This window comes from Pseudomonas sp. GM25, from assembly GCF_000282255.1.
GTDB classification, from domain to species: domain Bacteria; phylum Pseudomonadota; class Gammaproteobacteria; order Pseudomonadales; family Pseudomonadaceae; genus Aquipseudomonas; species Aquipseudomonas aphyarum.
This window is the reverse complement of the sequence record NZ_AKJQ01000002.1, coordinates 1-47,520: the sequence shown is the minus strand read 5'-3', so window position 1 is coordinate 47,520 and position 47,520 is coordinate 1. Positions and strand designations below refer to the sequence as shown.

Genomic DNA, 47,520 nt, shown 5'->3' with positions numbered 1-47,520 from the left:
AGATGCGCCCGCTCATAGCGCAGCAACAAGGAACGTCCAGCACCGTTGTCGAGGCGCTGAATCCGGTCGGAAAGATCCCGATGCACCGTCAGACGATTGCCGTAGGCATCGCTAACAGCAGTCAGACGCCCAGCCCGAAAGTGATAAAACCGCGCCGCGTCCCCCGCCAGCGCAACAATCAACTCCTCCGGCTCATCTCCGAGAAAGATCGCCGCCCGCGACAGACTGTTGTGAATCGCCGGCCGCTCAACACTCGGCAACGGAAACCGCGTCCGCCGGTTCTCATGGTCAACCCAGACCACCGCAGCGCCATCAACTTCCAGCCGATGCGCCAGCGAATGGCTCCAGCCAAACCCCAGCCCGACATCAATCTCGGCGGCACTGGTGCGATACAACCGACTGAATTCGAACGGCAGCACTCCATCAAGCACACCGTCAGTCAGCGTCAACAATTCTTCGCCAGTGACCATCGACACTGGACACCCGTTGGTACAGGTCAGCGGTGCACAATCAGCACTGTCACCATAGGGGTTCTTCGCCTGATCCGGCGTGTCGTCGTGGTGTTCGTCTTTTTTCAGGGAGGCATTACGCCGGGCATCCCAGCGCAATTGCATGCGGCCCTTTTTCACCCCGGCGGCAATGCCACGTGCGGCGACGGATTTGTACTGGTTCACGTAGCCGATGAAGGTGCTGACGATGCCGAACATCGCCTTCACCAGGCGCGCCACCGCCGACAGCAACTGAGCGCCACGCTCCGCCAGACGCAAGGTCAGATACGCAATCCCCGCCCCGGCACCGACAAAGGTCAGCACAACGCCGATCAACACATCGATCAGCAGTTGAACCACCACCATCGAGACCGCCTCGGCGGTTTTCCCGGCAATCTCATTAGGAGGCAGCATTTCCAGCCAGAGGCTGGCGGTACGCAACAACAGGCACAGCGCCGCCTCGTCACTGACCAGTAACTGAAGCTTCTCCATCATTTCAGGCGCTGTTTCTGCCAACGCGATCAGCTGTGCGGCGCCACTGCCCAACCGCTCGGCAAACTTCCCGGGATCCTGGAGAATTTCCGACAGCAACCCGATGCTGTCCCACACTCCCTCGATCGCCGCCCAGCTCCCGGCCAGCATGCCGTTCCCGGCTGCTGTGGCCACCGACTGCGACCATTGCGGCTTGAATCCCTGCCACTCGCTGCGCAGCCAGCCATCCAGCTGCCGAGTCAGGTCATCGTAGGATTCGAAAAGCGCATCAACCTGCTGCTCGCTGGCCTCGCCGTGCACCACCACCCGGTAGAACTTGCCCGCCTCACCGGTGAACTCCCCTTTGCCCTGAGCATCGAGGGTGACCGACTTGACTGCACCGCCCTCCACCGCCACCACATCGACAACGATGTCGCCCAACGGAATGTCGTACACCGACTCGAACTTGCTCTCGATCTCCATCGGCCCGGATTTCGGGCATTGCACGATCGCAGAGGAGAAACGGTTGTCGTCAGTCGCAACCGCCGTGCTGTGCTCGCCGAAACGGATGATCCGCTCCATCCCCATCAGCGACGGCAGATCGGCCGCATGACTGACGCGGTCTGCCGAGCGACTGAGCCAGCGCTTGAGCTGTTCGCGATAGAGATCAAGGGTGCGGGGAAAGCTGTCGAGTTCTTGCTCGATGCGGACGACGGCATCCATCAGCGCATTCCCATGCGCATGGCGAAACGAAAAACCGGGTCAAACATGTGCGTTCCCTCGCGCAAAAATCAGGCGAGGGACTTTGCGGGGGATCAATCAGAAAAGAAGTCAGGCGAGTAGGCAGAGGATGTAGGAGAAGTCTGTAACTGATTTTTATCGAACTGCAGACGCAAAAACGGGGCGGGAGGTGTCCCTCACGCCCCGTTCACGGAACAGATGAATTGTTTATTGAGAAGCGTCTCGGCCGGCCAGCTCTTTCAACTTGAGCTCCGCCAACGGATGCCCGGCCTTCGCGGCCATGGTCCACCAGCGAGCGGCTTCCGAAGGATCTGGCGCTTTGCTCGGTGTACCTGCAAGACTGATGACACCGACTTGATACGCCGCTTTGCCATCCCCGGCCAGCGCCGCCAGTCGCAACAAGCGCACTCCTTCTTCTCGTGCGCCCAGGCCAACCCCGCGAAACGCCAGGATGTGCCCGTAAAAACTTTGCGCGCCGACATCGCCCAGATTGGCCATGCGCGCAAACTGTCCTTCGAGCCAGCGCCAGCCGCGGGGCTGACGGACAAACCACGACCAGTGAAACAGCCTACGGGCCAGCCAGTAACTTGCCCGCGCCTTGAGTCGTAAAAACACTCAGGCCTCCGCCGATTCCGGGTACTCGTACTCAAAGACCCGCACCACTTCCGAAGCATGCCAGGAGGCGGCGGCGACACCGTCGGACGGCCCGGAAAAACGCCCCAGACGCTCGACACATTCAAAGAAACCGGTGCGTGGCAGGCGGCTTGCACCCTGGCTGATCACCAGCGAGCTGCGCAACGGTTGTTCGGCTTTCGCGTCCAGTGCTGCGAGATGCTCCAGTGCAGCGGTCAATGTCTGCATGGCCGGCGTGGGCAGTTGCAGGCGTTCAAGCAAGGCTCGATAAGTCAAAAGATGGCGCTGCCTGCGCGCCTGATCCAGCTCCCCCAGCAATCCGTCCCAATGTTGACGACTGATGCGTACGCTCACGATTGTTCCCTCCACCCTGGCACCGTCAACTCCCAGGCCAGGCTGCGGCGAATCGCGGCGTCGGGCAGACGCTCGCCACTTTCAATCATGGCCAGGTAAGACGGGCTGATGCCTACCGTGCGGGCCAGCGCCTCGATGGCGATGCCCTTCCCTTCGCGCAAACTGCGTAACTGATCCAGACCTGGAAGAATCGGGTCCGGGGTGGCCGCAAGCGGCGCTGGAGCCGGTTGCGACGGTGCTTCGTTAATGCCTGCTGCTTTCAGTAGAGCCTGATACTGAGCCCATGGCAGAACCGCATATTCGGGTTCGCCATCGCGTGCAATTATCTGAATATCCATGACTACCCCGTAGGACAACAACACTTAGCGAGTCGGCACTTTTCCCTAGAAGTGTAATCCTAACAGCGGCCAAGGTCGTGGGGGGTATCTATCTGTGTACGAGGCTGTCGCGATTCAGGACTTTTTCGGCCCCTGAAGCTGAAGTTGCTCGGGCGTATCGGGCAGACGCTCGACCACTCTGAGCTTTTCCGGCGCCTGGCGCTGACGCCACAGGCGGAAGGCATTCAGTTCATCGTCGAGGGTTTTCATCAGCCAGGCGAGGACGGCGATATCATCGAGCATGCCGAACATGGGAATGAAATCGGGGATCGCATCCACCGGACTGAGGAAGTACATCAGACCGGCCACCACCGAAACGATCGCCTTGGCGCTGATCGCGCGGTACTCGCCGCGCCAGTACGCCAGACACAGTGCCTGCAACAGACGCAGATCGTCCTTCAGCTTGCCGAGACGATTGCCCTGGGCGGCGCCTTTGCTGGCCACGGCGAACAACAAGGTCGGCAAGCGGCCTCGAGCCAGCAAGCGTCCGGCCAAAGGCAGGAATCGGGCGAAATTCCACGGCGCTTTCATTTATTTCTCCCGTTGAAATGTTATCCACACAAATTGTGGATAACCTTGTGAACAGAGCTGCATTTCAGCGCTGAGAGCCCCGTTTCATAAGGGCTGCGCTCAGATCGGGCGTTTTTTACTCACATAAAAAAACCCAATATTTCATTGACTTGGCGGCTCCGGGCGTCTAGCGCGGGCAACCTTAAAGTCTAGGACTGCCATGACCGGCATCGGTTCGGTCTGTTTACGCCGACCATCGTCCAGATGCAACAACGCCCCGCATAAGCGAGGCGTTGTTGTTGAGACCGGCGCAGATTACTTGGCGGCGGCGTCTTCTTTGGCTGGATCCTTGATGGCCAGCAGTTCCAGGTCGAAAACCAGAACCGAGTTGGCCGGGATTGCCGGGCTTGGCGATTGTGCGCCGTAAGCCAGATCGCTAGGGATATACAGCTTGTACTTCTCCCCAACGTGCATCAGTTGCAGGCCTTCGACCCAACCCGGGATCACACCGCTGACCGGCAGATCGATCGGGCTGCCGCGCTCGACGGAGCTGTCGAAAACGGTGCCGTTGGTCAGCTTGCCGGTGTAGTGAACGGTCACGACGTCGGTAGGCTTAGGCTGTGGGCCGTCGGCTTTCTTGACCACTTCGTACTGCAGACCGGAAGCGGTGGTGGTCACGCCAGCCTTCTTGCCGTTTTCTTCGAGGAATTTCTTGCCGGCGGCTGCCGACTCTTCACTCATCTTGGCCATGCGCTCTTCGGCACGCTTTTGCAGCGCGGCGAAAGCTTCGACCAGTTCTTCATCTTTCAGCTTCTGTTCTTTCTTGCCGACGGCATCTTCGATGCCCTGGGCTACCGCTTTGGAGTCCAGATCATCCATGCCTTCCTGAGCAAGGCTCTTGCCCATGTTCAGGCCGATACCGTAGGAAGCTTTTTGCGCCGGCGTTTTCAGCTCTACGCTGGTCTGCGAGTCACAACCCGCGAGTACCAGGCTAACCAGGGCAACCGCCGCCGCCAACCGATGCTGTTTCATGCTATTTCCTTGTTCATGCGCCGAAAGGGCAATCGAGTAAAGCCGCGAGCTTATCAGGCCGCCACGACCAATGGCTACCGGCATGAGAGCAGGAATCTTCCGATAAGTTCAGGGATTAAAAAGCATTTGGCGAAAGGCACGATGAAGCTTCTGTCATCTTTCGCCGACAGCGATTGATGCCGCTTCCCACAACACTTGGCGTAATGGCCACTTGCCGCACATGGCTTTGCTCAGGCATAACAGCGCAACAACTCGACAAGGATGTTCATCTTGCGCCTCTTATACCGTGTGTTGACGCTGATCGTGGTGCTGCTGGGACTGGTTCTGGCGGTGGTTCTTTACTATGTCGCCAATCCGAGATTGCCCTTCCCCGCGCCCGCAAAACAGGTGCATTACCTGAACCAGTGGACTGAGCAAGAGCGCCAGATCTACTACTTCACTCCGCAGGGGACGCAGGTCAAAGGCCTTCGTTACGAATGGTTTCAGGCGCTGGAGCTGCCGTTCTCGCAACAACGCTTTGCCTCACCGGAATACCTCGCGCGCTTCGGCTTTCTGATCGATCCGCAGCAGAAAGCCACGCCGGACAACCCGGGGAATCTGCCGGTGGGTTTCGCCCGGCACCAGAATCCCGGCAGCGCCGAGCAATATCTCGACATCACGTGTGCGGCCTGCCACACCGGCGAACTGCATTTCAATGGCCAGGCAGTACGCATCGACGGTGGCTCGGCCCAGCATGTGTTGCCTTCCAGCGTTCCTACATTGCGCGGCGGAAGTTTCGGACAGGCATTGGTCGCCAGTCTCACCTCGACTTACTACAACCCGTGGAAATTCGAGCGCTTCGCTCGCCAAGTGCTGGGCAACGACTATGACGCCCACCACGAACAATTGCGCAAAGACTTCAAACGCTCACTGAACACCTTCATCAAAGTGGCCTGGAACGACACCCATCGTGGCCTCTACCCCACCGAAGAAGGCCCCGGCCGCACCGATGCGTTCGGGCGTATCGCCAACGCGACCTTCGGCGATGCGATCTCCCCGAGCAATTACCGCGTGGCCAACGCGCCGGTGGATTACCCGCAACTGTGGGACATGTGGACCTTCGACTGGGTGCAGTGGAACGGTTCGGCGCAACAACCGATGGCACGCAATATCGGCGAGGCGCTGGGTGTCGGCGCCACCCTGAATTTTTTCGACGCCAACGGCCAGCCGCTGCAGGGCGATGAGCGCTATGCCTCCAGCGTACGTGTGCGTGATCTGCACAAGATCGAAGAAACCCTGCAAAGACTGCGACCACCGGCCTGGCCTGAAGAGGTGCTCGGCGTCGTCGACAAACCCTTGGCAGCCAAGGGGCGAGCCCTGTTCGCCGAGAATTGCGCCGGATGCCACGTCCCGCGTCAGACCCAGGAAGGCGAGCGCTGGGTGCAACATCTGCACATGCTCCCGGTGGACGTCATCGGCACCGACCCGAACGCCGCCAACAACATTGCCAATCACCGCTTCGACCTGACCGCCCTGCAATGGAACCCGGCGGAACTCGAACAAATGGACGTGAAGTTGCACCCCAAACCCAAGGAGCCGCTGGATCTCAGCCAGCTGTCAGTGGCCAAGGGACTGGCTTACGTCACCGCCTTCGTGGAAAACCGTGCGTACCGTGAAGCGGGCGTCACCGCTGCCGAGACACCACAGCTCGACGGCTTCGGTCTGCCGATTGGCGTTCGCGAAAAAGTCGCCTACAAGGCGCGTCCACTTGCCGGCGTATGGGCCACGGCCCCGTTCCTGCACAACGGCTCGGTGCCGAGCCTTTATCAGTTGCTGTCGCCTCAGGACGAGCGCGCCACCACCTTCTATAAAGGCACCTTCGAATACGACCCGCGCCATCTGGGCTACCGCACCGAAGCCTTCACCAACGGTTTCCTGTTCGACACCCGCATTACCGGCAACCACAACAGCGGCCACGAATTCCGCGCCGGCGAACGCGGCAACGGCGTTATCGGCCGACTGCTTCAGCCAGAAGAACGCTGGGCACTGCTCGAATACCTGAAAGTGCTAGGCGGCCCGCTGGAGGCGCAACTGCCATGATCTTCAATTCCTTCAAAAGACCTTCGATGCTGGCGCGTTTCTGGCTCTGGCTGGGACGGTTACTGGGCAAAACCCTGCTGATCCTGCTGGTGATCGGTCTGATCGGCTGGGCCCTGACCACCGCGTGGTTCGCCTGGCACCACCGTGGCCCGGTGTCGGCGCTGGAGCAGATTCCGGACGGCGAAGCCGCCATGACCCAAGACGTGATCCAGACCGCCGTGCGCATCGTCGATCAGCACCGCGAAAGCACCCGCTACCTGCGCGATGCCCATGCCAAGGCCCATGGCTGTGTGAAGGCCGATGTGCAGGTGTTGCCGGATCTGGCTCAGGAGTTGCGCCAGGGCGTCTTCAGCGAACCGGGCAAGCTCTGGAAAGCGACGATGCGCCTGTCCAACGGCAACGCCTATCCGCAATTCGACAGCATCCGCGACGCCCGAGGCATGGCGCTCAAATTGCTCGATGTGCCGGGCAAGCAGTTGCTGGGTGATCGTCAGGGGCTGCACGAGCAGGATTTCGTGATGTTCAGTCACCCGAACTTCTTTGTCAGCGATGTCGCCGAGTATCGTCAAAATGTGGCGGCGCAGGCTGACGGCAAGAAGGTCATGGCGTTTTTTCCGGGGTGGGATCCGCGCAGCTGGCAGATCCGGCATCTGTTCATTGCACTGGCGACCCTATCGCCACCGCCAGAAAGCCCGACCCGCACGACATACTTCTCGGTATCGCCCTACAAGTTCGGCGAGGCCAATGCCAAGTTCCGGGTAATGCCGGATCCGGAGCACTGCCCCGCTTACACCTTGCCGAAACAGAACCAGGATCTGCCGAACTTCCTGCGCAGCGCGCTGAATCAACAGCTGTCGACCGATCGGATTCCGGCGTGTTTCGTGTTGCAAATCCAGCGACAGGACGCGAACAAGTACATGCCGATCGAAGACACCAGCATCGAATGGCGCGAACAGGACAGCCCCTTCCAGACAGTGGCGAGGATCACCCTGCCCCCGCAGGACTTCGACACCCCGGCGCTGAACCTGCAATGCGACAACCTTTCCTTCAATCCCTGGTTCGGCATCGATGCCCATCGCCCGATTGGCGGGATCAACCGCCTGCGCAAGGCGGTGTATGAAGCGGTCAGCGATTACCGCCACAGCCGCAACTCGGCGCAATAGCAGAGCCAAAAACGAAAAAAGCGACCGTTAAAGGTCGCTTTCTCATGTTCTGGCCCGGCAAAAGCCAATCGCCAGACAGCAAAAAGCCCGCACAAGGCGGGCTTTCTGTGGTGACCTGGCGTTCAGTGTTCCAGATTACCTAATATGGCGCAGCGGACGGGACTCGAACCCGCGACCCCCGGCGTGACAGGCCGGTATTCTAACCGACTGAACTACCGCTGCGCGAAACGCTTGAAACGAGTGGTGGGTGATGACGGGATCGAACCGCCGACATTCTGCTTGTAAGGCAGACGCTCTCCCAGCTGAGCTAATCACCCTTCGCTTCGTTACGGGGCGCATTATGCCACAGATTTTCGTAATGTGTTGATTTAATTGAAGTTTTTTTTCAAATAAATCCGAAAACCGGTGAAACGACACATCCCGCATGTACAACTCGAGGCAGAAAAAAACCCGCCTTGGCGGGTTCTTCCGTGGTGACCTGGCGTTCAGTGTTCCAGGTTACCGAATATGGCGCAGCGGACGGGACTCGAACCCGCGACCCCCGGCGTGACAGGCCGGTATTCTAACCGACTGAACTACCGCTGCGCTAAACACTTGAAACGAATGGTGGGTGATGACGGGATCGAACCGCCGACATTCTGCTTGTAAGGCAGACGCTCTCCCAGCTGAGCTAATCACCCTTCGCTTCGGTGTGGCGCGCATTCTACGGAGCGACCCAACCTCTGGCAAGCACTTTTTTAATTAATTTTCTTAGCCCTTCCAAAGGCTTAGAGAAGGGTTGGCCTATGACCCGGCGAAGACAATAATGCCCCCCTTTGTATAAAGGAGAGACTCACCCCATGTGGTTCAAAAACCTGCTTATCTATCGCCTGACCCAAGACCTGCCTGTCGATGCCGAGGCGCTGGAAACTGCACTGGCCACCAAACTGGCGCGTCCATGTGCAAGCCAGGAGTTGACCACCTACGGTTTCGTCGCGCCGTTCGGCAAAGGCGAAGATGCTCCACTGGTGCACGTCAGCGGTGACTTCCTGCTGATCTCCGCCCGTAAAGAAGAACGCATCCTGCCGGGCAGCGTCGTGCGCGATGCGGTCAAGGAAAAGGTCGAAGAGATCGAAGCCGAGCAGATGCGCAAGGTCTATAAGAAGGAGCGCGATCAGATCAAGGATGAAATCATCCAGGCCTTCCTGCCGCGTGCGTTTATTCGCCGCTCGTCGACCTTCGCCGCCATCGCGCCGAAACAGGGTCTGATCCTGGTCAACTCGGCCAGCCCGAAACGCGCCGAAGACCTGCTCTCCACCCTGCGTGAAGTGATCGGCACCCTGCCGGTTCGTCCGCTGACCGTGAAAACCGCGCCGACCGCCGTGATGACCGAGTGGGTCACCACCCAGCAAGCCGCCCCGGACTTCTTCGTCCTGGACGAGTGCGAACTGCGCGACACCCACGAAGACGGCGGCATCGTGCGTTGCAAGCGTCAGGACCTGACCAGCGAAGAAATCCAGCTGCACCTGAGCACCGGCAAGGTGGTGACTCAACTATCGCTGGCCTGGCAGGACAAACTGTCGTTCATGCTCGACGACAAGATGACCGTCAAGCGCCTGAAATTCGAAGATCTGCTGCAGGATCAGGCGGAACAGGACGGCGGCGACGAAGCCCTCGGCCAACTGGACGCCAGCTTCACCCTGATGATGCTGACGTTTGGCGACTTCCTGCCGGCGCTGGTTGAAGCACTGGGCGGCGAAGAGACTCCGCAGGGCATCTAAGCCTCTGCGCAGTCTTTGGGTTATCTTCAAACGCCACCGCTTCGGTGGCGTTTTCACATAATAAGGAACAGGCCATGCGCGCACTGGCTGCACTGAGTCGTTTTGTCGGCAACACCTTCGCTTACTGGGTTCTGATTTTCGCGGTGATCGCGTTCCTGCAACCGGCATGGTTTCTCGGCCTCAAAGGCGCGATCGTGCCACTGCTCGGGCTGGTGATGTTCGGCATGGGCCTGACCCTCAAACTCGATGACTTCGCCGCCGTTGCCCGCCATCCGTGGCGTGTGGCGCTGGGCGTGGTCGCACATTTCGTGATCATGCCGGGGATGGCATGGTTGCTGTGCCAGATCTTTCATCTGCCGCCGGAAATCGCCGTCGGCGTGATTCTGGTCGGTTGCTGCCCGAGCGGCACGTCATCGAACGTCATGACCTGGCTGGCCCGTGGCGACCTGGCGCTGTCGGTGGCCATCGCCGCCGTCACCACCCTCCTCGCCCCGCTGCTGACCCCCGCGCTGATCTGGCTGTTGGCTTCGGCGTGGTTGCCGGTTTCGTTCATGGAGTTGTTCTGGTCGATCCTGCAAGTGGTGCTGCTGCCAATCGTCCTCGGCGTGGTCGCGCAACGTGTGCTCGGTGACAAGGTCCGCCACGCGGTGGAAGTGTTGCCGCTAGTGTCAGTGGTCAGCATCGTGATCATCGTCGCTGCCGTGGTTGCCGCCAGCCAGGCGAAAATCGCCGAATCCGGCCTGCTGATCATGGCCGTGGTGATGTTGCACAACAGCTTCGGTTATCTGCTGGGCTATTTCACCGGGCGCCTGTTCGGCCTGCCGCTGCCTCAGCGCAAGTCCCTGGCACTGGAAGTCGGCATGCAGAACTCGGGGTTGGGGGCTGCGCTGGCCAGTGCACACTTCTCGCCGCTGGCGGCAGTGCCGAGCGCGTTGTTCAGTGTGTGGCACAACATTTCCGGGGCGCTGCTTTCGACGTACTTCCGGCGGATGAGCGAAAAAGAAGACCGTGAGACGTTGGCGCAACAGGCGGCCGACTGATCCCGGATCAAGGCGCGGCGCACAATTTTAGGTAGTATGTGCGCCACGCGGGGACGACCCTGCGGCTCAATCGAGTTTTCAATCTGGGGACGGCCCCGTCAATCGATGGAGGTCTTTCATGTCCTGGATCATTCTGTTTTTCGCCGGTCTGTTCGAAGTCGGCTGGGCCGTCGGCCTGAAATACACTGATGGTTTCACCCGTCCGTTTCCGACCGTTCTGACCGTTGCCGCCATGGCGGTCAGCTTGGGCTTGCTGGGTCTGGCGATGAAGGAATTGCCGCTGGGCACGGCCTATGCGATCTGGACTGGCGTCGGCGCCGTGGGCACGGTGATTGCCGGGATCATCCTGTTTGGCGAATCGATGGCGTTGATTCGCCTGGCCAGTGTGGCGTTGATCGTCACCGGATTGATCGGGCTCAAGGTCAGCGCCTGAGCCGTTGCCGCCATCCGTCAGGGATGGCGGCTTTCCAACCAACTACCTGACAGTCCCGCGCAACTCCCCCACCAACGCCTGCAACTGCGCTGGCTGCGCCGCTTCAACGGCAACCGGCGAACCCGCCACCAGCGTCACCCGCGACCACAACCGGTGAAAGAAACCTTTATCGGGATCGCGACTGAAGAAACTCCCCCACAACCCCTGCAACGCCAGCGGAATCACCGGTACTGGCGTCTCCTCGAGAATCCGCGTCAGCCCGCCCTTGAACTCGTTGATCTCACCGTCGGCAGTCAATTTGCCTTCCGGGAAGATGCACACCAGCTCACCGTCCTTCAGATACTGGGCAATCCGGGTGAAGGCCTTTTCGTAGATCTGAATGTCTTCCTGGCGTCCGGCGATAGGAATCGTCCCCGCCGTGCGGAAGATAAAGTTCAGCACCGGCAGGTTGTAGATCTTGTAGTACATGACAAAGCGAATCGGCCGACGCACCGCGCCGCCGATCAGCAAGGCATCGACGAACGACACGTGGTTGCACACCAGCAACGCCGCGCCCTCATCGGGAATCGCCTCAAGGTTGCGATGCTCGACGCGGTACATGGAATGGCTGAGCAGCCAGATCATGAAACGCATGCTGAACTCGGGGACGATCTTGAAGATGTAGGCGTTGACGCCGATGTTCAGCAGCGACACCACCAGGAACAGCTGTGGAATCGACAGCTTGACCACGCTCAGCAACACGATGGTGACAATCGCCGAAATCACCATGAACAGCGCGTTGAGAATGTTGTTGGCGGCAATCACCCGCGCCCGTTCGTTCTCGGCGGTGCGCGACTGGATCAATGCGTACAGCGGCACGATGTAGAAACCGCCGAAGACCCCGAGGCCCAGCACATCAAGCAACACCGCCCAGGCATGGCCAAAACCGAGCACTTCGGTCCAGCTGTGGCCGACGGCGCTTTCTGGAATTCCACCGGAATGCCACCACAGCAACAGCCCGAAAACGGTCAGGCCGAACGAGCCAAACGGCACCAGGCCGATCTCGACTTTGCGCCCGGAAAGTTTCTCGCACAGCATCGAACCCAGCGCGATACCGACCGAAAACACGGTAAGGATCAGGGTGACCACGGTTTCGTCGCCGTGCATCCACTCCTTGGCGTAGGCCGGGATCTGCGTCAGATAAATCGCCCCGACGAACCAGAACCACGAGTTGCCGACAATCGAGCGCGACACCGCAGGCGTCTGCCCCAGGCCGAGTTTCAAGGTCGCCCACGACTGACTGAAAATGTTCCAGTTCAGGCGCATTTCCGGGGTCGCCGCCGCGGCGCGGGGAATGCTACGACTGGCCAGATACCCCAGCACGGCGATGCCGACAATCGCGGCGGACACCACCGGCGCGTAATTGGCCGACGACATCATCACCCCGGCGCCGATGGTCCCGGCCAGGATCGCCAGGAACGTGCCCATTTCCACCAGCCCGTTACCGCCGACCAATTCGTCTTCCCGCAATGCCTGCGGCAGGATCGAATATTTCACCGGCCCGAACAGCGCCGAGTGCGTGCCCATGGCGAACAGCGCCACCAGCATCAGCGACAGGTGATCGAACAGGAAGCCGACGGATCCCACGGCCATGATGGCGATTTCTGCCAGCTTGATCAGACGGATCAACGCGTCCTTGGCGAATTTTTCCCCGAACTGTCCGGCCAATGCCGAAAACAGGAAGAACGGCAGAATAAACAGCAGCGCGCACAGGTTGACCCAGATCGAGCGGTCACCTTCGATGGTCAGCCGATAGAGAATGGCGAGGATCAGCGACTGCTTGAACACGTTGTCGTTGAACGCGCCCAGCGACTGGGTGATGAAAAACGGCAGGAAGCGCCGGGTGCGCAGCAGGTTGAACTGTGAGGGGTGACTCATCTTCCGTGTGACCCTGTTGTTTTTGGAAAGAGAAGGTAGCGAGTGGCCTGGCTACGCTTATAAGAATCTCGAACCGCGATCCAGGCCACACATTACCTAATCTTTGCAGGTTATTTCTTCAAACCTGCAATGCACGGTGAAACAAACAGCTCGCCGCGCCACGCACCTTGCAGCGTGCGTTTACCGACAATCAGCCACATCACCGCCAGCAACGTCACCAGTACACAACCGGCCACACTGAAGAACGTCAGGTGCAACGTGCTGCCCAGTTTCAGGGTTGCCAGCGAATACACGCCCAGCGGAAAGGTGAAGCCCCACCAGCCAAGGTTGAACGGAATGCCGTCACGCAGGTAACGCAAAGTGATCAGCAGCGCCATCAACATCCACCACAGACCGAAGCCCCACAGTGTGATCCCGGCTACCAGCCCCAGGCCCGAAGCCATTTCGCCGATGCCTGGCAGACCGTTGGCCGCGAAGATCGCCGGGGCATCGCCGCCCAGCAGCAACATGCCCAAGGCGCCGGTGCCGATCGGTCCCAGGGCCAGCCAGCTCGACGCCGCCATATTTTCATGGGGCAGTTTGTGCAAGGCCATGCGCAGCAAGAGGATGGTCAGAATGCTGAACGCCACCGGCAGAGAAAAGGCCCAGAGCACGTAACTGGTCACCAGCACCACCAGTTGCGAGTGGGTATCGGCCAGATGCGGCGCGAGAAGTCCGCCGCTGGCCGCGGCCACTTCTGCCGCCACCACGGGCAGCAGCCAGACGGCGGTCATTTGATCGATGCTGTGTTCCTGACGGGTAAACATCATGTAGGGAATCAGCACACCGCAGGCCAGCGACATCGCCACGTCCAGCCACCACAACACTTCGGCCAGTTGAATGACCCCGTCGCCCCAGCGCGGCAGACCGAACAGCAGAAAGCCGTTGATGATGGTCGCCAGGCCCATGGGAATGGTGCCGAAGAACATCGAAACCGTGGAATGCCCGAAGATCCGCCGAGCTTCGTCGAAGAACAGAATCCAGCGCGCGGCGTAGGCAGCGGTAAACAGCACGAACAACAGAATGTTGAACAGCCACAGCCCTTCGGCCACGGCGTGCAGGCCGGGAATGGACACCGGCAATTGCGCCAGGGCCAAGGCCAGCACACCGGTGCCCATAGTGGCGGCGAACCAGTTCGGGGTGAATTGGCGAATCACTTCACGCGGGTGCTGAAGCTGGCTGAATGGCTTGATGCCGGGTTTGGCGCTGTTGGGGCAAATCATCATGAACTCCTGTCCTCAGGTGAGGTTGAGTCCATGGTAGAACCGAATCGAATATCTATATAACGGGTAATATCTCTAACTGTTATCTGTTTTGCAGATATGAAGTCAAACACTGCCTTCGGTTTCGATCACCAGAATCCGCGCTGCGCCCTGAGGATGAGCGACGTGTTCGGTGCCAATGGAGGCGTAGAAGATGTCGCCAACATCAAGCAGGACCTGCTTCTCCTCACCTGCTTCGCGATAGTGCATGAGCACCTGACCGTCGAGCACCACAAACACTTCTTCCCCGTCATTGACGTGCCATTTGTAGGGCTTATCAGTCCAGTGCAGGCGCGTGGTGATGCCGTTCATGTTGGCGATGTCGAGCGCGCCCCAGGCGCGCTCGGCAGTGAAGGTCTTGCTGCGGATAATCTTCATGCGTCGATCCGTGAGAAGAAGGGGCTGGCCAAGGCTAACTGAATCCAGAGTTGTTATGGAGCGCTGCAGGTCTTCGCCGCTTGCGCCCGGAAACTCATCAGCAGCGCACCGACCGCCAGCACGATCAGCACCGCGCCATACACATCGGTGGTGACCAGCAGGCCCACGCTGTGGGTGAAGTGCCCGGCCAGCAACGCCGGCAGGCAGAACGCGAGGTAACTCAGCACATAAAACGCCGACATCAACCCGGCGCGCTCATGAGGCAATGCCAGCGGCACCAGGCTGCGCACTGCACCGAGAAAACCGGAGCCAAAGCCACAACCGGCCACCAGCGTGCCAAAGAAGAACAGCGACAGACTGGCACTGTGCACGCCCAACAGAATCAACACGATACCGGCCGGGAGCAGGCTCGCCCCAAGTTGCAGCGCCCGAGAAGCGGGACGATTGCGCAACGTGAAGATCATCAATGCACCGGTCACGGTCAACGCCGCCACGGTGGCGCCGCCGATCAGGTTGGAGGTGGAGCCGGTGGCCGTGCGCACCAGCGACGGTGCCAGCGAGGCATAAAAACCGCCGAGCGCCCAGGTTGAGGTATTCAGCGGCAACACTCGCCACAGCGTCGAACGCGCCTGAACCGGCACATGCAGGGTCGGCCGCAACGAGGCCCATGCCCCGGCCTGCGGCGAGACGCTTTCCGGCAGGCGCCAGACATAAATCCCCTGCAACACAAACAGCGCGAGCAGCAACCAATAGGTCAGTTGCAAAGGCGCCGGGGCGAACTCGGCCAGCAAGCCGCAGCCCATGCCGCCCAACGCCATGCCCAGCAAAGGAGCAACGCTGTTGATCAACGGCCCCTGCTGGCGATCAGTGTCCAGCAGCGTCGCGCTCAACACCGCGGTGGCCATGCCGGTGGCGAAGCCTTGCAGCACTCGCGCGCCGATCAGCCAGCCCACGCTGTCGGCGTAGATAAACAGCAGCATCGCCAGCGCATTGAGCGTCACGGCGGTGAAGATCACCGGTTTGCGTCCCAGATGATCCGACAGCGACCCGACCGTCAGCAACGCGGCCAGCAGACTAAGGGCGTAGACGCCGAAAATCAGGGTCAGTACCGCTGCCGAAAAATGCAGCTGATCCTGATACAGGTGATACAACGGCGTCGGCGCAGTGGAAGCGGCGAGAAAACTCAGTAAGGTAATCGCCAGAAACCACAGGCTGGAACGGTGGGAAGCAAGGCTGGTCATGGGCACACTCCGCAAAAGCTAATTTTTTGCTTTTGCGGAGTGTGCTCTCGGCTTGCGCTTAAAGCAAATTCTTTGTGTTAAGGTCTGCCGCATGGCTATTAAAGAAGGTTTACGCCCCGGCGGTCGCAGTGCCCGGGTGCAAGAGTCGATTCACTCGGCAGTCCGCGCGCTTCTGCAAGAACAGGAGCGCTCGACGGTGACCGTCCCGCAAATCGCGGCGCGCGCGGGCGTGACGCCGTCGACGATTTACCGGCGCTGGGGAGATCTGGCGGCCTTGCTCGCGGACGTCGCCCTCGCCCGCATGCGGCCCGACAGCGAGCCGGCTGAAACCGGCAGCCTGCGCAGCGATATCCGCGCGTGGGCGGAACAATATCTCGACGAAATGAGCTCGGAACCCGGTCGCAACATGATGCGCGACGTACAGGCGAGTGCGACGCCGGGCTATTGCGTGACGATCATCGGCGCGCAATTGCAGACCATCATCGAGCGCCACCCTGAGGAACCGGCGCCGACCGTGGATCGGCTGATCAATCTGGTGGTGTCCCCGGTGGTGTTCCGCATTCTGTTTTCGGCAGCACCGCTGGAAGTCGAAGAACTGCACCGCTTGATCGACATCGCGCTCAAACCGGACTGACCACAGAACTGCCCGGTTCTGTTCCTGCGACACCCCGCCGCGCCACGACCTTGGTCGACACTGACTAACCGCCGCGCCCGTGCGAGACTGTCTGACCGGGCGCGAGTCCGGTCGTTTTCTGTCGGGAGTGTTCCATGTCGTTGTCCACCGGGCTGATCGCCGCCGTCGCCCTGGCCTATATGGCCATCATGTTCGCCATCGCCTTCTACGGCGACCGTCGCAGCACACCGCTGCCGCCGCGGGTGCGCGCCTGGGTGTACAGCCTGTCGTTGGCGGTCTACTGCACCAGCTGGACGTTCTTTGGCGCGGTCGGCCAGGCCGCCGAACAACTGTGGTCGTTCCTGCCGATCTACCTGGGGCCGATCCTGTTGCTGCTCGGTGCGCCGTGGGTGCTGCAGAAAATGGTGATGATCAGCAAACAGGAGAACATCACCTCCATCGCCGACTTCATCGCCGCCCGTTATGGCAAATCCCAATCGCTGGCGGTGGTGGTTGCGTTGATCTGTCTGGTCGGCGTTCTCCCTTATATAGCCTTGCAACTCAAAGGCATTGTCCTCGGCGTAAACCTGCTGATCGGTGCCGGCGCCGACGCCATGGGCACCCGCGCCCAGGACACCGCGCTGATTGTGTCGCTGGTGCTGGCGCTGTTCACCATCGTTTTCGGTACGCGCAACCTCGATGCCACCGAACACCACCGGGGCATGGTGCTGGCGATTGCCTTTGAATCGCTGGTCAAACTGTTCGCCTTTCTCGCCGTCGGCGCCTTCGTCACCTACGGGCTGTATGACGGCTTCGACGACCTGTTCAATCAGGCGATGCTCGCCCCGCGCCTTGAGGAATACTGGAAAGAAACCATCAACTGGCCGTCAATGGTCGTGCAGACCGGCGTGGCGATGATGGCGATCATCTGCCTGCCCCGGCAGTTCCACGTAACGGTGGTCGAGAACATCGACCCGCAGGATCTGCGTCTGGCCAAATGGGTGTTCCCGGCCTACCTCGCACTGGCCGCGTTGTTTGTAGTTCCGATCGCCCTGGCCGGTCAGATGATGCTGCCCAGCTCGGTCATCCCCGACTCCTTTGTTATCAGCCTGCCATTGGCCCAGGCCCATCCGGCACTCGCGATGCTGGCGTTTATCGGCGGCGCCTCGGCGGCCACCGGCATGGTGATCGTGGCGAGTGTGGCGCTGTCGACCATGGTCTCCAACGACATGCTGTTGCCGTGGCTGCTGCGCCGCAACAACGCCGAGCGCCCGTTCGAAGTGTTCCGTCAGTGGATGCTCTCGGTGCGCCGGGTCAGCATCGTGGTGATTCTGTTGCTGGCTTACGTCAGCTACCGCTTGCTCGGCTCGACCGCGAGCCTGGCGACCATCGGCCAGATCGCTTTCGCGGCGGTCACTCAACTGGCCCCGGCGATGCTCGGCGCACTGTACTGGAAACAGGCCAACCGCCGCGGCGTGTTCGCCGGTCTCGCCGCCGGCACGTTCCTGTGGTTCTACACCCTGATCCTGCCGATCGCTGCGCGCAGCCTCGGCTGGTCGCTGGACAGTTTCCCCGGCCTCGCCTGGCTGCACAGCAATCCGCTGAACTTGCCGATCACCCCGCTGACACAAGGCGTAGTGCTGTCGCTGGCGGGCAACTTCACCCTGTTCGCCTGGGTCTCGGTGCTGTCGCGCACCCGGGTGTCGGAGCACTGGCAGGCCGGACGTTTTATCGGACAGGAAATCAGCGCACGGCCGAGCGCGCGCTCGATGCTGGCGGTGCAGATCGACGATTTGCTGCAACTGGCGGCACGCTTTGTCGGTGAAGAACGCGCGCGCCAGAGCTTCATCCGCTTCGCCTACCGCCAGGGCAAAGGCTTCAACCCGAACCAGAACGCTGACGGCGAATGGATCGCCCACACCGAGCGATTGCTGGCGGGTGTCCTTGGCGCCTCTTCGACGCGAGCTGTAGTAAAAGCAGCCATCGAAGGTCGGGAAATGCAGCTGGAGGACGTGGTCCGGATCGCCGACGAAGCCTCGGAAGTGCTGCAGTTCAACCGCGCGTTGCTGCAAGGCGCCATCGAAAACATTACCCAAGGCATCAGCGTGGTCGACCAGTCCTTGAAACTGGTGGCCTGGAACCGTCGCTATCTGGAGCTGTTCAACTATCCGGACGGCTTGATCAGCGTTGGCCGACCGATTGCCGACATCATTCGCCACAACGCCGAACGTGGTTTGTGCGGCCCCGGCGAAGCGGAAGTTCACGTCGCCCGGCGCCTGCACTGGATGCGTCAGGGGCGCGCCCACACTTCCGAGCGACTGTTCCCCAACGGCCGGGTGATCGAACTGATCGGCAACCCGATGCCCGGCGGCGGTTTCGTCATGAGCTTCACCGACATCACCGCGTTCCGCGAAGCCGAGCAGGCTTTGACCGAGGCCAACGAAGGGCTGGAGCAACGGGTCAGCGAACGGACTCAGGAACTGTCGCAACTCAACGTCGCGCTGACCGAAGCCAAGGGCAATGCCGAGGCGGCCAACCAGTCCAAGACCCGCTTCCTCGCTGCCGTCAGCCACGACTTGATGCAGCCTCTGAATGCCGCGCGACTGTTCTCCGCCGCCCTCTCCCATCAGGACGACGGCCTGAGCGGCGAAGCGCAGAAACTGGTGCAACACCTCGACAGTTCGCTGCGTTCAGCAGAAGACCTGATCAGCGACCTGCTGGACATTTCCCGCCTGGAAAACGGCAAGATCAACCCGGATCGCAAGCCGTTCGTGGTCAATGAGCTGTTCGATATTCTCGGCGCGGAATTCAAGGCGCTGGCCCAGGAACAGGGGTTGAGTTTCCGGGTACGCGGAAGTCAGTTGCGCATCGACAGCGACATCAAGTTGCTGCGGCGCATTCTGCAGAACTTCCTCACCAACGCGTTCCGCTACGCAAAAGGCCCGGTGCTGCTGGGCGTGCGTCGGCGAAAAGGTGAAATCTGTCTGGAAGTGTGGGATCGCGGGCCGGGGATTCCGGAGGACAAACAGCAAGTGATTTTCGAGGAATTCAAACGCCTCGACAGCCACCAGACCCGCGCCGAAAAAGGTCTGGGCCTGGGCCTGGCGATCGCCGATGGCCTGTGCCGCGTGCTCGGTCATACCTTGCGCGTGCGTTCATGGCCGGGGCGCGGCAGCGTGTTCAGTGTCCGCGTGCCGTTGGCCAAAGCGCAGACCGTGCAGGCGCCGGCGGCGGTGGAAATCAATGGCAAATTGCACAGCGGTGCGCAGGTGCTGTGCATCGACAACGAAGACAGCATTCTGATCGGCATGAACAGCCTGCTCACACGCTGGGGCTGCCAGGTCTGGACCGCGCGCAACCGCGAAGAATGCGCGGCGCTGCTCGACGACGGCGTGCGCCCACAATTAGCCTTGGTCGACTATCACCTCGATCACGGCGAAACCGGCACCGATCTGATGGCCTGGTTGCGCACAAGACTGGGCGAGCCGGTGCCGGGCGTAGTGATCAGCGCCGACGGGCATCCGGAAACGGTGGCGCAGGTGCACGCGGCGGGACTGGATTACCTGGCCAAGCCGGTGAAACCGGCGGCGTTGCGGGCGTTGTTGAGTCGGTATCTACCTCTATAAGAGCGCCGCTCTGACAGAGCGGCTTATTCAGGCAGTTCGACCAGACCGTCGGCGTCAGTCATTGCGCGTTCCAGCAGATCCGCCGGCAGGCTTTTGCTGGCTCGCGCGCCCAACAACTTGAGCTGCTCGCTGCGGCTGACCAGGTTGCCGCGCCCTTCCGTCAGCTTGTTTCGCGCTGCACTGTAGGCTTTGTCCAGTTGCTGCAAGCGATTGCCGACTTCGTCCAGATCCTGAATGAACAACACGAACTTGTCGTACAGCCAGCCAGCGCGCTCGGCGATTTCCCGGGCGTTCTGGCTCTGGCGCTCCTGCTTCCACAGGCTGTCGATGACTCGCAGTGTCGCCAGCAAGGTGGTCGGGCTGACGATTACGATGTTGCGGTCGAAGGCTTCCTGAAACAGCGTCGGCTCGGCCTGCAACGCGGCTGAAAACGCTGCTTCGATGGGCACGAACAGCAAGACGAAATCGAGGCTGTGCAAACCTTCCAGACGCTTGTAATCCTTGCCGGCCAGGCCTTTGACGTGGCTACGCAGGGACAGCACGTGCTGCTTCATGGCGATCTGGCCGATGGCCTCGTCGTCCGCCGCGACGTATTGCTGATACGCGGTGAGGCTGACCTTGGAGTCGACCACCACCTGCTTGTCGCCCGGCAGGTAAATGATCACGTCCGGCTGGAAACGCTCGCCGTCCGGGCCCTTGAGATTGACCTGGGTCTGGTACTCGCGGCCCTTCTCCAGCCCGGCGTGTTCAAGCACGCGCTCGAGAATCAGTTCACCCCAGTTGCCTTGGGTTTTCTGGCCCTTCAAGGCGCGGGTCAGGTTGGTCGCTTCGTCGCTGAGGCGCAGGTTCAGTTGTTGCAGACGCTCCAGTTCCTTGGCCAGCGAGAAGCGCTCGCGGGCTTCGGCCTGATAGCTTTCCTCGACGCGTTTTTCGAACGACTGGATGCGTTCTTTCAAAGGATCAAGCAACTGACCGAGGCGTTGCTGGCTGGTTTCGGCGAAGCGTTGTTCGCGCTCATCGAAGATTTTGCCGGCCAGTTCGGCGAACTGGGCGCGCAACTCGTCGCGGGAACCTTGCAGGTCATCCAGCCGTTGTTGATGGCTTTCCTGTTGCTCGCGCAATTCGGCGTTCAACGAGGCCGCCTGGGCGTCCAGGCGCCGCAATTCTGCTTCCTTGTTGGCGCGTTCGAGGTTCCAGGCATGGGCGGCGTCACGGGCGTCATCGCGCTCGATCTGCAACAGCTCGACTTCCCGGCGCACGGCCGCGAGATCCGCTTGTTTGGCGGCATTGGCCTGGCCGAGGTCGGCGATTTCATCGCGGCAGGCTTCAAGTTGAGCAGTGAGGCCGTCCTGGGCCAGTTGCGCCATGGCCAGTCGCTCTTCGAGCAACGCGACTTCAGACTGGTTCTGACTGGCCCGGCGTTGCAGTTGCCAGGCCAGTGCCAGCAGCGGCACGGCCGCGCCTGCCAGCCCCAGCAGGATGCTGGTCAAGTCCATCGCCATAGTGATTCCCGCCGATCCGATAAAGCCTGAAGGTTAACCAAGGCGCCAGGTCTTGGACAGCTCAGTCTTCGATCAGGCCGAGTTCCTGTTGCGCACGGCGGTCACCGGCGCGGGCGGCCTGGCGCAGCAGGTCCTGGCCGATACGGCGATCCCGGGCATTGCCGCACTCGCGGCACATCAACTGACCGAGACGACTTTGCGCGGCGACCACCCCTTCCCGGGCCGGTTGCTTGAGCAGGCGGCCGGCGAGGTGCTTGGCATTCTGGCTGTCGCCCAGGCGCGGGCTGTCGAGCAGCCATTCGGCCACGCGCACGGAAAATCGCTTGGGAGCGGTAACACGAGGGGGTTGGGAGGTAACAGATTCTGGAGCTGAACGAAACTTCATAAAGCACTGTGGGACAGATCGGAAGGCGCGCCACTCTACTCTTTTTTTCGCACAGGTAAAGTCGAAAAAAACCCGGCACGCCCGTGCTAGAGCAAGCGCTCGGGACAATCCACAGAAGCTGTGGATAACTCAGTGGACAACCGTCCTCCAGTCGCCGCAAAGCCTTGTGGAATGGGGCTCGCAGTCAAACTGACGATTTTTTCACCAGTTAAAAAAAGCGATGTTTTTCATTGACTTAAACTTTCGATGCAGGCAGCCATCGGGGTCAGGATCGTTGTGACAGCGCCGTTACAGTCTGCGCAACTAATGTGCACAAGTACCTGTTACGCGGTTATATCGATGCGCCTTTTCGGGTCGTTTTGGCATTCGGGTTGGGGATAAGCCCCTGCGCCGAGCTTCAGCGCCGGTCATGTCGTGGCGACCGACGGTCACGATGTGAGCCAGATCGGGGCAGGTTCGGGGCCTGGGCAATCTCCCTGATTTTTTTTGATCAACGGGTTTGCCTTCCGGGGATCGTTCCGTTAGTATCCGCGGCGTTAGTACCAAGCTGAAAGTCAATTCCGGTCGAACACACCCCACGGTCAGCCTTCTCTCACAGAAGCCTCCACCGACAAAAGCGGGACCGACCCCTCGATGGTTTCCAGGTAAATCTTGCGACAACACAGCCTTTGAATCGAATGCAAAGGGTGTTGCGAAGACCACTTACTCTGACCGAACCAACCTGCAAATTGATCAGGATCTTCACCCCGGGCCCAGAACCTCTGCCCTCGATGTGTTGCCTGTCCTCCTAAGTACCTACCTGCCAGCCCAAGCGCGCCAACTTTTATAGCGCTCGAACTGGCTGCCTTGTTCCAGTCGGGTTCTTCGTTCGACCAATGGTGGTTGACGTTACTGGAACGTTTTAACGTTGCACGGTTCTTATCCGTGTCATTTGTAGGAACACCTAATAACTATGTCGACTCAAATCCAGACTCAGGATGCCATTCGCACCCTAACCAACGCTTTTGCTCCAATGAACTGCCTGATCATGGCCGCTCGCAAAGGCTGCTTCAGCTTCACCGTGGTCAATGAACACGGGATCGCCCGCCACAGCGAGCGTCTGTACCCCGATCAATACTCCAGCGCCGAACCGCTGCAGGCCGTGATTGATCGCACCCGTCAGGCATTGATCGCCTGAGAGGCCGAAATGGCTGCAAAAGCAAAAGCCCCGCTGAGAATGCGGGGCTTTTTATTGCCCGATGTTTCACTTCTGCTACTTTCTGCCTAATCACTAACCGATATAACGGTTATAACGCCTCGCCGGAAATATTTTAAAAACAGGCTTTTACGTCGCGAATATGACACTACACTTCAACTCAAGCGGCGTGATCCGCTTCCGGCGAGCCTGAGTCGATCCACAGCTGCCAAGCTCCCCTTCAGGTCTCGCCGCCCGATAACAAGATCCGAGGGTTTTATGGGTATCGCTGCCAGCGAACTGTGCCGTTATGTGATCCGTCCTACGCTGATCTACCTGGGACGCCACTGCGCAACTGCCGAATCCCTTCTGCTGGGCATTGCCGCCAGCCAGTCCGCCCTCGGTTCCGCCCTGCATGACCGCCGTGGCCACGGCCTGTACCGGATTGCCGAACACCGTCACCAGGCCCTCTGGGATCATTACCTGGCACTGGATCCGGAACGCGCCAGCCTGGTTCGCGGCCTCGCCAGCCAGCATGCTTTCCTCAGCGGCCCGCACCTCGAACTGACCGTCAACCTGCGTTACGCCACCGCCATCGCCTGGCTGCTGGTGGAAGAACAAAACCCCGTCCTCCCCGAGCCGGATGATCTGCTGGGTATGGCGCGCATCTGGCGTCAGACCTTCCAGCCTCAAGGTCGTCTGCGCGATTTCACCTGCGCCTGGCAAACCTGTGTTTCACCGCTGAATCAGGTCGCTTGCTGACCCACCGGTTTCGCAACATCGCCCAACGAGTAGCGAATCTGGTCGGATTGTCCTACAAAACCGCTCTAACTCAAGGCATACGGACTATAGCGCTGGGACGAAAATGTTGGTAATTTTCGCCCCGGTGATCACCAGGAGTTCTAATAATGAAAAAAGTCATGCTCAAAACCACCCTTAGCCTTGCCGTAACCGTGGCATCCACCCAGATCTTCGCAGCTGGCTTTGCCATCAACGAACACAGCATCAGCGGGATGGGGACTGGGTACGCCGGGCGATCTTCTTCTGCCGACGACGCAAGCACTGTTTATGGCAACCCTGCCGGCATGTCGCGCATCACGCGCGAACAAGTCACTGGCGGTGTTGCATTCCTCGACGCAAAAACCGATATCAGCGATGGCAGCTCCAGCCCGAACGGCGGCAGCAACAAAGGCGATATGGTGCCCTTCACCTCCGTACCTATGGGCTACTACGTCAAGCCGATCGACGAGCATTGGGCATTCGGCCTGGGTGTGTACGTACCCTTCGGCCTGATCACCGACTACGAAAACGGCTTTGCCGGTCGTTACTTCGGCAGCAAGTCCGAAGTCCAGGTCATCACCTTCCAGCCGACTGTCAGCTACAAGTTCAACGACGTGGTGTCGATCGGTTTCGGTCCGACCATCAACCGCATCGACGGTGCGCTGGAATCCAACCTGTCGATCACTCAGGCTGCGCCGGACGGCAAGGTCAAGATCAAGGGTGACGACACCGCACTGGGCTACAACATCGGCGTACTGGTACAGGCTACCGACACCACTCGCCTGGGTCTGACCTACCACTCGAAAGTCGACTACAAGCTCGAAGGCAACACCAAGGTCAACTACGGTGTGCTGGGCGCGATCGGCCTGGGTGCGAACCAGAAATACGATGCTTCGCTGAAGATCACCACGCCTGAATCCGTGGACCTCTCGGTCACTCAGGCGATCAACGATCGCTGGAACGTCTACGCCGGTACCACCTGGACCCGCTGGAGCCAGCTGGAAAAAATCACCGTCAAGAACTCCGGTGTACAGCCTCTGCTGGCTGGCCAGTTCGGCGAGATCACCGAAGAACAGAACTGGCATGACACCTGGGCTTACGCAATCGGTACGTCCTACCAGCTGAACAAGGAATGGGTACTGCGTACCGGTCTGACGTTCGACCAGTCGCCGACCAACAACGTCGACCGTTCGCCACGCATCCCGACCGGCGACCGGACCATCTTCAGCATCGGTGCCGGCTGGAGCCCGACTGAAGACCTGACCATCGACGTTGCCTACTCGTACCTGAAGGAAGAGAAGGTCAACATCCGCAACGAAAACGATCGTGGCCAGAGCTACAACTCGCAGTATGAAAACTCGGCAAACGGCTTCGGTGTCGGCGCAACCTACCGCTTCTGATGCTGTACGGCGAGGCTGAGCTCTTTACCATTTGAGGCCTCGCCCATTAAAAAGCCCCGCTCTCTTCACAGAGGCGGGGCTTTTTGATGGGCGTCGATCAGGGTTTCAGCGGCTGGGAGGCAATGGCTTTCTCGATGGCTGCGAGAAATTCCGGATCATCCGGTTTGGTCAGGCTGCAGAAATTGGCGATCACCTTGCCCTGGCGATCGATGACGTATTTGTAGAAATTCCACTTCGGTGCACTGCTCTGCTTGGCCAGCACCTGGAACAGATGGGTTGCATCATCACCCCGCACCTTTTGCGGCTCGGTCATGGTGAAGGTTACGCCGTAGTTGGCGTAGCAGACCTTGGCGGTCTCGGCGCTGTCCTTGGACTCCTGCTTGAAGTCATTGGAGGGCACGCCGAGCATTTCCAGGCCCTGGGCCTTGTAGCGCTGATTGAGCGCTTCGAGCCCCTCGAACTGCGGCGCGAAACCACAGAAGCTGGCCGTGTTGATGACCACCAGCGGTTTGTCGGCGTAGCGCTGACACAGGTCGATGGATTCCTTGGCCCGCAACTTGGGCAACGAGCCTTGCAACAGATCCGGACAGTCCGCGGCCTGGGCCAGTCCGGTCAACGCCATCAGCAACGCGGGAACAGCACACCAGCGCTTGAGCATGTCGGGCATCCTTGAGCAATCGTCAGACCCCGACGTTACTCGCCCTCCCGCCGGTCTAGCAAGCACCCATGCCCAACTGCATCAGCGCCAGCCCGCCCTGATGCCAGCCCCACCACACCAGCGCCAGCAACGCGGCGCCGAGTGCGGTGACGACGATCTGCGGCCAGAAACGGTTCATGCAGCGCTCGCACGCGGTTGCAGGCGCTCGACCGGGCGCTCGCGCACCGGCCAGTTCAGCGCGGCCGCCAGCAGACTCAAGAGAACCGCCACTTGCCAGATCAAGTCATAACTCCCGGTCCGGTCATACACCACCCCGCCCAGCCAGCCGCCGAGGAACGAACCCAACTGATGGAACAGGAACACGATACCGCCGAGCATGGACAGGTTTCGCACACCAAACAAGGTCGCCACCGTACCGTTGGTCAACGGCACCGTCGACAGCCACAGGAAGCCCATGGCCATGCCGAACAGATAGGCCGAAGTCGTCGTCACCGGCAGCCACAGGAACAGCACGATCACCACCGCCCGCAGCAGGTACAACCCGGTCAGCAGACGCGGTTTGGACATCCGCCCGCCGAGCCAACCGGCGGTGTAGGTGCCGAAGATGTTGAACAAACCGATCAACGCCAGCACCGTGGTGCCGACACTGGCGGGCAGATGCTGATCGACCAGATACGCCGGAAGGTGCACGCCGATGAACACCACCTGAAATCCGCAGACGAAAAAGCCGAACGCCAGCAGCCAGAACCCGGAGTGCGAGCAAGCCTCACGCAGGGCTTCGGACAGGGTTTGTTCGTGGCCAAGCACCGGCAGCGGTTTGTCCTTGAGCATGCTCACCAGCGGCACGATCAGCGCCACCAGCAGGCCCAGCACCAGCAACGCCGCCGACCAGCCGAGCCAGCCAATCAGCCCGAGGGTGCCCGGCAGCATGGCGAACTGGCCGAATGAACCGGCAGCACTGGCGATGCCCATGCCCATGCTGCGTTTCTCCGGCGGCACAGCGCGGCCGACCACGCCGAGGATGACCGAGAACGATGTGCCGGAAAGCCCGATGCCGATCAGCAGACCTGCGCTAAGGGACAGGCCCAGCGCCGTTTCCGAGAGGCCCATGAACACCAGGCCCAAGGCGTAAAGCACACCGCCGATCAGCACCACTTTCGCCGCGCCGAAGCGGTCAGCCAGTGCGCCGGTAAACGGTTGCGCCAAACCCCAGATCAAGTTCTGCAAGGCAATGGCAAAGGCGAACACCTCACGGCCCCAGCCGAACTGGGCGCTCATCGGCGACAGAAACAGCCCGAAGCCGTGCCGCACGCCCAACGACAACGCCAGAATCAGCGCACTCCCCAGCAACACCCAACCGCACGTACGCCACATCGAACTCATTGTTATTCTCCAGTCGCGGGTATATACCCGCTTAGATTCGGAAAAAACCGGCCCTCAGGCCAGTTCATCCAACAGCCGCAGCAAGGTTTCACGCTTCTCGGCACCCAGTCGGTCGATCAACCGCTGTTGCGCCGCTTCCCAGGCCGGCAAGGCTGCTGCCAGGCGTTGCGCACCGGTTTCGGTGAGCCGGACGATGCGGTTGCGCATGTCTTCGCCCTCGGCCAGCGCCACCAGCCCCTCGCCTTCCAGCACACGCAGATTGCGCCCGAGGGTGCTGCGATCCAGGCCCATCGCTTCGGCCAGTTCGGAAATGCTCGGCTGATCCAGCCGCTGCAGGTTGCACAGCAAAGAATACTGGGCAACGTTGATCCCGAAGCCGTCGAGAGCGCCGTCGTAATGCCTGCTGACGCCACGCGCGGCGCGTCGCAGGTTGGTGCACAAACACTGAGAAGGAAGCATGATGCGTGTATATACCCGCGACTGTGTTAAATCAAGTTACAGATCAAAGTTACTTATCAAAACAAGGCCAGCCCGACCAGCACTGACATCTCCAGCAATTCCAGCAGGGCACCGGCCGTATCACCGGTGGTTCCGCCCAGTCGCCGCACCATCAAATGCCGTAGCCAGATGAACACGACAACCGCCAGCAGCAACGCCACGATAGCATTGAACCCGGCGATCACCCCGCACGCCGCCGCACTCACCGCCAGCACCTGCCAACCCGTCTTGCGTGGCAGATGATCGGCCAGCGCCTGCCCCAATCCACCGGCCCGGACATAGGTTGTGGTAAGGAACAGTCCGAGCAGCGCCGCTCGCCCGATCAGCGGCACGATGATCAACGCCATACCCTGCTGTTGCTCGATCAAGGCCAGCAACGCGGCGAACTTGAGCAGCAACACCAGCACCAGCGTCACCACCGCGATCGGCCCGCTGCGCGGATCCTTCATGATCGTCAGCGTACGCTCGCGATCACCGAAACCGCCGAGCCACGCATCGGCGCTGTCCGCCAGGCCATCGAGGTGCAACGCGCCGCTGAGCAGCACCCACACCGTCAGCAACAGCGCCGCGTGCAACAGCAATGGTGCGCCCGCCAGCGCAACGTTCAGCGCCCAGAGAATCACACCGAACAGCAAGCCCACCAGCGGATAAAACAGCAACGAGCGCCCGAGCTGTTCAGGCGCCGGCATGCCCGGCAGACGAATCGGCAGGCTGCTGAGAAATTGCAGGGCGATCCACAGGGGCAGCATGTCAGCCCACTTCCTTGAGGGAACCGTCTGCTTCGACGATCAGCGAAAACAGCGCGCCGTGAGCGACTTCGACATCCAGCAACTGCTCACGGGGCAAACCACGGGCCCGCGCCAGCAGCAGACGCATGACGCCACCATGACTGACCAGCAACATCCGCTCACCCGCGTGCGCTGCATGCAGTCGCATGACCGCCGCCAGCACCCGTACCGAAAAATCGCTGACCGGCTCACCCTGCGGCGGAGTAAACCCATACGGATCAGCCCAGAACAGCCCGAGCGCTTCGGCATCAGCCTCCATCAGTGCCGCCGCGCTCTGCCCTTCCCAGGCACCGAAATGCAGCTCCTGCAGATCCTTGTCGAGAGAAACCGACAGCGCCCGTTGCGCGCCCAACTCTTCGGCGAATCGCGCGCAACGCTGCAACGGCGAACTGACCAGCCGGTCCCACGGCCCCTGCCCGCTCACCGCCTCGCGCATCTGCGCCCAGCCCTTTTCGGTCAGCGCATCGTCGAGACTGCCGCGCAGGCCGCCGCCAAGCTCGGTTTCACCATGGCGCAGCAGGTCCAGACGCAAGGTCATGCCGGGCGATCCGCTACCGCGGCTTCGGCGAAGGTCGCCATCTGCCCGTGCAGGTCGCAGGCCAGACGCAACAACGGCACCGCCAGCGCCGCGCCACTGCCCTCGCCCAGACGCAGGCCCAGTTCGAGCAGCGGTTCAGCGCCAAGGGTTTCCAGCACATGGCGATGACCCGGCTCGGCACCGCGATGCCCGAACAGCAGCCACTCTCGGCAAGCCGGATTCAAACGCACCGCCACCAGCGCGGCGACTGTGCAGATGAAACCGTCCACCAACACCGCCACGCCTTCCTGAGCACAAGCCAGATACGCGCCGACCAAAGCCGCAATCTCAAAGCCGCCGAGATTGAACAGGGTCTGCAACGCGTCGCCGCGCTGTGCCGCATGCAGTGCCAGCGCCCGCTTGATCACCTGCGCCTTGTGGCTGACGCCTTCGGCATTCAAACCGGTGCCCGGACCGGTCAGATGCGCCACCGGGCAATCGAGCAGCGCACAGGCCAGCGCACTGGCGGCAGAGGTGTTGCCGATGCCCATTTCGCCGCCGATGAACAATTGCGCACCCGCCGCCTTCGCGCGCAGCACGCTGTCGCGGCCGCCCTGCAAGGCGAGTTCGCCCTGGGCCTGAGTCATCGCCGCGCCCTTGGCGAAATTCGCCGTGCCCGGGCCGATGTTCAGGTGACGCACGCCCGGCAGGTTCAGCGACGGGGTCACCGTGCCCAGATCCACCACTTCCAGCTGCGCGCCGAGTTGCCGCGCCAGCACGCTGATCGCCGCACCGCCGCTGACGAAATTCAGCAGCATCTGCCCGGTGACTTCCTGCGGAAATGCGGAAACCCCTTCGGCGACAACGCCATGGTCGCCGGCAAAAATCGCGATCCAGACCTGATCGAGTGTCGGTTTGACCTGGCCCTGCAATCCCGCCAGTTGCACCGCCACCGATTCAAGCTGCCCGAGCGAGCCGGCGGGTTTGGTCAATTGCTGCTGACGCGCCGCCGCGTTTTCAACGGCGTTCGCGTCCACCGGTTTGCACGAGTTCAGCCACCAGGCTTGGGTCATAACGCAGGTCCTTTCAAAGTCAGGGGCAGGCCGGCAACCGTCAGGACGACTCGCTGACAACGCTCGGCCAGAGCTTGATGCAGCCAACCGGCTTCATCGACGTAGCGGCGAGTCAATTCGCCCAGCGGCACGACACCCATTCCGGTTTCGTTGCTGACAAAAATGATTTCACCCGGCAGCGACGCCAGGCATTCGAGCAGGGCCGCGCGTTCGGCGGCGAGGCGTTCGGCGTCTTCGAGCATCAGCAGATTGGTCAGCCACAGCGTCAGGCAATCCACCAGCAGGCAACGCTCGGGACCGGCGTTTTCGCGCAGCACACGGGCCAGCTCCAGCGGCTCTTCGATCAACGCCCATTCGGCAGGACGACGGGCGCGATGGTGAGCGACACGCTCATTCATTTCGCCGTCCAGCGGCTGGCTGGTGGCGATGTATGTCACTGCCAGTGCGCTGTCAGTGGCGAGCTTTTCCGCCAAGCGACTTTTGCCGGAGCGGGCGCCGCCGAGGATCAACTGGAGCATGGGGAGATTCCACAGAGTTCACGTAACAGCCCGGTATCCAGGTGCTTCTCCACCAGATCCGCCAGCCGCTCGATATCGCGTTCGCGCAGGCCGTGGTAATCCACCTCCTGCACATCGTTCAGACCGGCCCAGCGCAACAGCGCCGCACTGGCCGCCGGCGATTCGAACAACCCGTGCAGGTAAGTGCCGAAAATCTGCCCGTCGAGACTTTGCGCGCCGTCGCAACGGCCGTCGTCCAGATGCACCGCAGCATTTTCCAGCGCCGCTCCCGTGGTCACGCCGGCATGAATTTCATAGCCGCTGACTTCAGCGTCTTCCAGCGCCAGACGCCCGCGCACATTGCGCAACTGTTTCTCGGCTTCGAGCTGCGTTTCGAACGCCAGCAGCCCCAGACCGGCGCTGGAACCCGCCGCGCCTTCAAGGCCCAGCGGATCGTGCACCTGCTCGCCGAGCATTTGCAGACCGCCGCAGATCCCGAGCAATTTGCCGCCGTAACGCAGATGACGGCGGATAGCCGATTCCCAGCCATTGGCGCGCAGATACGCCAGGTCACTGCGCACGCTTTTCGAGCCTGGGAGGATAATCAGATCGGCCGGCGGAATCGCTTGTCCCGGGCCGATGAATTGCAGATCAACTTGCGGATGCAGCCGCAACGGATCGAAATCGGTGTGATTGCTGATGCGCGGCAGCACCGGTACCACCACTTTCAGGACTTGCTCGGCCTTGTCGGTCTGACGCTGATCGATACCGTCCTCGGCCTCCAGATGCAGGTCCATCACGTACGGCAGCACGCCCACCACCGGTTTGCCGGTGCGCTGTTCCAGCCAGTCGAGGCCCGGTTGCAGCAAGGCGATGTCGCCGCGAAAACGGTTGATGATGAAGCCTTTGACTCGTGCCTGTTCGCTCGGCGACAGCAGTTCCAGCGTGCCCACCAGATGAGCAAAGACGCCGCCACGATTGATGTCGGCGATCAGCAACACCGGGCAATCCACCGCTTCAGCGAAGCCCATGTTGGCGATGTCGCCGGCGCGCAGATTGATCTCGGCTGGCGAACCCGCGCCCTCGACCATCACCAGCGGATAGGCGGCGCTCAAGCGCTCGTGGGAAGCGAGCACTGCCTGCATGGCGATGGCTTTGTAGTCGTGATAAGCGACGGCGTTCATGCTGGTGACCGCGCGGCCATGAATGATGACCTGGGCGCCGGTGTCACTGTTGGGTTTGAGCAGCACCGGATTCATGTCGGTGTGCGGCTCGAGAAACGCCGCCTGCGCCTGCACCGCCTGCGCGCGACCGATCTCGCCACCATCGGCAGTCACCGCGCTGTTGAGCGCCATGTTCTGTGGTTTGAACGGCACCACGGCAACGCCCTGACGGGTTGCCCAGCGGCACAGCGCCGTCACCAGCGTACTTTTGCCGGCGTCGGAGGTGGTGCCCTGCACCATTAACGTGGTCATGCTGGTTTGTTTTCCATAGAACGTTGCAGGGCGAATGCTTGCAGGGCTTGCTCAAGGCGCGCCTCGTCGGCGGCATCGGCGGGCAGGCCGAATCGCAGGCTGCTGTTGTGCGCGAACAGGCGCAGGAGAATGCCGCGACGAGCCATGAATTCGTGCAACGCAGCGGCCTGTTCGGTGATCAACCACTGAAACAATGCGCAGCCGCCCTGCGGTTTGAAGCCGTGGCGCTCGAGCAGCGCAGCCAGCCGTTCGCTGGCCTCGTCGCTGCGGATCCGCTGGCGAGTATGGCCTTCGGTGTCGCGCAAACAGGCCTGACCCAGCACCCGGGTCGGCCCGCTGACTGCCCAGGGCCCGACCTGTTCGGCCAGCAACCTAAGCAACTTGCGCTCGGCCAGCACGAAGCCCAGCCGCACACCGGCCAGACCGAAAAACTTGCCGAACGAACGCAGCACGATCAACCCCACCTGATGCGCATGCGGAGCGAGACTCAGCTGCGGCGTGTTGTCCATGAACGCTTCGTCGACCACCAGCCAGCCGCCGCGCTGGGCCAGCCGCGCATGCCAGTCGAGCAAGCGTGCCGGGGTCAGGTTCAGGCCTGTGGGATTGTTCGGATTGACCACCACCAGCACGTCGAGGCTGTCGAGAAAGAAATCGACTTCCTGCTCCAGCACCTCACGCACGATGTAACCACTGCGCCGCCAGGCTTCGGCATGCTCGGCATAACACGGCGACAGCACGCCGACCTTGCCGGCGCGACGCAATCGCGGCAGCAGTTGAATGGCCATCTGCGAACCGGCCACCGGCAGCACCTGGCTGGCGCCGTAATAATCGCAAGCGGCCTGCTCGAGACCGTCATCGTTTTCCGGCAAACGCGCCCACGCCCGCAACGGAATCTCCGGGACCGGAAACGGCCACGGCGCCAGACCCGTGGACAGGTCGAGCCAGTCTTCTTCCGCGATGCCGTATTCGAGCGCTGCCCTGCGCAACCGGCCACCGTGCTCAAGCATAGAATTCAGCCCCCACGCAGAGAATCAGCAGCCATAACCATACCCCGCGCTGGACCAATTGCCAGCCGCGATCAATGGAATCGGCATCCGCCGGTACGCCCTCGCCCAGTTGCGGACGCTCGTGCAGCTCGCCGTGGTAAATCGCCGGGCCACCCAGCTCGACGCCCAAGGCACCTGCGCCGGCAGCCATCACCGGGCCGGCGTTCGGGCTGTCCCATTTCGGCGCCTGAGTGCGCCAGCATTTCAGCGCCAGTCGGGTCTTGCCCAGCAGCGCGTAGGTCAACGCCACCAGCCGCGCAGGAATGTAGTTGAGGACGTCGTCGATTTTTGCCGCCGCCCAGCCGAAACGCTCGAAGCGCTCGTTGCGATAGCCCCACATTGCATCGAGCGTATTGCTCAGGCGATAGAGCACCACGCCCGGCGCACCGGCCACGGCAAACCAGAACAGCGCGGCGAACACCGCATCGCTGCCGTTTTCCAGCACCGACTCGGTGGCGGCGCGGGCGACGGCGGTGCTGTCCAGCTCATCGGTCTGACGGCTGACCAGATAACCCACGCGTTTGCGCGCCTCTTCCAGATCATCGCTGCGCAGTGCCTTGGCCACCGGCTCGACGTGCTCGCCGAGACTGCGCATACCGAGGGCGCAATACAGCGCGAGAATCTCGACGACCCAGCCCACATACGGCGCCCAGGAAAACGCCGTGGCCAGCAGGGTCAGCGGCAATACCGCAATCACCCACGCGGTGACACCATGGCTGCGCCAGCCGCGACCAGCGCTATTGAAACGTTGCTCGATACGCCCGGCGAAATTGCCGAACGCCACCAGCGGATGCCAGCGTTTCGGTTCACCCAGCAGCGCATCCAGCGCAACCGCGGCGACACTCAACAACGCCACACTCATTGACTCACTCCCCAAAAATTTTCATACAGCAGCTCATTGAGCGGCCGCGCCTGCGCCCACCCTTCGAGTACCAGCATCGGCGTCGGATAGAATTCCTTGACCGGCCCCAGGCAAAGCACCGCCAGCGGCTTGGCCCCGGCCGGCAGTTTCAGCAGATCGGCCAGCGCCTGCGGCTCGAACAGCGACACCCAGCCCATGCCCAGGCCTTCGGCACGCGCGGCGAGCCACAGGTTCTGGATCGCACAGGACAACGAAGCCATGTCCATTTCCGGCAGCGTGCGACGGCCGAAAATATGCCGCTCGCGATCGTCCATCAACGCCGCGACCAGCACTTCGGCGCAATCGTTGATGCCTTCGACCTTGAGCTTCATGAACTCGTCGCTGCGCTCGCCGAGGGCTTCGGCAGTGCGCACGCGTTCTTCTTCAACAAGGCTCTGGATCTGGCCACGTAGCGCGCGGTCGCTGATACGGATGAAGCGCCACGGCTGCATCAGGCCAACGCTCGGCGCCTGATGCGCGGCTTCAAGCAATCGGCGTAACAGTTCAGGCTCGACCGCGCCACCGCTGAAGTGGCGCATGTCGCGGCGTTCGGCGATGGCGCGGTAGACCGCTTCGCGCTCGGCGTCAGTGAAGGCGTTGTCGGTCATGGCACCAACAGTGCGGCAATCGCCGACGGATTCGACGGGAAATAGAAGTGAACGTACGAGGCGGTCATCCGCCCTTGCCGGTAAACCGCTTCCGCCCCGCGCCCGCCGTTGGGGCTGTGGCCACGGGCAATCGGCGTCAGTTCGGTGGTGGTCAGGGAATGGTGATAGGTGTGGCCGCGCAACAGGCCTTCCGGCAGGTCGACCTCTTGCAGCGCCAGTGCGGCGAGGCGCTTTTGCATTACGGCGTCGCCACTCAACAGGCCGACCAAATCAGCGCGTGTGCCTTCGACATCGGTCAGCGAGTCGAGCAGGTACAGCATGCCGCCGCATTCGGCGAGCAGCGGTTTGCCGGCCGCATGATGCGCGCGGATCGCTTTGAGCATGTCGGCGTTCTGCGACAAGGCAACGTGGTGCAACTCCGGATAACCGCCGGGCAGGTACAGACTGTCGGCGTCGGGCAATTGCGTATCGCGGATCGGCGAGAAGAAACTCAACTCGGCGCCCATCGCCCGCAGCAGATCGAGACTGGCGCCGTAGGTGAAAGCAAAGGCTTCGTCGCGGGCGACGGCAATTCGTACGCCTTCGAGTAGTTTTTCGGTGTTGACGATTTCAGGCGCGGCGAATTCGACGGCCGGTGGCAGCGCTACCTCGCAGGTGCCGGCCAGCGCTTCGGCGGCGGCGTCGAGGCGCACGTCGAGGTCATTGAGTTCGCTGGCCTGCACCAGGCCGAGATGGCGGCTCGGCAGTTCGATCCCGGTTTCCCGGGACAATGCGCCGTACCAGCGCAGGCCTTCGGTGAGGCTGCCTTCCAGCAACTGCGCATGGCGCACGGTGCCGACGCGGTTGGCCAGCACGCCGGCGAACGGCAGGTCCGGCTGATAGCGCGCCAGGCCTAGCGCCAGTGCGCCGAAGGTCTGAGCCATGGCCGTGCCGTCGATCACACCCAGCACCGGCACGCCGAAATGCCGGGCCAGATCGGCGCTCGACGGCGTGCCATCGAACAACCCCATCACGCCTTCGATCAGGATCAGATCGGCTTCAGCGGCGGCTTCCCACAACAGACGTCGACTTTCCTGCTCGCCGACCATCCACATGTCCAATTGATAGACCGGCGCACCGCTGGCGCGCTCGAGGATCATCGGGTCAAGAAAGTCCGGGCCGCATTTGAACACGCGGACCTTGCGCCCCTGATTGCGATGCAAACGAGCCAGTGCGGCGGTGACGGTGGTCTTGCCCTGACCGGAAGCCGGCGCGGCGATCAGTACCGCCGGGCAGTGACGTGGTTGATTCAAAGTTCGACGCCTTTCTGCGCTTTGATGCCGGCCTGGAAGGCGTGCTTGATCATGCCCATTTCGGTGACGGTGTCGCCCATCTCGATCATTTCCGGCTTGGCAGCGCGGCCGGTGACGATCACGTGCTGCATCGGCGGACGCGCCTGCAGATCGCTGAGCACCTGATCGAGATCGAGGTAACCGTGCTTAAGGGCGATGTTCAGTTCATCGAGCACCACCAGACCGATCGATGGATCGCGCAGCAGTTCGCGGGAGACTTCCCAGGCCGCTTCGGCGGCGGCGATGTCGCGCTGACGGTCCTGGGTTTCCCAGGTGAAGCCCTCGCCCATCACATGAAAACGCACTTGTTCGGGGAAGCGGCGGAAGAACAGCTCTTCGCCGGTGCTGTTGCGGCCCTTGATGAACTGCACCACGCCGCACTGCATGCCGTGGCCCATGGCGCGAGCGAGCATGCCGAAGGCCGAGCTGCTTTTGCCTTTGCCGTTGCCGGTCAGCACCAGCACCAGGCCGCATTCGTCTGGCGAATTGGCGATGCGCTCGTCGATCACGGCTTTTTTGCGCTGCATGCGCGCCAGGTGGCGCTCGTCGCGTTCGGGGGAATCAGTCATGGGGGAGCTCTCCGTTGAGGCTGGATAACGGCGGGCAGGCACAAGAATAGACGGCAACAAGCCTGGCATCGCCCACCGTGATGCCGCTGGATGGATCAGGCCGGTCTCCGGGCTCATGAGCGGCTTGCGCCTGGCTGCGCGCCTTCCCGCTTTTACGCAGTGGCATCAGACGCAGCTTTTACTCATTTACCGTTGCGGGGGCAGCGCCGGGATCGTGAGGGTTCATCGCTTGAAGACCCGCCTCACCGGCTTCCCTGTTTCACTCTGTCGACATGCGCCACAGAGCACCTGAAACAAGCCGCGAAGGTTAGAGGGTTGGGGGTGGAGCGTCAATTGAAGAGGGGCTTGTGCGGCGAATAACTGCCGCCGATCAATTAACTGACGCCAATCTTGTGCCACACTGTCATGAGTGATATCAAAGAGCCATGCTTTTTGACTGCAGAGAGCACATCACAATAACAAGGGAGAGCACCATGCAAGGCATGATCATCAGCAATCCGCGGCTGGAATTCCTGCGCCCGGTGCTGGAACGCTGGTTTGACTGTATCGACCGCTACAACGCCGTGCGCGGCGACAATGACACGCCCTACTGGCACGACGAAAAAGCCAACCTCGGCCTGCTGTCGGCCGCTGCCTGGATGGCCGAACTGGTCACCCTGCGTGACACCGCCACCCGCAAGCAAAACGAAGAAGGCGAGCGCAATGCCCGCGCCGACCTGTTCCTGGCTGGCGCTGAAGATCGCGCCTTCATTCAGGCCACCCAACGCTGGCCGCGCGTCACCAGCCTGAATCTGACGCAGGCCTTGGCGGATATCACCAGCGACGCCAAGCGCATCAGCTACGCCAGCGACCTGAAACTCGGCTGCCTGTTCGTCGCCCCGCAAAAAGCCCAGCACAGCGCCAGCCCGGAAGAGCTGCAGGACATGGTCGACGACCTGCAAAAGGAACACACCTGCGCCGTCGCCTGGTATTTTCCCTACGCCTATCGCAAATTGCGCAGCGAAGCCGGCAACTATCACCCCGGCATTGCCGTGCTGTTCAAGGAAGCCCGCGGCTGAGGGTTGAACCATCGGGCTTGTGCGCTTCTCTATGATTAAGAATGCATTCATAGGGAAGATCAGCAATGCGCAAGCCCCAGCTCGTTTTCGTCATCGTGCTCGCCGGAGGGCTCGCCGCCTGTGGTGAATCCTCCAGCCTGCAAGTCTCCGACGGCACCGGCCCGTCACCCCGATTGCCCGAACCGAACAAGACCCTGATCCCGACGGTGAACATCGCCCCGGCCATCGCCTGGCCAGCCGGCGCGAAACCGACGGCAGCGGCAGGCACCCAGGTGGCAGCCTTTGCCGAGAATCTCGATCACCCGCGCTGGCTGTATGTGCTGCCCAATGGCGACGTGCTGGTGGCGGAAACCAACGCTCCGCCCAAACCCGACGACAGCAAAGGCATTCGCGGTTGGGTGATGAAGAAAGTCATGGGCCGCGCGGGGGCCGGCGTTCCCAGCCCGAACCGCATCACCCTGCTGCGCGATGCCGATCACGATGGCGTGGCCGAGACCCGCACGGTGTTCCTGCAGAACCTCAACTCGCCGTTCGGCATGACCCTGGTCGGCAACGATCTGTACGTGGCCGATACCGATCGCCTGCTGCGCTTTAACTACGAACCCGGCGCGACCGAAATCAAGAGCCAGCCGATCAAGGTCGTGGACTTGCCGGGCGGCACGCTCAACCATCACTGGACCAAGAACGTCATCGCCAGCAAGGACGGCAGCAAGCTGTACGTCACCGTCGGCTCGAACAGCAACGTCGGCGAAAATGGCCTCGATCAGGAAGAAGGTCGCGCGGCGATCTGGGAAGTGGATCGCGCCACAGGCAACCACCGGATCTTCGCTTCGGGCATCCGCAACCCCAACGGCCTGGCCTGGGAGCCGCAAAGCGGTGCGCTGTGGACTGCCGTCAACGAGCGCGACGAAATCGGCAGCGATCTGGTGCCGGATTACATCACCTCGGTCAAGGACGGGGGTTTCTATGGCTGGCCGTTCAGCTACTACGGCCAGCACATCGACGTGCGCGTGGAACCACAGCGGCCGGACATGGTGGCCAAGGCCATCGCTCCCGACTACGCCGTCGGCCCGCACACCGCGTCACTGGGCCTGACCTTCGCTGAAGGCAATCGCCTGCCGGCGCAGTTCAAGGAGGGCGCGTTCATCGGCCAGCACGGCTCGTGGAACCGCAAGCCGCATAGCGGTTACAAGGTGATCTTTGTGCCGTTTGCCGCTGGCAAGCCGAGCGGAACGCCAGTGGATGTGCTGACCGGATTCCTCGACAAGGACGAGAACGCTTTGGGTCGCCCGGTCGGCGTGGTGATCGACCAGCAAGGTGGATTGCTGGTGGCGGATGACGTGGGTAACAAAGTGTGGCGAGTATCAGCGACCCGCTAATGTATTGCAGGCATTAAAAAACCCGTGGGAGCCCTTCAGCTCCCACGGGTTTTTATGCATCTGGACTAAGGGTTATGCGCCAGATGCTCAGGCTGCAGAACGCGCTTGGCGCTCAGATAGGCTTTCTGCCAATACGCCTTCGACAGGCTGTCCAGCTTCACCGTACCGCCGGTGGCCGGCGCATGAACGAAGCGCCCTTCCCCGACGTAGATCCCCGCATGGCTGACCTGCGAGCCGCCATTGGTGGCGAAGAAGATCAGGTCGCCGGTTTGCAGCCCTTCCTTGCCTACGTTCGGCGCCTGCATGACGATCATCTCGCGGGTCGAACGCGGCAGGCTGATGCCGGCGGCATCGCGGTAGACAAACCCGATCAGGCCGCTGCAATCGAAGCCCGAATCCGGCGTATTGCCGCCCCAGCGATAAGGCGTGCCCACCAGCCCGAGCGCGCGGAACAGCACGTCTTCGGCAGCGGGTGAAAAGGCCTGGGAGGATCCGAACACGATCGGAGCGCGAACCACCGGCGCAGGAGGCGGAGTGCGACTGGCGCAGCCACTGAGCAGCGCTGCGAAGAACATCAAGGCAAAGCGGGCCGACATCGTCATATGCAGAACATCCTGATCTGGCTGAGGCTTTGACTGCCGATTCGACAGAAAACAAAACCGCCTGCGTTGGGACGCAGGCGGTTTGCCATCAATATAGATCAGGATTCTAGCGGCTACGCGGCAAACTTCAAGTAAGACTTTAACTTCACCTTGTAAAGTTTAAGTCTATTGCCCCTGAAGGACCGCTTGTCGCCACGAGCGTGGCGACAAAAGCGTGATTACTTGCGAGCGGTAACCACGGTTGGAGCGTTCGCCAAAGCGCGTTTGGCTTCGATGAAAGTCTTGCTCCAGTAGCTGTCGCCCAGGCTGTCGATGCGAACACCGCCGCTGCGACGAGAGCTGGAATGGATGAACTGGTTGTCGCCCAAGTAGATCCCGGCGTGGCTTACACGACCGCGACGACCATTGGTGGCGAAGAACAGCAGGTCGCCCGGCTCGAGGTTGCTGCGCGAAACCAGCGGCGCATCAACGTTGATCATTTCGCGGGTGGAACGCGGCAGGTTCATGCCGGCTTCTTCGCGGAACAGGTAGCCGATGAAACCGCTGCAATCGAAACCGGCTTCAGAGGTACCGCCGAAACGGTAACGGGTACCGATCAGGGACATGCCGCGTTCGAGGATGCTGTCGGCCAGAACCGGAAGCTGGTAAGGCTTCTTGCCGTTGAAGTCGGCGAGTTCTTTTTCGGTGTCCAGCTCTTCCTGGTAAATAACGGAAGACTGGGCGGTGGCAGAATTTTTAGCCTGTTGTTGCTGCTCTTGATTAACAGGTGAATGAGCAGCGCAACCGAACAACAGGGTGACGAGTGCGAGAGGCACGAGGGGTGCGAAGCGCTTTAGCATGGGCACGACCGTGGCTGATAGTTGTAAAGAAGCCGAGACTATGCCCGCTATCAGCCTCATTTGCAAATTCAATCGATCTTTTTGTGACTTCTCGGTTTCTCGTTAACATCTAAGCGCTTAAGCCTATTTGAATCGAGACGCAGCCTGTGCAACCCACAGGAAAGCGGTTTTTCTGGCGCCTGAAATATGCCGAAACCGGCTGAAAGCCCCGGTTTTACCAGCCCAGGGTTTCTTTCAGGAAGGGAATGGTCAGCTTGCGCTGAGCTTGCAACGAGGCCTGATCAAGCTGCTCCAGCAGATCGAAAAGCGCGCTCATGCTGCGGGTACCGCGAGTCAAAATAAAATGCCCGACTTCATCGGTCAGGTGCAGACCGCGACGGGATGCGCGCAATTGCAGGGCACGCAATTTGTCTTCATCGGAGAGAGGACGCATCTGGAAGATCAGCGCCAGGGTCAGGCGCGATTTCAGGTCGGCGAGTTTGATCGGCAGTTCACGCGGCGAAGTGGACGCCGCAATCAGCAGACGCCGGCCGCTGTCACGCAGACGGTTGAACAGATGAAACATCGCTTCTTCCCAGTCCGCCTTGCCGGCAATCACCTGCAAGTCGTCCAGACAGACCAGTTCGTACTGTTCGAGGTTGTCGAGGATTTCGATGCCGCGATCCATCAACTCGGCCAGCGGCAGGTACACCGCCGGTTCCCCCATCTGTTCGAAGCGCAGGCACGCGGCCTGCAACAGATGCGTACGCCCTACCCCGTGCTTGCCCCACAGATAGATCAGGCTTTCGGTCCAGCCGGCGTCGGCTTCGCATAGACGCTCGACATAGCCGAGTGCAGCGGCATTGGCGCCTGGGTAGTAGTTGATGAAGGTGGCGTCGTCACGCAGACGCACACCTAGGGGCAGCTGAATCGGTTTCATGCTGACTGAACAGTTCCCAAGGAACCGTTAGTGGCCTCTGTGTAAAGTGAGCGAAGTTTATACCCGTGAAGCGGAGCGCACAATGCGACAGACCCCAAGCAAAATCAAAGGTTTGCGTTAACGTGCTGGTTTTATGACAGTTTCTTTGGCGCCACGGCCTGCATGAGACGGGCCAACCCGGCAATCCACCGGGCAGCCCGCGCGTCACGATTACAACTCCGGCTCATCCACCCCGCTGTAGATGTCGGAATCCTTGTACAGATCATGGACGTGTCGCACCAGCACCATGATCACCGCCGCCACCGGCAACGCCAGCAGCACACCGGTGAAGCCGAACAGCTCACCACCGGCCAGAATCGCGAAGATCACCGCCACCGGGTGCAGACCGATCCGGTCCCCCACCAGCAACGGCGTCAGCACCATGCCTTCCAGGGCCTGGCCGACCATGAACACCGCGACGATCCCGATCATCGGATACAAATCGCCACCGAACTGGAACAACCCGGCAATCAACGCCGCACCGATGCCGATCACGAACCCCATGTACGGCACAATCGCCGCCAGCCCTGCGATCAGACCGATCAACAGGCCCAGCTCCAGCCCGACAATCATCAGGCCGGCCGCATAAATCACGCCCAAGGCCAGCATCACCAGCAACTGCCCGCGCACGAACGCGCCCAGCACTTCATGGCACTCACCTGCCAGCGCCACCACGCGCTCTTCGCGATCACGGGGCAACAGGCCACGGATCTTGGCCATCATCACGTCCCAGTCGCGCAGCAGGTAAAAGCTCACCACCGGGATCAGCACCAGATTCGCCAGCCAGCCGATCAGCGCCAGGCTCGAGGCCGTCGCCTGACTCAGCACCACACCGACGATGTCGGTGGTCTGGCCCATATGCTCGCTGATGGCAGCTTTGACCTTGTCGAACTTCCAGAAGCCATCCGACAGCCCCAGCTTCGATTGCGCCCATGGCACGGCGGTGTGCTGCAACCAGTCGAGCATTTGCGGCGCCAGTTCATACAGCCGCAGCAATTGCTTGGCGAGCATCGGCACCAGCACCAGCAACAACGCGGTGACGATCAGGGTGAACAAGGCGAACACCGTAATCACACCCCAGGTGCGGGACAGCCCCAGGCGCTCCAGACGATCAACAAGCGGATCGAACAGATACGCGAGCAGCAGCGCCACCAGAAACGGCGTGAGGATCGGATGCAGCAACCAGACAAACGCGCAAAGCAGGAGCACCCCACCGAGCCAGAACCAACGCCGCGTATCGGCCATGTAACACTCCATTGCTTATATATAAGAAAGAAAACTACCAGCGGAACCGCAAGGACGGCGCCACCGGTGTCGGCGTCGGCGCAGCAACTGGCGGCGCCCCGGCGACCGCAGGCTGAGGCGCAGCGACCGGCGTCGGCGCCTCGGCCGGCAGTTCCTGCAGCTTCGCCAGCGACAATTGCGCCCGCAACTGATCAGCGCTGCCGTTGACCCGATACAGGATGCGATCGGCATCGACACTCTGCAGACGCACGCCAAATGGTTCGAGTAACCGCAGCAGCGCCGCGTAGTGCTCCAGATTCATGCCCTGCACTTCCAGGGTCTGCTGGCCGGACGCGCCCGGCTTGGCAACAAAGCGTGGCGCCAGACGTTCAGTCACCGCCAGCATCACCGCATCGGCCACGGCGGCCTGATCCGCGCCCTGCACGTTGCCCACCTCTTTTTTATCGCCCAGCCACAATTGCCATTTGGCCTGCCATTGTCCGCCGTCTTCGCGGGCATGTACGGCGAGCAAGGCGTCAGCGTTGTAGCGCTCGGAAGCGTTGCGCAACGGCGCCGGGTCGGCTCCTTCAAGCGCCGGCGCCGTGGCAACCAATTGCTCGCTCAAGTCCGCCAATGGCAGGCGCAACGGCAACCCACGGTGCTGGGCCGCACGGCGCAACGGCGCGGCACTGGCCTGACCGTCGCCCACCAGACTCGAGCCTTCAGTTGAATCGTTCAGCCACCAACTCAGGATCGAGGGCCGGTTGGCACCCCACAGCGCCAGCCCGGCGCGGCGCAACGCCTGCTCGGTGGTTCCCGGATCGAAATCGACTTTCAGCACTTCCGGCGGCCCCGCATCGAAACCGAACTGACTGATGATCTGCTGCGGGTCCTTGCGAACCGGCGCCAGCCCCGGGTTCTGCGGGGCCTTCGGGTCACCAGTCAGGCGCAGCACCAGCGTATCCAGCGCAGCCTGGGTCGCGCGATCGCGCTCCTCTGGCGACTGGCCAGTGACCGGTTCACGCACCTGATAAAGTCCTTTGAGATTTTCGGCCTGGCTCGCCAGGCTGATCAGAGACAAGCCACCCACTAACAGCCATTTACAAAAACGCATGGAGAATTCCCGTCGACAAGAGCGGCTGGAACAGGCCGCGTGTACCGTTGCTGCAAGCCTGTGACCACAGGCCGTCGCAAAACATTCACACGCGGTCGGTAAGTTTTTGCACAGTCCTAACGATAGACGGTTCCTTATACAGGCACCCGTGATGTCATCCACAGCGTCAATTGCAAAATTTTTCCATCGATATGCCCCTGCCCGTCGGCGTGAGGATGGCCGCTGCCCCTCAAGCCTGATAAAATCGCGCGCCTTCGCAGACCGGCAACAGCCGGGCACCCCGAACTTCGCGTGAGGCAATCGCCCCTGTCGGATTCGGCGTTCCCGCTGAACTCGGTCGTTACCCCTGAATCCCCTCCCCTAAAGGCCTGGATCATGAGCAAGCAACCCTCCCTGAGCTACAAGGACGCCGGTGTAGACATCGACGCCGGTGAAGCATTGGTCGAACGCATCAAGAGCGTCGCCAAGCGCACTGCGCGCCCGGAAGTCATGGGCGGCCTGGGCGGTTTCGGCGCCCTCTGCGAAATCCCGGCCGGCTACAAGCAGCCAGTACTGGTTTCCGGTACTGACGGCGTCGGCACCAAGCTGCGCCTGGCGCTGAACCTGAACAAGCACGACAGCATCGGCCAGGACCTGGTCGCCATGTGCGTCAACGATCTGGTGGTGTGTGGCGCAGAGCCGCTGTTCTTCCTCGACTACTACGCCACCGGCAAACTGAACGTCGACGTAGCGGCCACCGTGGTTACCGGTATCGGTGCAGGCTGCGAACTGGCTGGCTGCTCGCTGGTCGGCGGCGAAACCGCTGAAATGCCTGGCATGTACGAAGGCGAAGACTACGACCTGGCCGGCTTCTGCGTCGGCGTCGTGGAAAAAGCCGAAATCATCGACGGCTCGAAAGTCGCCACCGGTGACGCCCTGATCGCCCTGCCATCGTCCGGCCCGCACTCCAACGGCTACTCGCTGATCCGCAAGATCATCGAAGTGTCCGGTGCCGACATCGAAACCGTTCAGCTCGACGGCAAACCGCTGACCGAACTGCTGATGGCCCCGACCCGCATCTACGTGAAGCCGCTGCTCAAGCTGATCAAGGACACCGGCGCCGTCAAGGCCATGGCCCACATCACCGGTGGCGGCCTGCTGGACAACATCCCGCGCGTTCTGCCAAAAGGCGCTCAAGCCGTGGTTGACGTGGCCAGCTGGAACCGCCCGGCCGTCTTCGACTGGCTGCAAGAGAAAGGCAACGTCGACGAAACCGAAATGCACCGCGTGTTGAACTGCGGCGTGGGCATGGTGATCTGCGTGGCTCAGGAGCACGTTGAAGTTGCCCTGAACACCCTGCGTGACGCCGGCGAGCAGCCTTGGGTCATCGGTCAGATCGCTGTCGCTGCCGAAGGCGCGGCTCAGGTCGAACTGAAGAACCTCAAGGCTCACTGATGCCAAACACCTGTGATGTCGTGGTGCTGTTGTCCGGCACCGGCAGTAACTTGCAGGCCCTGATCGACAGCACGCGGACCGGCGACAGCCCGGTCCGCATCGCTGCGGTGATTTCCAACCGCGCCGACGCCTACGGCCTGCAACGCGCCAGTGACGCGGGTATCGCCACCCGCTCGCTGGATCACAAGGGATTCGAGGGCCGCGAGGCCTTCGATACCGCTCTGATCGAACTGATCGACGAATTCAACCCCAAACTCGTGGTACTGGCCGGCTTCATGCGCATTCTCAGCGCTGACTTCGTCCGTCACTACCAGGGTCGCCTGCTCAACATCCACCCGTCGCTGCTACCCAAATACAAAGGGTTACACACTCATCAGCGCGCGCTGGAAGCCGGCGACGCCGAACACGGCTGCTCCGTGCACTTCGTCACCGAGGAACTCGATGGCGGACCACTGGTCGTACAGGCAGTAATACCGGTAGAGTTGCACGATTCGCCGCAAAGTCTGGCGCAACGGGTTCACGTTCAGGAACACCTGATCTACCCGATGGCCGTACGCTGGTTCGCCGAAGGACGGCTGAGCCTCGGCGAGCAAGGTGCTTTACTGGATGGCCAGCTACTCGGGGCCAGCGGTCACTTGATTCGAAACTAGGAGATTTTATGCGTCGCGCCCTGCTCTTCGCTTGCGCTCTGCTCGCCCTGCCTTTTGCCCAGGCGGCAGACCTTCAACCGTTCTCCGCCAGCTACACCGCCGACTGGAAGCAGCTGCCCATGAGCGGCACTGCCGAACGCAGCCTGACCAAACAGGCCAACGGCGTCTGGAAGCTCAGCTTCAAGGCTTCGATGATGATTGCCAGCCTGTCCGAGGAAAGCACCCTGACCCTGGACAAGGACACCCTGCTGCCACAGTCCTACCACTTCGAACGCGGTGGTCTGGGCAAGGCGAAAAAGGCTGACCTGGACTTCGACTGGGCCAACAAACTGGTGACCGGCACCGACCGCGGCGACGCGGTGAAAATCCCGCTTAACCGCGGCATGGTCGACAAATCCACCTATCAACTGGCGCTGCAGCATGACGTGGCCGCCGGCAAGAAAAGCATGAGCTATCAGGTGGTCGATGATGGCGAAGTCGATACCTACGACTTCCGCGTGCTGGGTTCGGAAAAAGTCGAAACCAAGGCCGGCCAGATCGATGCGATCAAGGTCGAGCGCGTCCGCGATCCGACACAAAGCAAGCGCATCACCGTCCTGTGGTTCGCCAAGGACTGGGATTACCTGCTGGTTCGCCTGCAACAGGTCGAAACCGACGGCAAGGAGTACAACATCATGCTCCTCGACGGCACGGTCAACGGCAAGACGGTCAAAGGCAGCTGATCCGACGCAAAATCAAAAAGCCCCGCAAACGCGGGGCTTTTTTTCGCCTGTCGAACGCTGATCAGACCGAGAACTTGGCGACCATGCTGTTCAGGTCCACCGCCAGCCGCGACAGCTCCTGACTCGCGGCACTGGTTTGATTGGCCCCGGCAGACGTCTGCATCGCCAGGTCACGGATGTTCATCAGGTTGCGATCAACTTCCCGCGCCACGGCCGCCTGCTCTTCCGACGCACTGGCAATCACCAGATTGCGTTCGTTGATCAAGGTGAATGCCGAAGCAATTTCCTCCAGCGCCACCCCAGCCGCCTTCGCCAGCTCAAGGGTCGAGCGCGCCCGGACGTTGCTCTGCTGCATCGAGCTGACCGCCGAATCGGTGCCCTGCTGGATGCCGCCGATCATCTGCTCGATCTCCTGCGTCGACTGCTGAGTGCGATGGGCCAGCGCCCGCACTTCGTCCGCCACCACCGCAAAACCCCGCCCGGCATCCCCCGCCCGCGCGGCCTCGATCGCCGCGTTCAACGCCAGCAGATTGGTCTGCTCGGCAATCGAGCGGATCACGTCCAGCACTTTGCTGATGCTGTAGACCTTCTGCGCCAGATCCTCTACCTGCGTGGCATTGGCGGTGACATCGTCCGCCAGCAACTCGATGGACGAAACGGTCTGCTGAACCTGCTCGCGACCATGCTGGGCAATGCGATCAGACTCCCGGGAAGCTTCGGAAGTCGCGACGGCATTGCTCGCCACCTCTTCCACGGCGGCGGTCATCTGATTGACCGCCGTAGCGGCTTTTTTTTTTT

46 protein-coding genes, 4 tRNA genes, 1 pseudogene and 1 riboswitch are annotated in these 47,520 nt (G+C 61.4%); of the genes and pseudogenes, 15 read left to right on the top strand and 36 right to left on the bottom strand.

Features of this window, described 5'->3' with window-relative positions:
- The 6 genes from PMI24_RS00255 to PMI24_RS00230 form a co-directional block, all read right to left on the bottom strand.
- A partial coding sequence (locus PMI24_RS00255; protein WP_007950437.1) for a DUF6531 domain-containing protein occupies positions 1–1,682 on the bottom strand: 1,682 nt, incomplete at its 3' end.
- Between the two features lie 225 nt (positions 1,683–1,907).
- On the bottom strand, positions 1,908–2,315 hold the full coding sequence (locus PMI24_RS00250) for an SEL1-like repeat protein (protein ID WP_007950436.1): 408 nt from the start codon (positions 2,313–2,315) through the stop codon (positions 1,908–1,910).
- Complete coding sequence (locus PMI24_RS00245; protein WP_003223109.1) at positions 2,316–2,687, bottom strand: hypothetical protein; 372 nt, start codon at positions 2,685–2,687, stop codon at positions 2,316–2,318.
- Complete coding sequence (locus PMI24_RS00240; protein WP_007950435.1) at positions 2,684–3,025, bottom strand: helix-turn-helix domain-containing protein; 342 nt, start codon at positions 3,023–3,025, stop codon at positions 2,684–2,686. Before PMI24_RS00240 ends, PMI24_RS00245 begins: the two co-directional genes overlap by 4 nt.
- Positions 3,026–3,139: 114 nt before the next feature.
- Positions 3,140–3,595: a YkvA family protein gene (locus PMI24_RS00235; protein ID WP_007950434.1), complete on the bottom strand. Its 456-nt coding sequence runs from the start codon at positions 3,593–3,595 to the stop codon at positions 3,140–3,142.
- Between the two features lie 294 nt (positions 3,596–3,889).
- A complete protein-coding gene (locus tag PMI24_RS00230; RefSeq protein ID WP_007950433.1) occupies positions 3,890–4,606 on the bottom strand; it encodes an FKBP-type peptidyl-prolyl cis-trans isomerase in 717 nt (238 codons plus the stop codon).
- A 270-nt stretch (positions 4,607–4,876) separates the two neighbouring features.
- Here PMI24_RS00230 and PMI24_RS00225 point away from each other — a divergent pair, with 270 nt between their 5' ends.
- Positions 4,877–6,685: a di-heme-cytochrome C peroxidase gene (locus PMI24_RS00225; RefSeq protein WP_007950432.1), complete on the top strand. Its 1,809-nt coding sequence runs from the start codon at positions 4,877–4,879 to the stop codon at positions 6,683–6,685.
- A 26-nt stretch (positions 6,686–6,711) separates the two neighbouring features.
- Positions 6,712–7,848 (top strand): catalase family protein, encoded by a 1,137-nt coding sequence (locus tag PMI24_RS00220; protein ID WP_086788443.1) that lies wholly within the window; start codon positions 6,712–6,714, stop codon positions 7,846–7,848.
- 145 nt (positions 7,849–7,993) lie between these two features.
- Here the strand turns inward: PMI24_RS00220 and PMI24_RS00215 are convergent.
- The 4 genes from PMI24_RS00215 to PMI24_RS00200 all read right to left on the bottom strand — a co-directional run bounded on the left by PMI24_RS00215 (position 7,994) and on the right by PMI24_RS00200 (position 8,528).
- Positions 7,994–8,070: transfer RNA gene (locus PMI24_RS00215), tRNA-Asp, on the bottom strand.
- Between the two features lie 19 nt (positions 8,071–8,089).
- Positions 8,090–8,165: transfer RNA gene (locus tag PMI24_RS00210), tRNA-Val, on the bottom strand.
- Between the two features lie 191 nt (positions 8,166–8,356).
- Positions 8,357–8,433, bottom strand: a tRNA-Asp gene (locus PMI24_RS00205).
- A gap of 19 nt (positions 8,434–8,452) precedes the next feature.
- Positions 8,453–8,528, bottom strand: a tRNA-Val gene (locus PMI24_RS00200).
- Positions 8,529–8,687: 159 nt separating this feature from the next.
- Here PMI24_RS00200 and rdgC point away from each other — a divergent pair.
- From rdgC to sugE, 3 genes are all read left to right on the top strand, one after another.
- Positions 8,688–9,608 (top strand): recombination-associated protein RdgC, encoded by a 921-nt coding sequence (rdgC, locus tag PMI24_RS00195; protein WP_007950430.1) that lies wholly within the window; start codon positions 8,688–8,690, stop codon positions 9,606–9,608.
- 74 nt (positions 9,609–9,682) lie between these two features.
- Positions 9,683–10,648 (top strand): bile acid:sodium symporter family protein, encoded by a 966-nt coding sequence (locus PMI24_RS00190; RefSeq protein WP_007950429.1) that lies wholly within the window; start codon positions 9,683–9,685, stop codon positions 10,646–10,648.
- A gap of 118 nt (positions 10,649–10,766) precedes the next feature.
- Positions 10,767–11,081 (top strand): quaternary ammonium compound efflux SMR transporter SugE, encoded by a 315-nt coding sequence (gene sugE / locus PMI24_RS00185; protein WP_007950428.1) that lies wholly within the window; start codon positions 10,767–10,769, stop codon positions 11,079–11,081.
- Between the two features lie 42 nt (positions 11,082–11,123).
- On the opposite strand, the gene PMI24_RS00180 is transcribed toward sugE, so the two are convergent.
- From PMI24_RS00180 to PMI24_RS00165, 4 genes are all read right to left on the bottom strand, one after another.
- Positions 11,124–12,998, bottom strand: coding sequence for an MFS transporter (locus PMI24_RS00180; protein WP_007950427.1), 1,875 nt, complete (start codon positions 12,996–12,998; stop codon positions 11,124–11,126).
- Positions 12,999–13,108: 110 nt separating this feature from the next.
- Positions 13,109–14,260, bottom strand: a complete 1,152-nt coding sequence (locus PMI24_RS00175) for a TDT family transporter (RefSeq protein ID WP_007950426.1) — start codon at positions 14,258–14,260, stop codon at positions 13,109–13,111.
- Between the two features lie 105 nt (positions 14,261–14,365).
- Entirely contained in the window at positions 14,366–14,677 is a 312-nt protein-coding gene (locus tag PMI24_RS00170; RefSeq protein WP_007950425.1) for a cupin domain-containing protein, read from the bottom strand.
- 53 nt (positions 14,678–14,730) lie between these two features.
- Positions 14,731–15,918: an MFS transporter gene (locus tag PMI24_RS00165; RefSeq protein WP_007950424.1), complete on the bottom strand. Its 1,188-nt coding sequence runs from the start codon at positions 15,916–15,918 to the stop codon at positions 14,731–14,733.
- 91 nt (positions 15,919–16,009) lie between these two features.
- Between PMI24_RS00165 and PMI24_RS00160 the strand changes: the two genes are divergently transcribed.
- Together PMI24_RS00160 and PMI24_RS00155 are read left to right on the top strand one after the other, a co-directional pair.
- Positions 16,010–16,552, top strand: a complete 543-nt coding sequence (locus PMI24_RS00160) for a TetR/AcrR family transcriptional regulator (RefSeq protein ID WP_007950423.1) — start codon at positions 16,010–16,012, stop codon at positions 16,550–16,552.
- A gap of 134 nt (positions 16,553–16,686) precedes the next feature.
- Positions 16,687–20,157, top strand: a complete 3,471-nt coding sequence (locus PMI24_RS00155; RefSeq protein WP_007950422.1) for a hybrid sensor histidine kinase/response regulator — start codon at positions 16,687–16,689, stop codon at positions 20,155–20,157.
- Positions 20,158–20,180: 23 nt separating this feature from the next.
- Here the strand turns inward: PMI24_RS00155 and rmuC are convergent, their stop codons facing one another.
- Together rmuC and PMI24_RS00145 are read right to left on the bottom strand one after the other, a co-directional pair.
- Positions 20,181–21,545: a DNA recombination protein RmuC gene (gene rmuC / locus PMI24_RS00150; RefSeq protein ID WP_162831780.1), complete on the bottom strand. Its 1,365-nt coding sequence runs from the start codon at positions 21,543–21,545 to the stop codon at positions 20,181–20,183.
- Positions 21,546–21,720: 175 nt separating this feature from the next.
- On the bottom strand, positions 21,721–22,044 hold the full coding sequence (locus tag PMI24_RS00145; RefSeq protein WP_081493545.1) for a hypothetical protein: 324 nt from the start codon (positions 22,042–22,044) through the stop codon (positions 21,721–21,723).
- Between the two features lie 952 nt (positions 22,045–22,996).
- On the opposite strand from PMI24_RS00145, the gene PMI24_RS00140 reads away from it, so the two are divergent.
- The 3 genes from PMI24_RS00140 to PMI24_RS00130 all read left to right on the top strand — a co-directional run bounded on the left by PMI24_RS00140 (position 22,997) and on the right by PMI24_RS00130 (position 25,398).
- Positions 22,997–23,221 (top strand): hypothetical protein, encoded by a 225-nt coding sequence (locus tag PMI24_RS00140; protein WP_007950419.1) that lies wholly within the window; start codon positions 22,997–22,999, stop codon positions 23,219–23,221.
- 276 nt (positions 23,222–23,497) lie between these two features.
- A complete protein-coding gene (locus PMI24_RS00135; RefSeq protein WP_007950418.1) occupies positions 23,498–23,980 on the top strand; it encodes a hypothetical protein in 483 nt (160 codons plus the stop codon).
- 146 nt (positions 23,981–24,126) lie between these two features.
- Positions 24,127–25,398: an OmpP1/FadL family transporter gene (locus PMI24_RS00130; RefSeq protein ID WP_007950417.1), complete on the top strand. Its 1,272-nt coding sequence runs from the start codon at positions 24,127–24,129 to the stop codon at positions 25,396–25,398.
- Positions 25,399–25,495: 97 nt separating this feature from the next.
- Here PMI24_RS00130 and PMI24_RS00125 read toward each other — a convergent pair whose 3' ends face one another.
- From PMI24_RS00125 to cobO, 14 genes and pseudogenes are all read right to left on the bottom strand, one after another.
- A complete protein-coding gene (locus PMI24_RS00125; RefSeq protein ID WP_007950416.1) occupies positions 25,496–26,056 on the bottom strand; it encodes a glutathione peroxidase in 561 nt (186 codons plus the stop codon).
- Between the two features lie 55 nt (positions 26,057–26,111).
- On the bottom strand, positions 26,112–26,234 hold the full coding sequence (locus PMI24_RS29585; protein WP_007950415.1) for a hypothetical protein: 123 nt from the start codon (positions 26,232–26,234) through the stop codon (positions 26,112–26,114).
- Positions 26,231–27,439 (bottom strand): MFS transporter, encoded by a 1,209-nt coding sequence (locus PMI24_RS00120; RefSeq protein WP_007950414.1) that lies wholly within the window; start codon positions 27,437–27,439, stop codon positions 26,231–26,233. Before PMI24_RS00120 ends, PMI24_RS29585 begins: the two co-directional genes overlap by 4 nt.
- A gap of 54 nt (positions 27,440–27,493) precedes the next feature.
- Positions 27,494–27,898 carry a MarR family winged helix-turn-helix transcriptional regulator gene (locus PMI24_RS00115; RefSeq protein WP_007950413.1) on the bottom strand — a complete coding sequence of 135 codons (405 nt, stop codon included), beginning with the start codon at positions 27,896–27,898 and terminating at the stop codon, positions 27,494–27,496.
- A 56-nt stretch (positions 27,899–27,954) separates the two neighbouring features.
- A complete protein-coding gene (locus PMI24_RS00110) occupies positions 27,955–28,686 on the bottom strand; it encodes an adenosylcobinamide-GDP ribazoletransferase (protein WP_007950412.1) in 732 nt (243 codons plus the stop codon).
- Between the two features lies 1 nt (position 28,687).
- Positions 28,688–29,263 carry an alpha-ribazole phosphatase family protein gene (gene cobC, locus PMI24_RS00105; RefSeq protein WP_007950410.1) on the bottom strand — a complete coding sequence of 192 codons (576 nt, stop codon included), beginning with the start codon at positions 29,261–29,263 and terminating at the stop codon, positions 28,688–28,690.
- The gene (cobT, locus tag PMI24_RS00100; RefSeq protein WP_007950409.1) at positions 29,260–30,315 is read right to left on the bottom strand and encodes a nicotinate-nucleotide--dimethylbenzimidazole phosphoribosyltransferase; all 1,056 of its coding nucleotides are present in this window, start codon (positions 30,313–30,315) and stop codon (positions 29,260–29,262) included. Before cobT ends, cobC begins: the two co-directional genes overlap by 4 nt.
- On the bottom strand, positions 30,312–30,833 hold the full coding sequence (cobU, locus tag PMI24_RS00095; protein ID WP_007950408.1) for a bifunctional adenosylcobinamide kinase/adenosylcobinamide-phosphate guanylyltransferase: 522 nt from the start codon (positions 30,831–30,833) through the stop codon (positions 30,312–30,314). Before cobU ends, cobT begins: the two co-directional genes overlap by 4 nt.
- Positions 30,829–32,287, bottom strand: a pseudogene (locus tag PMI24_RS00090) (cobyric acid synthase); the annotation flags it as partial. The gene cobU and the pseudogene PMI24_RS00090, both read right to left, overlap by 5 nt.
- Positions 32,284–33,294, bottom strand: a complete 1,011-nt coding sequence (cobD, locus tag PMI24_RS00085) for a threonine-phosphate decarboxylase CobD (RefSeq protein WP_007950406.1) — start codon at positions 33,292–33,294, stop codon at positions 32,284–32,286. The gene cobD and the pseudogene PMI24_RS00090, both read right to left, overlap by 4 nt.
- The gene (gene cbiB, locus PMI24_RS00080) at positions 33,287–34,195 is read right to left on the bottom strand and encodes an adenosylcobinamide-phosphate synthase CbiB (RefSeq protein WP_007950405.1); all 909 of its coding nucleotides are present in this window, start codon (positions 34,193–34,195) and stop codon (positions 33,287–33,289) included. The genes cobD and cbiB overlap by 8 nt, the downstream gene beginning before the upstream one ends.
- A complete protein-coding gene (bluB, locus tag PMI24_RS00075; RefSeq protein WP_007950403.1) occupies positions 34,192–34,842 on the bottom strand; it encodes a 5,6-dimethylbenzimidazole synthase in 651 nt (216 codons plus the stop codon). Before bluB ends, cbiB begins: the two co-directional genes overlap by 4 nt.
- On the bottom strand, positions 34,839–36,134 hold the full coding sequence (locus PMI24_RS00070; protein ID WP_007950402.1) for a cobyrinate a,c-diamide synthase: 1,296 nt from the start codon (positions 36,132–36,134) through the stop codon (positions 34,839–34,841). Before PMI24_RS00070 ends, bluB begins: the two co-directional genes overlap by 4 nt.
- Entirely contained in the window at positions 36,131–36,742 is a 612-nt protein-coding gene (cobO, locus tag PMI24_RS00065) for a cob(I)yrinic acid a,c-diamide adenosyltransferase (RefSeq protein ID WP_007950401.1), read from the bottom strand. The genes PMI24_RS00070 and cobO overlap by 4 nt, the downstream gene beginning before the upstream one ends.
- An 81-nt stretch (positions 36,743–36,823) precedes the next feature.
- Positions 36,824–37,049: riboswitch (cobalamin riboswitch) on the bottom strand.
- 166 nt (positions 37,050–37,215) lie between these two features.
- Here cobO and PMI24_RS00060 point away from each other — a divergent pair.
- Both PMI24_RS00060 and PMI24_RS00055 read left to right on the top strand, forming a co-directional pair.
- Positions 37,216–37,800, top strand: coding sequence for a hypothetical protein (locus PMI24_RS00060; RefSeq protein ID WP_007950400.1), 585 nt, complete (start codon positions 37,216–37,218; stop codon positions 37,798–37,800).
- A 65-nt stretch (positions 37,801–37,865) separates the two neighbouring features.
- Entirely contained in the window at positions 37,866–39,179 is a 1,314-nt protein-coding gene (locus PMI24_RS00055; RefSeq protein ID WP_007950399.1) for a PQQ-dependent sugar dehydrogenase, read from the top strand.
- Between the two features lie 65 nt (positions 39,180–39,244).
- On the opposite strand, the gene PMI24_RS00050 is transcribed toward PMI24_RS00055, so the two are convergent.
- The 5 genes from PMI24_RS00050 to PMI24_RS00030 form a co-directional block, all read right to left on the bottom strand.
- Positions 39,245–39,781, bottom strand: a complete 537-nt coding sequence (locus tag PMI24_RS00050; RefSeq protein ID WP_007950398.1) for a C40 family peptidase — start codon at positions 39,779–39,781, stop codon at positions 39,245–39,247.
- A gap of 218 nt (positions 39,782–39,999) precedes the next feature.
- Complete coding sequence (locus tag PMI24_RS00045) at positions 40,000–40,620, bottom strand: C40 family peptidase (RefSeq protein ID WP_007950397.1); 621 nt, start codon at positions 40,618–40,620, stop codon at positions 40,000–40,002.
- 214 nt (positions 40,621–40,834) lie between these two features.
- Positions 40,835–41,539, bottom strand: a complete 705-nt coding sequence (gene hda, locus PMI24_RS00040) for a DnaA regulatory inactivator Hda (RefSeq protein ID WP_007950396.1) — start codon at positions 41,537–41,539, stop codon at positions 40,835–40,837.
- Positions 41,540–41,749: 210 nt separating this feature from the next.
- Positions 41,750–42,823: an AI-2E family transporter gene (locus PMI24_RS00035; protein ID WP_007950395.1), complete on the bottom strand. Its 1,074-nt coding sequence runs from the start codon at positions 42,821–42,823 to the stop codon at positions 41,750–41,752.
- Positions 42,824–42,857: 34 nt separating this feature from the next.
- Positions 42,858–43,916 carry a DUF2066 domain-containing protein gene (locus tag PMI24_RS00030; RefSeq protein ID WP_007950394.1) on the bottom strand — a complete coding sequence of 353 codons (1,059 nt, stop codon included), beginning with the start codon at positions 43,914–43,916 and terminating at the stop codon, positions 42,858–42,860.
- Positions 43,917–44,291: 375 nt separating this feature from the next.
- On the opposite strand from PMI24_RS00030, the gene purM reads away from it, so the two are divergent.
- The 3 genes from purM to PMI24_RS00015 are packed head-to-tail and all read left to right on the top strand — an operon-like array spanning position 44,292 to position 46,722.
- Entirely contained in the window at positions 44,292–45,350 is a 1,059-nt protein-coding gene (gene purM, locus PMI24_RS00025; RefSeq protein WP_007950393.1) for a phosphoribosylformylglycinamidine cyclo-ligase, read from the top strand.
- Positions 45,350–46,000, top strand: a complete 651-nt coding sequence (purN, locus tag PMI24_RS00020; protein WP_007950392.1) for a phosphoribosylglycinamide formyltransferase — start codon at positions 45,350–45,352, stop codon at positions 45,998–46,000. Before purM ends, purN begins: the two co-directional genes overlap by 1 nt.
- Positions 46,001–46,008: 8 nt before the next feature.
- On the top strand, positions 46,009–46,722 hold the full coding sequence (locus PMI24_RS00015) for a DUF3108 domain-containing protein (RefSeq protein WP_007950391.1): 714 nt from the start codon (positions 46,009–46,011) through the stop codon (positions 46,720–46,722).
- Positions 46,723–46,783: 61 nt separating this feature from the next.
- Here PMI24_RS00015 and PMI24_RS00010 read toward each other — a convergent pair.
- Positions 46,784–47,520, bottom strand: a 737-nt coding sequence (locus PMI24_RS00010; protein ID WP_007950389.1) for a methyl-accepting chemotaxis protein, incomplete at its 5' end; no start/stop codon positions are given.

Excerpts from the sequence above, each read along its gene's own strand:
- PMI24_RS00115 (WP_007950413.1), bottom strand. The coding sequence starts at position 27,898 with ATGCTTCCTTCTCAGTGTTTGTGCACCAACCTGCGACGCGCCGCGCGT.
- PMI24_RS00125 (WP_007950416.1), bottom strand. The coding sequence starts at position 26,056 with ATGCTCAAGCGCTGGTGTGCTGTTCCCGCGTTGCTGATGGCGTTGACC.
- PMI24_RS00130 (WP_007950417.1), top strand. The coding sequence starts at position 24,127 with ATGAAAAAAGTCATGCTCAAAACCACCCTTAGCCTTGCCGTAACCGTG.
- PMI24_RS00240 (WP_007950435.1), bottom strand. The coding sequence starts at position 3,025 with ATGGATATTCAGATAATTGCACGCGATGGCGAACCCGAATATGCGGTT.
- purM (WP_007950393.1), top strand. The coding sequence starts at position 44,292 with ATGAGCAAGCAACCCTCCCTGAGCTACAAGGACGCCGGTGTAGACATC.
- cbiB (WP_007950405.1), bottom strand. The coding sequence starts at position 34,195 with ATGAGTGTGGCGTTGTTGAGTGTCGCCGCGGTTGCGCTGGATGCGCTG.
- cobO (WP_007950401.1), bottom strand. The coding sequence starts at position 36,742 with ATGACTGATTCCCCCGAACGCGACGAGCGCCACCTGGCGCGCATGCAG.
- PMI24_RS00045 (WP_007950397.1), bottom strand. The coding sequence starts at position 40,620 with ATGCTAAAGCGCTTCGCACCCCTCGTGCCTCTCGCACTCGTCACCCTG.
- PMI24_RS00120 (WP_007950414.1), bottom strand. The coding sequence starts at position 27,439 with ATGAGTTCGATGTGGCGTACGTGCGGTTGGGTGTTGCTGGGGAGTGCG.
- PMI24_RS00165 (WP_007950424.1), bottom strand. The coding sequence starts at position 15,918 with ATGACCAGCCTTGCTTCCCACCGTTCCAGCCTGTGGTTTCTGGCGATT.
- PMI24_RS00145 (WP_081493545.1), bottom strand. The coding sequence starts at position 22,044 with ATGAAGTTTCGTTCAGCTCCAGAATCTGTTACCTCCCAACCCCCTCGT.
- PMI24_RS00055 (WP_007950399.1), top strand. The coding sequence starts at position 37,866 with ATGCGCAAGCCCCAGCTCGTTTTCGTCATCGTGCTCGCCGGAGGGCTC.
- PMI24_RS00050 (WP_007950398.1), bottom strand. The coding sequence starts at position 39,781 with ATGACGATGTCGGCCCGCTTTGCCTTGATGTTCTTCGCAGCGCTGCTC.
- cobT (WP_007950409.1), bottom strand. The coding sequence starts at position 30,315 with ATGACCCAAGCCTGGTGGCTGAACTCGTGCAAACCGGTGGACGCGAAC.
- PMI24_RS29585 (WP_007950415.1), bottom strand. The coding sequence starts at position 26,234 with ATGAACCGTTTCTGGCCGCAGATCGTCGTCACCGCACTCGGCGCCGCG.
- sugE (WP_007950428.1), top strand. The coding sequence starts at position 10,767 with ATGTCCTGGATCATTCTGTTTTTCGCCGGTCTGTTCGAAGTCGGCTGG.
- PMI24_RS00180 (WP_007950427.1), bottom strand. The coding sequence starts at position 12,998 with ATGAGTCACCCCTCACAGTTCAACCTGCTGCGCACCCGGCGCTTCCTG.
- PMI24_RS00220 (WP_086788443.1), top strand. The coding sequence starts at position 6,712 with ATGCTGGCGCGTTTCTGGCTCTGGCTGGGACGGTTACTGGGCAAAACC.
- purN (WP_007950392.1), top strand. The coding sequence starts at position 45,350 with ATGCCAAACACCTGTGATGTCGTGGTGCTGTTGTCCGGCACCGGCAGT.
- PMI24_RS00110 (WP_007950412.1), bottom strand. The coding sequence starts at position 28,686 with ATGCTGCCCCTGTGGATCGCCCTGCAATTTCTCAGCAGCCTGCCGATT.
- PMI24_RS00035 (WP_007950395.1), bottom strand. The coding sequence starts at position 42,823 with ATGGCCGATACGCGGCGTTGGTTCTGGCTCGGTGGGGTGCTCCTGCTT.
- PMI24_RS00190 (WP_007950429.1), top strand. The coding sequence starts at position 9,683 with ATGCGCGCACTGGCTGCACTGAGTCGTTTTGTCGGCAACACCTTCGCT.
- PMI24_RS00155 (WP_007950422.1), top strand. The coding sequence starts at position 16,687 with ATGTCGTTGTCCACCGGGCTGATCGCCGCCGTCGCCCTGGCCTATATG.
- PMI24_RS00030 (WP_007950394.1), bottom strand. The coding sequence starts at position 43,916 with ATGCGTTTTTGTAAATGGCTGTTAGTGGGTGGCTTGTCTCTGATCAGC.
- rdgC (WP_007950430.1), top strand. The coding sequence starts at position 8,688 with ATGTGGTTCAAAAACCTGCTTATCTATCGCCTGACCCAAGACCTGCCT.
- bluB (WP_007950403.1), bottom strand. The coding sequence starts at position 34,842 with ATGACCGACAACGCCTTCACTGACGCCGAGCGCGAAGCGGTCTACCGC.
- PMI24_RS00060 (WP_007950400.1), top strand. The coding sequence starts at position 37,216 with ATGCAAGGCATGATCATCAGCAATCCGCGGCTGGAATTCCTGCGCCCG.
- cobU (WP_007950408.1), bottom strand. The coding sequence starts at position 30,833 with ATGCTCCAGTTGATCCTCGGCGGCGCCCGCTCCGGCAAAAGTCGCTTG.
- PMI24_RS00135 (WP_007950418.1), top strand. The coding sequence starts at position 23,498 with ATGGGTATCGCTGCCAGCGAACTGTGCCGTTATGTGATCCGTCCTACG.
- PMI24_RS00170 (WP_007950425.1), bottom strand. The coding sequence starts at position 14,677 with ATGAAGATTATCCGCAGCAAGACCTTCACTGCCGAGCGCGCCTGGGGC.
- PMI24_RS00175 (WP_007950426.1), bottom strand. The coding sequence starts at position 14,260 with ATGATTTGCCCCAACAGCGCCAAACCCGGCATCAAGCCATTCAGCCAG.
- PMI24_RS00230 (WP_007950433.1), bottom strand. The coding sequence starts at position 4,606 with ATGAAACAGCATCGGTTGGCGGCGGCGGTTGCCCTGGTTAGCCTGGTA.
- cobC (WP_007950410.1), bottom strand. The coding sequence starts at position 29,263 with ATGACCTTGCGTCTGGACCTGCTGCGCCATGGTGAAACCGAGCTTGGC.
- PMI24_RS00160 (WP_007950423.1), top strand. The coding sequence starts at position 16,010 with ATGGCTATTAAAGAAGGTTTACGCCCCGGCGGTCGCAGTGCCCGGGTG.
- PMI24_RS00015 (WP_007950391.1), top strand. The coding sequence starts at position 46,009 with ATGCGTCGCGCCCTGCTCTTCGCTTGCGCTCTGCTCGCCCTGCCTTTT.
- PMI24_RS00235 (WP_007950434.1), bottom strand. The coding sequence starts at position 3,595 with ATGAAAGCGCCGTGGAATTTCGCCCGATTCCTGCCTTTGGCCGGACGC.
- PMI24_RS00140 (WP_007950419.1), top strand. The coding sequence starts at position 22,997 with ATGTCGACTCAAATCCAGACTCAGGATGCCATTCGCACCCTAACCAAC.
- cobD (WP_007950406.1), bottom strand. The coding sequence starts at position 33,294 with ATGCTTGAGCACGGTGGCCGGTTGCGCAGGGCAGCGCTCGAATACGGC.
- hda (WP_007950396.1), bottom strand. The coding sequence starts at position 41,539 with ATGAAACCGATTCAGCTGCCCCTAGGTGTGCGTCTGCGTGACGACGCC.